47 protein-coding genes, 3 rRNA genes and 1 pseudogene (2 of these 51 cut by a window edge) are annotated in these 57,671 nt (G+C 61.8%); 35 read left to right on the top strand and 16 right to left on the bottom strand.

Features of this window, described 5'->3' with window-relative positions; genetic code table 11:
- From AARI_RS06290 to AARI_RS06300, 3 genes are all read right to left on the bottom strand, one after another.
- On the bottom strand, positions 1–2,893 hold the 5' portion of the coding sequence (locus tag AARI_RS06290; RefSeq protein WP_013348496.1) for a Pls/PosA family non-ribosomal peptide synthetase. The gene continues 1,043 nt to the left of window position 1, outside the view; only the first 2,893 of its 3,936 coding nucleotides appear in the window; it begins with the start codon at positions 2,891–2,893; its stop codon lies off the left edge, out of view.
- Positions 2,894–3,057: 164 nt separating this feature from the next.
- Entirely contained in the window at positions 3,058–3,978 is a 921-nt protein-coding gene (locus AARI_RS06295) for an amidohydrolase family protein (RefSeq protein WP_013348497.1), read from the bottom strand.
- Between the two features lie 2 nt (positions 3,979–3,980).
- Positions 3,981–4,949, bottom strand: coding sequence for a quinone oxidoreductase family protein (locus tag AARI_RS06300; protein ID WP_013348498.1), 969 nt, complete (start codon positions 4,947–4,949; stop codon positions 3,981–3,983).
- Between the two features lie 183 nt (positions 4,950–5,132).
- Between AARI_RS06300 and argC the strand changes: the two genes are divergently transcribed.
- The 7 genes from argC (at position 5,133) to AARI_RS06335 (ending at position 13,125) form a co-directional block, all read left to right on the top strand.
- Positions 5,133–6,164 carry an N-acetyl-gamma-glutamyl-phosphate reductase gene (argC, locus tag AARI_RS06305; protein ID WP_013348499.1) on the top strand — a complete coding sequence of 344 codons (1,032 nt, stop codon included), beginning with the start codon at positions 5,133–5,135 and terminating at the stop codon, positions 6,162–6,164.
- Positions 6,161–7,375 carry a bifunctional glutamate N-acetyltransferase/amino-acid acetyltransferase ArgJ gene (gene argJ, locus AARI_RS06310; RefSeq protein WP_013348500.1) on the top strand — a complete coding sequence of 405 codons (1,215 nt, stop codon included), beginning with the start codon at positions 6,161–6,163 and terminating at the stop codon, positions 7,373–7,375. The genes argC and argJ overlap by 4 nt, the downstream gene beginning before the upstream one ends.
- A 21-nt stretch (positions 7,376–7,396) precedes the next feature.
- Positions 7,397–8,350 (top strand): acetylglutamate kinase, encoded by a 954-nt coding sequence (argB, locus tag AARI_RS06315; protein ID WP_013348501.1) that lies wholly within the window; start codon positions 7,397–7,399, stop codon positions 8,348–8,350.
- Positions 8,350–9,615 carry an acetylornithine transaminase gene (locus AARI_RS06320; RefSeq protein WP_013348502.1) on the top strand — a complete coding sequence of 422 codons (1,266 nt, stop codon included), beginning with the start codon at positions 8,350–8,352 and terminating at the stop codon, positions 9,613–9,615. The genes argB and AARI_RS06320 overlap by 1 nt, the downstream gene beginning before the upstream one ends.
- 50 nt (positions 9,616–9,665) lie before the next feature.
- A complete protein-coding gene (gene argF, locus AARI_RS06325) occupies positions 9,666–10,625 on the top strand; it encodes an ornithine carbamoyltransferase (RefSeq protein WP_013348503.1) in 960 nt (319 codons plus the stop codon).
- A 1-nt stretch (position 10,626) separates the two neighbouring features.
- Positions 10,627–11,130 (top strand): arginine repressor, encoded by a 504-nt coding sequence (locus tag AARI_RS06330; RefSeq protein ID WP_013348504.1) that lies wholly within the window; start codon positions 10,627–10,629, stop codon positions 11,128–11,130.
- 96 nt (positions 11,131–11,226) lie between these two features.
- Complete coding sequence (locus AARI_RS06335) at positions 11,227–13,125, top strand: HNH endonuclease signature motif containing protein (protein ID WP_013348505.1); 1,899 nt, start codon at positions 11,227–11,229, stop codon at positions 13,123–13,125.
- A gap of 124 nt (positions 13,126–13,249) precedes the next feature.
- Here AARI_RS06335 and AARI_RS06340 read toward each other — a convergent pair whose 3' ends face one another.
- Positions 13,250–13,816, bottom strand: a complete 567-nt coding sequence (locus tag AARI_RS06340) for a macro domain-containing protein (protein WP_013348506.1) — start codon at positions 13,814–13,816, stop codon at positions 13,250–13,252.
- Positions 13,817–14,070: 254 nt separating this feature from the next.
- Between AARI_RS06340 and argH the strand changes: the two genes are divergently transcribed.
- The 20 genes and pseudogenes from argH (at position 14,071) to AARI_RS06435 (ending at position 40,126) form a co-directional block, all read left to right on the top strand.
- The gene (argH, locus tag AARI_RS06345; RefSeq protein WP_013348507.1) at positions 14,071–15,486 is read left to right on the top strand and encodes an argininosuccinate lyase; all 1,416 of its coding nucleotides are present in this window, start codon (positions 14,071–14,073) and stop codon (positions 15,484–15,486) included.
- 116 nt (positions 15,487–15,602) lie between these two features.
- A complete protein-coding gene (locus tag AARI_RS06350; protein ID WP_013348508.1) occupies positions 15,603–16,343 on the top strand; it encodes a maleylpyruvate isomerase family mycothiol-dependent enzyme in 741 nt (246 codons plus the stop codon).
- 96 nt (positions 16,344–16,439) lie between these two features.
- Complete coding sequence (locus AARI_RS06355) at positions 16,440–16,988, top strand: adenine phosphoribosyltransferase (RefSeq protein WP_013348509.1); 549 nt, start codon at positions 16,440–16,442, stop codon at positions 16,986–16,988.
- Between the two features lie 240 nt (positions 16,989–17,228).
- Positions 17,229–19,508 carry a HelD family protein gene (locus AARI_RS06360; protein WP_013348510.1) on the top strand — a complete coding sequence of 760 codons (2,280 nt, stop codon included), beginning with the start codon at positions 17,229–17,231 and terminating at the stop codon, positions 19,506–19,508.
- A 192-nt stretch (positions 19,509–19,700) separates the two neighbouring features.
- Positions 19,701–21,035: a tyrosine--tRNA ligase gene (tyrS, locus tag AARI_RS06365; protein ID WP_049862584.1), complete on the top strand. Its 1,335-nt coding sequence runs from the start codon at positions 19,701–19,703 to the stop codon at positions 21,033–21,035.
- A gap of 522 nt (positions 21,036–21,557) precedes the next feature.
- A 16S ribosomal RNA gene (locus AARI_RS06370) occupies positions 21,558–23,083 on the top strand.
- Positions 23,084–23,705: 622 nt separating this feature from the next.
- Positions 23,706–26,839, top strand: a 23S ribosomal RNA gene (locus AARI_RS06375).
- A 153-nt stretch (positions 26,840–26,992) separates the two neighbouring features.
- Positions 26,993–27,109, top strand: a 5S ribosomal RNA gene (gene rrf, locus AARI_RS06380).
- The 16S, 23S and 5S rRNA genes sit together here, the layout of an rRNA operon.
- A 216-nt stretch (positions 27,110–27,325) precedes the next feature.
- The gene (locus tag AARI_RS06385) at positions 27,326–28,525 is read left to right on the top strand and encodes an IS256-like element ISAar5 family transposase (RefSeq protein WP_013348512.1); all 1,200 of its coding nucleotides are present in this window, start codon (positions 27,326–27,328) and stop codon (positions 28,523–28,525) included.
- Between the two features lie 317 nt (positions 28,526–28,842).
- Positions 28,843–30,189, top strand: a pseudogene (locus tag AARI_RS20480) (hypothetical protein); the annotation flags it as partial.
- A 180-nt stretch (positions 30,190–30,369) separates the two neighbouring features.
- Positions 30,370–31,167 (top strand): tetratricopeptide repeat protein, encoded by a 798-nt coding sequence (locus AARI_RS19615; protein ID WP_146040943.1) that lies wholly within the window; start codon positions 30,370–30,372, stop codon positions 31,165–31,167.
- 48 nt (positions 31,168–31,215) lie between these two features.
- Positions 31,216–32,223, top strand: coding sequence for an HAD-IIA family hydrolase (locus tag AARI_RS06400; protein ID WP_013348514.1), 1,008 nt, complete (start codon positions 31,216–31,218; stop codon positions 32,221–32,223).
- Between the two features lie 2 nt (positions 32,224–32,225).
- Entirely contained in the window at positions 32,226–32,399 is a 174-nt protein-coding gene (locus AARI_RS19620) for a hypothetical protein (protein WP_013348515.1), read from the top strand.
- Positions 32,396–33,184, top strand: a complete 789-nt coding sequence (locus AARI_RS06405; protein WP_013348516.1) for a TlyA family RNA methyltransferase — start codon at positions 32,396–32,398, stop codon at positions 33,182–33,184. Before AARI_RS19620 ends, AARI_RS06405 begins: the two co-directional genes overlap by 4 nt.
- 75 nt (positions 33,185–33,259) lie before the next feature.
- Positions 33,260–34,285 (top strand): NAD kinase, encoded by a 1,026-nt coding sequence (locus AARI_RS06410; RefSeq protein ID WP_102597989.1) that lies wholly within the window; start codon positions 33,260–33,262, stop codon positions 34,283–34,285.
- Positions 34,286–34,402: 117 nt separating this feature from the next.
- Positions 34,403–36,157, top strand: a complete 1,755-nt coding sequence (recN, locus tag AARI_RS06415) for a DNA repair protein RecN (protein ID WP_013348518.1) — start codon at positions 34,403–34,405, stop codon at positions 36,155–36,157.
- A gap of 107 nt (positions 36,158–36,264) precedes the next feature.
- Positions 36,265–37,944, top strand: coding sequence for a CTP synthase (locus AARI_RS06420; RefSeq protein ID WP_013348519.1), 1,680 nt, complete (start codon positions 36,265–36,267; stop codon positions 37,942–37,944).
- A 114-nt stretch (positions 37,945–38,058) separates the two neighbouring features.
- Positions 38,059–38,703 (top strand): NUDIX domain-containing protein, encoded by a 645-nt coding sequence (locus AARI_RS06425; protein WP_013348520.1) that lies wholly within the window; start codon positions 38,059–38,061, stop codon positions 38,701–38,703.
- Positions 38,700–39,623 (top strand): site-specific tyrosine recombinase XerD, encoded by a 924-nt coding sequence (xerD, locus tag AARI_RS06430; RefSeq protein ID WP_013348521.1) that lies wholly within the window; start codon positions 38,700–38,702, stop codon positions 39,621–39,623. Before AARI_RS06425 ends, xerD begins: the two co-directional genes overlap by 4 nt.
- Before the next feature lie 2 nt (positions 39,624–39,625).
- A complete protein-coding gene (locus AARI_RS06435; protein ID WP_013348522.1) occupies positions 39,626–40,126 on the top strand; it encodes an 8-oxo-dGTP diphosphatase in 501 nt (166 codons plus the stop codon).
- Positions 40,127–40,140: 14 nt separating this feature from the next.
- On the opposite strand, the gene AARI_RS06440 is transcribed toward AARI_RS06435, so the two are convergent.
- The 6 genes from AARI_RS06440 to AARI_RS06465 form a co-directional block, all read right to left on the bottom strand.
- On the bottom strand, positions 40,141–40,353 hold the full coding sequence (locus AARI_RS06440) for a helix-turn-helix domain-containing protein (protein ID WP_013348523.1): 213 nt from the start codon (positions 40,351–40,353) through the stop codon (positions 40,141–40,143).
- Positions 40,353–40,850 carry a DUF2975 domain-containing protein gene (locus tag AARI_RS06445; protein ID WP_041649518.1) on the bottom strand — a complete coding sequence of 166 codons (498 nt, stop codon included), beginning with the start codon at positions 40,848–40,850 and terminating at the stop codon, positions 40,353–40,355. The genes AARI_RS06440 and AARI_RS06445 overlap by 1 nt, the downstream gene beginning before the upstream one ends.
- Positions 40,851–40,984: 134 nt before the next feature.
- A complete protein-coding gene (locus AARI_RS06450) occupies positions 40,985–42,124 on the bottom strand; it encodes a bifunctional 2-methylcitrate synthase/citrate synthase (protein ID WP_013348525.1) in 1,140 nt (379 codons plus the stop codon).
- Between the two features lie 94 nt (positions 42,125–42,218).
- Positions 42,219–43,148 (bottom strand): methylisocitrate lyase, encoded by a 930-nt coding sequence (gene prpB, locus AARI_RS06455; protein ID WP_013348526.1) that lies wholly within the window; start codon positions 43,146–43,148, stop codon positions 42,219–42,221.
- A 1-nt stretch (position 43,149) separates the two neighbouring features.
- The gene (locus AARI_RS06460; protein ID WP_013348527.1) at positions 43,150–44,667 is read right to left on the bottom strand and encodes an MmgE/PrpD family protein; all 1,518 of its coding nucleotides are present in this window, start codon (positions 44,665–44,667) and stop codon (positions 43,150–43,152) included.
- Entirely contained in the window at positions 44,664–45,317 is a 654-nt protein-coding gene (locus AARI_RS06465; RefSeq protein WP_013348528.1) for a GntR family transcriptional regulator, read from the bottom strand. Before AARI_RS06465 ends, AARI_RS06460 begins: the two co-directional genes overlap by 4 nt.
- A gap of 148 nt (positions 45,318–45,465) precedes the next feature.
- Here AARI_RS06465 and AARI_RS06470 point away from each other — a divergent pair, with 148 nt between their 5' ends.
- Positions 45,466–47,421, top strand: a complete 1,956-nt coding sequence (locus tag AARI_RS06470; protein ID WP_157867107.1) for an acetate--CoA ligase — start codon at positions 45,466–45,468, stop codon at positions 47,419–47,421.
- Positions 47,422–47,446: 25 nt separating this feature from the next.
- On the opposite strand, the gene AARI_RS06475 is transcribed toward AARI_RS06470, so the two are convergent.
- Both AARI_RS06475 and AARI_RS06480 read right to left on the bottom strand, forming a co-directional pair.
- Positions 47,447–48,196, bottom strand: coding sequence for a response regulator (locus AARI_RS06475; protein ID WP_013348530.1), 750 nt, complete (start codon positions 48,194–48,196; stop codon positions 47,447–47,449).
- Between the two features lie 15 nt (positions 48,197–48,211).
- Entirely contained in the window at positions 48,212–49,849 is a 1,638-nt protein-coding gene (locus AARI_RS06480) for a sensor histidine kinase (RefSeq protein ID WP_013348531.1), read from the bottom strand.
- A 175-nt stretch (positions 49,850–50,024) separates the two neighbouring features.
- On the opposite strand from AARI_RS06480, the gene AARI_RS06485 reads away from it, so the two are divergent.
- The 3 genes from AARI_RS06485 to AARI_RS19625 all read left to right on the top strand — a co-directional run bounded on the left by AARI_RS06485 (position 50,025) and on the right by AARI_RS19625 (position 52,449).
- Positions 50,025–51,323, top strand: coding sequence for a C4-dicarboxylate transporter DctA (locus AARI_RS06485; protein ID WP_013348532.1), 1,299 nt, complete (start codon positions 50,025–50,027; stop codon positions 51,321–51,323).
- 128 nt (positions 51,324–51,451) lie between these two features.
- Complete coding sequence (locus AARI_RS06490) at positions 51,452–52,075, top strand: DUF459 domain-containing protein (RefSeq protein WP_013348533.1); 624 nt, start codon at positions 51,452–51,454, stop codon at positions 52,073–52,075.
- A complete protein-coding gene (locus tag AARI_RS19625; protein WP_102597979.1) occupies positions 52,072–52,449 on the top strand; it encodes a cytidine deaminase family protein in 378 nt (125 codons plus the stop codon). Before AARI_RS06490 ends, AARI_RS19625 begins: the two co-directional genes overlap by 4 nt.
- An 82-nt stretch (positions 52,450–52,531) precedes the next feature.
- Here AARI_RS19625 and AARI_RS06500 read toward each other — a convergent pair whose 3' ends face one another.
- The 4 genes from AARI_RS06500 to AARI_RS06510 all read right to left on the bottom strand — a co-directional run bounded on the left by AARI_RS06500 (position 52,532) and on the right by AARI_RS06510 (position 54,006).
- Positions 52,532–52,882 (bottom strand): VOC family protein, encoded by a 351-nt coding sequence (locus tag AARI_RS06500; protein WP_013348534.1) that lies wholly within the window; start codon positions 52,880–52,882, stop codon positions 52,532–52,534.
- 98 nt (positions 52,883–52,980) lie between these two features.
- Positions 52,981–53,421, bottom strand: a complete 441-nt coding sequence (locus tag AARI_RS06505) for a DinB family protein (protein ID WP_049862585.1) — start codon at positions 53,419–53,421, stop codon at positions 52,981–52,983.
- Positions 53,418–53,573, bottom strand: a complete 156-nt coding sequence (locus AARI_RS19205) for a maleylpyruvate isomerase N-terminal domain-containing protein (protein WP_081461110.1) — start codon at positions 53,571–53,573, stop codon at positions 53,418–53,420. The genes AARI_RS06505 and AARI_RS19205 overlap by 4 nt, the downstream gene beginning before the upstream one ends.
- A 34-nt stretch (positions 53,574–53,607) precedes the next feature.
- A complete protein-coding gene (locus AARI_RS06510; RefSeq protein WP_013348535.1) occupies positions 53,608–54,006 on the bottom strand; it encodes a hypothetical protein in 399 nt (132 codons plus the stop codon).
- Between the two features lie 168 nt (positions 54,007–54,174).
- On the opposite strand from AARI_RS06510, the gene AARI_RS06515 reads away from it, so the two are divergent.
- From AARI_RS06515 to AARI_RS06530, 4 genes are all read left to right on the top strand, one after another.
- Positions 54,175–55,071 carry a ParA family protein gene (locus AARI_RS06515; protein ID WP_013348536.1) on the top strand — a complete coding sequence of 299 codons (897 nt, stop codon included), beginning with the start codon at positions 54,175–54,177 and terminating at the stop codon, positions 55,069–55,071.
- Positions 55,071–55,973: a segregation and condensation protein A gene (locus AARI_RS06520; protein ID WP_013348537.1), complete on the top strand. Its 903-nt coding sequence runs from the start codon at positions 55,071–55,073 to the stop codon at positions 55,971–55,973. The genes AARI_RS06515 and AARI_RS06520 overlap by 1 nt, the downstream gene beginning before the upstream one ends.
- Complete coding sequence (scpB, locus tag AARI_RS06525; RefSeq protein ID WP_013348538.1) at positions 55,966–56,556, top strand: SMC-Scp complex subunit ScpB; 591 nt, start codon at positions 55,966–55,968, stop codon at positions 56,554–56,556. Before AARI_RS06520 ends, scpB begins: the two co-directional genes overlap by 8 nt.
- A 101-nt stretch (positions 56,557–56,657) precedes the next feature.
- A protein-coding gene (locus AARI_RS06530; RefSeq protein WP_013348539.1) for a pseudouridine synthase crosses the window boundary here: on the top strand, positions 56,658–57,671 show its 5' portion. 108 nt of this gene lie beyond the right edge of the window; the window shows 1,014 of its 1,122 coding nt (coding positions 1–1,014); it begins with the start codon at positions 56,658–56,660; its stop codon lies beyond the right edge, outside the window.

Here is a 57,671-nt window from a genome sequence, read left to right on the forward strand (position 1 = left end):
CATCTCGGCCCACCTTGGCGCCCAGCAGGCGCAGCCAGATCGGGGTGAACAGCGAAGCATAGAGCGGGAAGAGCAGATCGCGGGCGGTATCCAGCACGCGTTCGGTAGCCCACGCCTGCCAGCCCACCCGGGAAGTCACCGGATGCCAGCCTTCGACCAGTCCAATGGACAGCAACCGGACTACCGCGATGGTCAGCACCATGGTGGAAAGGAACCATACGGTGGCACCCAGCAGCACGGCGGGGATGAAACGCCAGCCGATGCCGGTCAGCGATTGCGCGGTGCCAAGCACCGGAGCGATGGCCAGCAAGGCCGCGATCACCGGGATCCACTGCGCGAGGTTCAACGCGATGGAACCCACGGCGCCCAGGAACCGGGGCAGCAGCTTGTGCTCGGGTTCGTGCTCCGGCCATTTCGGCTTCGCCCGGCCTTCGCGCTGGGCGGGGGAGCCGGCATAGCGCGAATGGCTGCGCGCCTGGCCGTAGAGAGCTGAACCGGCCTCTACGATGGTGCGCTCGCCGATGACCGCACCGGGAGCCAGGGTGCTGCGTGCGCCGACCGAGGCGTGCGCCCCGACTTCGATGGCGCCCACATGCAGCTTGTCGCCGTCGATCCAGTAGCCCGAAATGTCGACCTCGGGTTCAATGGTGGCACCGGGGCCGACGGTGAGCAGACCGGTGACCGGTGGCAGGGTGTGCAAGGTGGCGGTGGCATCGATTCTCGCTCCGAGCATCCGCGCATACCAAGGCAGCAGGGGAGCGGAGGCCAGCGAGATGGGATCCACCACGTCGGCGATGTGCTGGGCCAGCCACAACCGCAGGTGCAGCGATCCGGAACGCGGGTAGGTGCCCGGTTGCAGCCCGCGCAGCAGCAGCTTGTTGGCCGCGATGGATAGCGACATGCGTCCCAGCGGGGTGACGAACAGCAGCCACAATCCGCCCAGCACGTACCAAGGGGCTGGCAGCGGTGCGTCGAAGACGCCCAATGCCACCATGAACAGGTGCCCGAACATCAGATAGGTGAACCAGCGCAACCCGGAGAGGACGAACAGCGGAACGGCCAGCAGGCTCTGGACCCATTGGGTTCCGCGCTGGGTGCGCACCACGGTGCGCGGCTGCGCCGGGGCGGCGGACTGCTGCTGTCCGCCCAGGTATTCGACCAGGGCGCCGAAGCGCGGGTAGTCGTAGAGTTCGGCGACGGTCAGATCCGGGTAGCGGGCACGCAGTGCGGAGACCAGCTGCGCGGCGGCCAGTGATCCGCCGCCGGAAGCGAAGAAGTCCGCATCCCATCCGGCGGCCGTGGCGCCGAGCGCGCCCTTCCAGCAATCGGCGATGAACTGGCCGGTGCCATCGAGCTGGGGCAGATCGGAGGCGTCGGCATCCTGCGCGGCGCCGGGCAGCGGCCACGGCAGTGCGTTGCGGTCCACCTTGCCGCTGGTCTTCATCGGCAACCTGTCCATCACCGCCAGGATCGGCACCATCGGGGCCGGCAGGTCCGCCAGCAGCGCGGTGCGCGCGGCAGCCAGGTCGTAGCCGGGGTCGGCCTGCAGGTAGCCGACCAGGATCTTGTTTCCGGTGGCGGTTTCGCGCACCGCCACCGCGGCAGCGGACACCTCGGGCAGCGAGTTCAGCGCCGCATCGATTTCACCCAGTTCGATGCGCCGTCCGCCGATTTTCACCTGGTCATCCACGCGGCCCACGAAGATCAGGCCCAAGTGATCGTTGATGACCATATCGCCCGAGCGGTAGGCGCGTTCCCAGCCCAGGGTGGGCATCGGCGCGTACTTCTCGGCGTCCTTTTCCGGATCCAGGTAGCGGGCCAGGCCCACGCCGCCGATGATCAGCTCCCCGGATTCCCCCTCGGCCACCGGGATCCCGTCGGGGTCCACCACGGCCAAATCCCAGCCATCCAGCGGCAATCCGATGCGCACCGGCACGCTGCCGTCCATGGTGGCGCCGCAGGCGACCACGGTTGCCTCGGTCGGACCGTAGGTGTTCCAGACTTCACGGCCTTCGGTGGCCAGGCGCCGGGCCAGTTCTGGCGGGCAGGCTTCGCCGCCGAAGATCAGCAGGCGTACCGAATCCAGGGCCTGGGCCGGCCACAGCGCAGCCAGGGTGGGCACAGTGGAGACCGCGGTGATGGAGCGCGAGATCAGCCAGGGTCCCAGGTCCATGCCGCTGCGCACCAAGGCGCGCGGGGCCGGGACCAGGCAGGAGCCATTGCGCCAGGCGATCCACATTTCCTCGCAGGAGGCGTCGAAGGCTACCGAGAGTCCGGCCAGCACGCGGTCGGAGGTGTTCAGCGGGTTTCCGGGAAGGAACATCTTTGCTTCGGCGTCCACGAAGGCGGCTGCCGAACGATGGGTGACCGCCACGCCCTTGGGCTTGCCGGTGGATCCGGAGGTGAAGATGATCCACGCGTCGTCTTGCAGCGAAGGCATGCGCGGGTTGGCGAAGGGCTTGGGGCGCTGCGCATCGGCAACGATGGTGTCCCGGCCCTTGATGATGCCGGCGACCTGGGCTTCGGTGAATACGGTCTTGGCGCGTTCATCGGGGTCATCGGCATCCACCGGTACGTAGGCGGCGCCCACCCACATGATCGCCAGGATCCATTCGTACAGGTGCCGGGTGCCTGATTCGACGCGCAGGCCGATCCGGTCGCCGGCGCCCAGTCCCTGTTCATGCAGGCGGAGTGCTTTGGCCTTGACCTCTTCGATCAGCTCGGCGTAGCTTTCGATGCGTTCGCCGTCGTCGATGGCCGGCGCGTCGGGGTGTGCCAGCGCGGTGGCCTGCACGATGTCCATCAGGGTGCGTGCATTTGGTGCCCGGTCTCCGGCGGGGAACTGCGGCTGGTGGATCGGTGCATCCGGGGTAGGAGTCTGTTCGGTATCCATGCTGTTCGGATCCGTCCCTTCACTAAAGAGCGTGCCGGGATGCTGGGGGAGTGCATCCTTGACGTGAAGTGGATCCTGGAGGGGTAGGAGCTCAAGGCTCCTGCAACCATTAAAGCGTGTCGCCTGCCGTTGCGGTCAAAATTATGGTTGAAGTGTCATGTATCTCACCGGTTGCGCACCGCCTGCAGCAATTTGAGCGGGGTGTCGTGCAGGACCTCGCGCATCCACTGCCCGCCCAGGCCCCATGCCGCCAAGGCCTGGATCTGGTGGCTGTAGGAGTAGGGAATATTAGGGAAGTCGGAGCCGAGCACGATCTTGTGCCCCAGCCCGGCCACGACCTGCGGATAGTCCGCTGGCAGCGGGGCGATGCGGTTCATGAATCCGGTGCCCACCATGGTGGTATCCAGATACACATTCGGGTGCTCGGCGGCCAGCTGCGCGAAATCGAGGTAGTCGGGCAATCCGGCATGGGCGATCACCAGCACCAGCGAAGGGTGCCGGGCAATCAACTCCCGGATCGGTTCGATCCCGGTGAATTCACCGCGATGCGGCCCGTTGCCGCAATGGATCACCACCGGCGTGCGGGCTTCGGCGAGCAGCTCCCACGCCTGATCCAGCTGCGGATCCAGCGGGGTAAACCCGCCCACCTGCACATGCACCTTGAAAATTTCCACCCCGTCGGCGATCGCTTCGCGCACCAATTGCGTGACCCCGGGTTCCGGGTAGAAGGTGCCCGAACGAATCGCCTCGGGATGCCCGGCGGCAAAATCCCGCGAATAGGCATTGAGCCAGGCCGCCATTGAAGGGCGGTGTGCATAGTTCAGCGTGCCGTAGGCGATCACGCCCAGCTCGCGCAGCGTCGCCACGCGCTGCGCTTCGCCCAGCCGGTAGTTGATCGGCCAGGGCGTACCGCTGCGTTCGCCCGCGGAATCGAAGAACGCCCAGACCTTGTCCAGCACGTTCTGCGGCATGAAGTGCACATGCAGGTCGATCAGCCCGGGAATGCCCAGCGCCTGCAGATAGGCCGGCAGGGCCGCATCATCTGAAGGGCCGGTGCCGGCATGCCCGCTCAACAGGTCAGCCATGATCAAGGAACCAGGATGACCTTGCCGGTGGTGGCCCGCGATTCCAGTGCGGCGTGCGCCTTGGCGGCCTCGGCCAGCTCGAACTGCGCGCCGATGCGCACATCGATGTCCCCGGCGGCCACCCAGCCGAAGATATCGCCGAAGCGCCAGTGCATCTCTTCTTCGGTCGCCAAGAAGTCATCGAGCTTCGGACGGGTCACGCTCAGCGACCCGCCGGCGTTCAGCCGCTGCAGGTTGAAATCCGGGACCTGGCCGCTGGCTCCGCCAAAGAGCACCAGGGTGCCGCGGCGGCGCAGGGCGGCCAGCGAGGTTTCGAAGGTGTCCTTGCCGATGCCGTCGTACACCGCATGCACGCCGGCCCCGCCGGTGACCTGCTCGACGGTGGCGGCGACCTGGTCGTAGTCCACCACGTAGTCGGCGCCGGCAGCCTTGGCCAGGTCCTTCTTCTGCTGGGTGGAGGCGGTGGTGATTACCGTGGCGCCCTTGAGCTTGAGCAGCTGGGTGAGGATCAGCCCCACCCCGCCGGCGCCGGCGTAGGTCAGCACGACATCTCCGGAGTGCACCATGTAGCTCGAATGCACCAGGTAGTGCGCGGTCATGCCCTGCAGTGGCAGGGCAGCGGCAATGCGCAGGTCCACTGCATTCGGGACCTTGCCCGCACGCTTGGCCTCAACCAGCGCATACTGTGCGTAGCCGGCGGTGCCCGAGGCAGTGGCCACCCGGTCGCCGATCTTGTAGTTCTGCACCCCGTCGCCGATCTGCTCCACTACGCCGGAGAATTCGCTGCCCGGGGTGAAAGGGTAATCCACCTTGTAGACGCCGCTGCGCTGGTAGGTCTCGATGAAGTTCACTCCGGTGGCGGCGACCTTCACCAGCAACTGGCCGGGTCCCGGGGCGGGAACGGGCACCTGGCCCAGTTCCAATCCGTTGGCATCTGCTGGTTCATTAACCACAATGGCTTGCTGCTGCATGGCGCGGTACTCCTGGCGTGCGTGCGGGGGATCCGGGGGAACGGTTCCCGGGTTGGTCTCTACGGCAAGTGTAGGACTTTGCGTTGTTGCGCGGGCCCACCTGGGCTGGATGTCGGGTTACGTGACAAATAATTTTATGAATATTTATTAGCGCGCGTGAATATTTCGCGGTAGAATCTGGTCATGACGATTTCAGTAGCTGTTTCCGGCGCCAGCGGATACGCCGGTGGCGAGGTGCTGCGCATCCTCGCGGCCCACCCCGAAGTAGAGATTGGCGCGATCACCGCCCATTCGCAGGCCGGGCAGCGACTCGGCTCGATCGCACCGCACCTACATGCGCTCGCCGATCGCGTACTGGTGGACACCACCGTGGAAAACCTCGCCGGGCACGACGTCGTGTTCCTGGCCCTGCCGCACGGAGCCTCGGCCGCCGTGGCCGCAGCCCTTCCCGAATCCACCCTGGTCATCGACGCCGGTGCGGACCACCGCCTGGAATCAGCCGTTGCATGGAAGAAATTCTATGGCTCCGAGCATGCCGGCTTCTGGCCCTATGGCCTGCCTGAACTTCCCGGGCAGCGCGAAAAGCTGGTCGGCACCAAGCGCGTTGCGGTTCCCGGCTGCTACCCGACCGGCGCGCAGCTGGCCCTGGCCCCGGGCTTTGGAGCAGGACTGCTGGAGTCCGACGACGTAGTGATCGTCTCGGCCTCGGGCACCTCGGGCGCGGGCAAGTCGCTGAAGCCCAACCTGCTGGGCAGTGAAGTCATGGGCTCGATGAGCACCTACGGCGTGGGCGGCTCCCACCGCCACATCCCGGAAATGGAGCAGGGCTTCTCCAAGCTGGCCGGCGAACCGGTCACCGTCTCCTTCACCCCGACTCTGGCCCCGATGCCGCGCGGCATCCTGACCACCGCCACCGCCAAGGTCAAGGCAGGAGTCACCGAAGCGATGCTGCGCGAGGCCTGGACCGAGGCCTACGCCGGCGAGCTGTTCGTACACTTGCTGCCCGAAGGCCAGTGGCCCACCACCGGAGCGGTGCAGGCCTCCAACCATGTCCAGCTGCAGCTGGCCTTCGACACCCACGCCAACCGCGTGATCGTCACCGCCGCACTGGATAACCTCACCAAGGGCACCGCAGGTGCCGCCGTCCAGTCGATGAACATCGCCCTGGGCCTGGAAGAAAACACCGGATTGCTCATGCAAGGAGTTGCACCGTGAGTCTTGCCCACACCAACACCCACCCATCGGCCGCCGCCACCGGCGTCACCGCCCCGGCAGGCTTCAGCGCTGCCGGCGTGCCAGCGGGCCTGAAGTCCACCGGCAAGAACGACGTGGTCGTGGTCAAGAACCACGGACCGGAATTCACCGCCGCCGGTGTCTTCACCTCCAACCGCGTGGCCGCCGCTCCGGTGCACTGGTCCAAGCAGGTGCTCGCCGATGGCCGCATCGACGCCGTAGTGCTCAACTCCGGGGGAGCCAACGCCTGCACCGGCGCCGAAGGCTTCGCCAACACCCACAAGACCGCCGAATACGTGGCGCAGCTGCTCGAAGTGTCCGCAGGTGACGTGGCCGTGGCCTCCACCGGCCTGATCGGCGAACAGCTGCCCATGGACAAGCTGCTTCCCGGCGTGAAGGCCGCTGCCGATACGCTGGCCGACGACCAGAACGCTTCGGACCAGGCTGCCGCCGGCATCATGACCACCGACACCGTGCCCAAGCTGGTCTCGCGCATCGTCGGCGAGTCCGGCTCCGGCCAGGTCATCATCGGCGGCATGGCCAAGGGCGCGGGAATGCTCGCCCCGGCACTGGCCACCATGCTGGTAGTGCTCACCACCGACGCGGTGCTCACCAGTCAACAGGCCGATGACGCACTGCGCGCGGCCACCGCGATGAGCTTCGACCGCGCGGACTCCGATGGCTGCATGTCCACCAACGACACCGTGCTGCTGCTGGCCTCCGGCGCCTCGGGAGCCGCCCCGGTGATGGAAGAATTCACCGCCGCGCTGACCGATGCCTGCTGCGAGCTGGCCGCGAAGCTGATCGAGGACGCCGAGGGCGCCGATCACACCATCGCGATCCGCACCTACAACGCCGCCACCGAAGCCGACGCCCTGGAAGTCTCCAAGGCCGTCTCGCGCTCCAACCTGGTCAAGACCGCGGTCTTCGGCAAGGACCCGAACTGGGGCCGAGTGCTCTCCGAGGTCGGCACCACCAAAGCCGCTTTCGAACCCGATGAGCTGAACGTGTCGATCAACGGCGTCATGGTCTGCAAGAACGGCGGGGTCGGCGAAGACCGCAACCTGGTCAACCTCGATGAGCGCAACGTATCCATCGAGATCGATTTGAACGCGGGCACCGAGCAAGCCACCGTGCTGACCAACGATTTGACCCACGACTACGTCCACGAGAACTCCGCCTACTCTTCCTAGGCAGAAACAAGGAACACTCCCATGGCCCAAACCATTCGCACCAACCTGGATATCGCCCAGTCCAAGGCCGAAGCGCTCATCGAGGCGCTGCCCTGGATCCAGCGCTTCGCCGGGACCACGATGGTCATCAAGTACGGTGGCAACGCAATGGTCAATGACCAGCTGCGCCGCGCCTTCGCCGAAGACATCGTGTTCCTGCGCCACGCCGGGGTCAACCCGGTCGTAGTGCACGGCGGCGGCCCGCAGATCAACAAGATGCTCGACACCTTGGGGATCGAATCAGAATTCCGCGGCGGGCTGCGCGTGACCACCCCCGAGGCCATGGACGTGGTGCGGATGGTGCTCACCGGCCAGGTGCAGCGCGATCTGGTGGGCCTGATCAACTCGCACGGCCCCTACTCGGTGGGCATGTCCGGCGAGGACGGCGCCACCTTGCAGGCAGTGCGCACCGGTACCATCGTCGACGGGCTGCCGGTGGACCTGGGACTGGTTGGCGAAGTCACCACCGTGCGCACCGACCAGGTGGATTCGCTGGTGGATGCCGGGATGATCCCGGTCATCTCCACCGTCGCCCCGGAATTCGACGAGCACGGCGAACCGACCGGTGCGGTGCTCAACGTCAACGCGGACACCGCCGCCGCGGCCCTGGCCAGCGCGCTGGGCGCCACCAAGCTGGTGATCCTCACCGACGTGGAGGGCCTGTACGCGGCCTGGCCGGACAAGTCCTCGCTGATCAGCTCGATCACCAACGACGAGCTGCGGCAGATGCTGCCATCGCTGGAATCGGGCATGATCCCGAAAATGGGTGCGTGCCTCAAGGCCGTGGACGAAGGAGTGGGCCAGGCCCACATCGTCGATGGCCGCGCCCCGCACTCGATGCTGCTGGAAATCTTCACCACCGCCGGCGTGGGCACCCAGGTGCTGCCCGCCGGAAAACCGAACTGCGCTGCGAACACCGCAAAGAAGGATGCATAGTGAGCCAGAACGCCGCTGAAACCACCGCCGCACAGCTGGCCGCCAACCCGGCCCCGGAAGTCACCGAACTGACCGGGCTCTCCTCTAAGGCGCTGTCGGAACGCTACTCCAAGTCGCTGCTGGGTGTCTTCGGCACCCCGCAGCGCGTGCTGGTGCGCGGGGCCGGCTGCCACGTCTGGGACGCGGATGGCAACCAGTACCTGGATCTGCTCGGCGGCATCGCGGTGAACACCCTGGGCCACGGGCACCCGCTGCTCACTTCTGTGATCACCAGCCAGCTGGCCACCTTGGGGCACGTGTCGAACTTCTTCACCAGCCCCAGCCAGATCGCACTGGCCGAAAAGCTGCTGGAAATCTCCGCCGCACCGGCTGGCTCCAAGGTCTTCTTCGCCAACTCCGGCACCGAAGCCAATGAGGCGGCGCTCAAGCTCACCCGCCGCAACGCCGGCACCGAAGCTGCCCCGCGCACCAAGGTGATCGCCCTGGAACACTCCTTCCACGGCCGCACCCTGGGCGCACTGTCGCTGACCTACAAGGAAAAGTACCGCGCACCCTTCGCCCCGCTGCCTGAGAATGTCAGCTGGATCCCGGCCGGGGACATCGAGGCGCTGCGTGCTGCGGTAGACGAGACCGTGTCCGCAGTCTTCATCGAGCCAATCCAGGGCGAAGCCGGCGTGCTGGAACTGAGCACCGAATACCTGCAGGCCGCCCGCGAGATCACCCGCGACTCCGGCGCCCTGCTGGTCTTCGACGAGGTGCAGACCGGGATGGGCCGCACCGGCCAATTCTTCGCCTCGGCACCGGTGATCCCGGATGTCATGACCCTGGCCAAGGGCCTGGGCGGCGGCTTCCCGATCGGCGCGATGATCGTCTTCGGCCAGGAAAACACTGCCTGGCTGACCCCGGGCGAGCATGGCACCACCTTCGGCGGGAACCCGGTGGCCTGCGCCGCCGGCCTGGCGGTCATCCACACCATCGAGAAGGAAAACCTGCTGGCCCATGTGCGCGCCACCGGTGACTGGCTGCGCGAGCAGCTGGCCGGCATCCAGGGCATCGGCGCGGTACGCGGCGCCGGGCTGCTCACCGCCTTCGAACTGAAAAGCGCCAACGCCCCGAAGCTGGTCACCGCCGCACTGGATGCCGGATTCATCGTGAACGCCACCGACGAGAAGACCATCCGCCTGGCCCCGCCGCTGGTGATCACCACCGAGCAGCTGGCCACCCTGGTCACCGCCCTCCCGCAGCTGATCAGCGCCGCCAGCTAGCGGCCCCGAGAACTTTCGCGACACCCCTGCGACCCCTAAGGATTAACAACATGAGCGCAACCCGCCACTTCTTGACCGATCTTGAATTCACCCCCGACGAGCAGTCCAAGGTCCTGGACCTGGCTGCCAAGATGAAGGCCGACAAGTACGGCTTCAAGCCCTACGCCGGCCCGCAGTCCGTCGCGGTCTTCTTCGACAAGACCTCCACGCGCACCCGCGTCTCCTTCCACGCCGGCATCTCCGAGCTGGGCGGCTCCCCGCTGATCATCAACTCGCTGGACTCGCAGCTGGGCCACAAGGAGTCCATCTCCGACTCGGCCAAGGTCCTTGCGCGCATGGTCTCCACCATCGTGTGGCGCACCTTTGCGCAGTCGGGCCTGGAAGAAATGGCCGCGAATTCGGCGGTGCCGGTGATCAATGCGCTGAGCGACGACTACCACCCCTGCCAGCTGATCGCCGACCTGCTCACCGTGCGCGAGCACAAGGGCAAAACGCAGGGCCTGACCATGGCCTACCTGGGCGACGCGGCGAATAACATGGCCAACTCCTACCTGCTGGCTGGAGTCACCGCCGGCATGCACGTGCGCATCGCCGGCCCCGAAGGCTACCTGCCGGACGCCGCAATCATCGCCGCCGCAGAAATCCGCGCCGAAACCACCGGCGCGTCGATCATGATCACCACCGATGCCGCCGCCGCACTGGCCGATGCCGACGTCGTGGTCACCGACACCTGGGTGTCCATGGGCCAGGAAGACGAGAAGGAAGCACGCCTGAAGCTGTTCACCGACTACTCGGTGACCGCCGAAGCGATGAAGCTGGCCAAGGACGACGCGATCGTGCTGCACTGCCTGCCTGCCTACCGCGGCTACGAAATCGACGCCGAGGTGATCGACGGCCCGCAATCAGTAGTGTTCGACGAAGCCGAAAACCGCGTGCACGCGCAGAAGGCCGTGATGACCTGGCTGATGGTCGCCTCCGGCCTTGCCGAAGACCCACGAGTGGAGCTCTAGCATGTCCTCCCAACCCAGCACGAAAACCGCCCGCCAGGCCCGCATCCGAGCCTTCCTGGGCAACAACTCGGTCAAATCCCAGGCCGAACTGCTCGGGCTGCTCAAGGACGACGGGCTGGAAGTCACCCAGGCCACGCTCTCGCGCGACCTGGTGGAAATCGGGGCGGTGCGCATCCGCGACAATTCCGGGCAGCTGATCTACGCGGTGCGCCAGGAAGGCGGGGACCGTTCCCCGAAGACCGCCATCACCCAGGAAGTGCTCGACGCGCGCCTGGCCAAGATCTGCGCCGAGCAGCTGGTCACCGCCGAAGCCTCCGGGAACATCGTGGTGCTGCGCACCCCGCCAGGGGCCGCCAACCTGCTGGCCCTGGCCATCGACCACTCGCAGATGCCCTCGATCCTGGGCTGCATCGCCGGGGATGACACCATCATGGTGACCACCCGTGCGGTGGACGGCGGCGCGGATGTTGCCGCCCGCTTCCTGCAGCTGGCCGAACCGCGCTAGCCGCCCCGGCCTGCAGCAATCGAAACCGCTACGCACTTATCCACAGTGCGTGGCGGTTTCGCCGTCTCCACGCACGATCAGCCCCATTCTCGATGCATGGAACAAGCACACAGCGCCCGCATCCAGCCAGCTAGCCTGGTGGACCTTGGCACAGCGCTGGCCACCGTGGCACAGCAGCTTTGCTCAGGCACCGCACTGAGCGCGCAACAGCTGCTGCGCGCTGAAAGAACCTGCCTGGACTTGTTCGCAACCTTGGGCGCCCAGGCCGCACAGAGCACCGATCCCCGTCTGGCCCTGGCTCACGCAATCTTCGCCCAAGCCTTCAGCCAGCGGGCCACTGCCGCGAATATCGCGGCCGCCAGCCTCGTGGAAACCACCGCGGCCCACGCTCTGGATCTTCAAGAATTCGAGAACCTGCACGCAGGCACCACTGATTTCAGCGCCCCTCCGTGTTTTGCCCCGGGCCGCACCGTCTACCGCGACGCACCCACCGTGCTGGCCGCGTTGCTGGATTTGAACTATTTCGAGGCCGACCGCCGGATCAAGGACGCCCATCTGCTCTACGCCCGCAAGGACATCTCCGGCGCGGCCTGCGCTCCCCGGTTCACCAAGCTGGCCCAATGCTTCGCCGGCTCACCGCTCCAATCCCCGCACGATGCCCCGGCAACCGCCGCAGCCTCCACCGCACCTGGCGGCTGGGCCCTGCCGGATCTGCACCAGCTGCCCGATCCACGCGAAGTGCTCAAAACTGCCCGCGCGCTGGATAAATTCGAGCCCGAAGACGCCACCTTCGACGGGCTGCCCAGCTACGCCACCGCCAAAGCCGCCGACGGCAGCTTGCTCGAAGACCAGGCCGCGGCGCACCTGCGCGACGAGAAGATCAGCATCCGCCAGAAACGCATCAATGGATTGATCAAGGACTACAAGGACGCGCATCAGCAGACCAAGACTCCCAAGCTGGGGCTGTTCCGCGGCAAAGTAGTCAACGGCGTGCATGAATACATCATCCGGGTCCGCGAACTTGATGCAGAACTCTGGGAATCGCTGATTGCCCAGGCCGATAACAAGCGCACCCAGGCCGGAGCAGCCGCACGCAAGGCCGCAGGCTTGGACACCGGTACCGGCACCGGCAGCCAGGAGCAGGAGTCTGCGGAAGATCAGCCGCACCCCGAAAATTTCGACGGCGATGACAATTGCGCCGGCGACGAAGCAGCCAGCAACCACGCATCCGAGGAAGACTCATCGCACGAGGAATCACCCGATGAAGAGCAGCCCGGCGAACAAGCCGAAGGGGAGCAACAAATGCTCACCGACGAGCTGTGGAGCAGTGGCCAACCGCCACCGCCGTGGGCCGGTGCCCAGTCCCAAGATTCGCAGAACGCGGATCCGCCGGATCTGAAGCTGCTGGCCCCGCCCGTCCTGGGGACGCCGGATACCTGCACGGTGCCCGAACGGCGGCTCAACGCGCTGAACGCCATCTTGCGGAATATCGGTCCCGGGAGCAGCAGCAAACGCATCACCCCGGAAATCGTGGTGCACGCGCGATACGAAGACCTCCAGGATCTGGGATCGCTCACCGGAATTACTGCCCACGGGATCAAGCTCTCCGCGCCGCAGCTGCGCACCATGCTCTGCGAAGCCAAAGTGCTCAGCCCGATCTACAACGCCGACGGGGTCATCATGGATATCGGCCGCGACTCCAGGCTCTTCCCGCGCTGGATGAAATTGGCCGCCCGCGACCGCGACGGCGGCTGCCTGGTCCCGGGCTGCACCATGGATCCGGCCCTGGTCGAATTCCACCACTTCGAACCGTGGGCCAAGGGAGGCCGAACCAGGCTCCAGGACTGTTGTCCGTTGTGCTCGCTGCACCACACCATGGTCCATGCCGGCTACCTCAAGTTGGTCAAGATCAAGGGACTGCCCTATGTCATCTTGCCCAAGCACTTGGATCCGCAGCAGTTGCCTCGGCGCAATACCTACTTCGCCCGCGCCTAGCCGGCGCCATCCCTCGAGCTGGAACCAAACCAGCCTGCCCAACCAACAGGACCCAAGCATCACTGCCGCGCCCTCCACTAGGAGAGCGCGGCAGTTGTGCGGTGCTTGGAGGCAGGCTGCGTGATCAGGCGGCGATGTCCTCCACGGCATCCAAGGAGAAGGCCCGCTCGAAGGCGGCCTGCACCTCATCGGTATGCGCGACCAGAATGATCTTGTGGATCGGCGAAATATGCTTGTTCGTCTCGACCCACCGGCTGATCGCTACGTGGGCGATATCGGCAACCTGCTCGGGATCCCAGCCGAATGCTCCGGCACCGATGGCCGGGAACGCGACCGAGTGCGCCTCATGGCGTGCGGCTACGTACAACGAGTTCACGAAGCAGTCGTCCAGGATCTTCGGGTTCGGCTTGACCGGGTTCGCAGTGGCCAATGCCAGATTCGGTGCAGCCGTATGGACGACCCACTTGGCGTGCAGGTTTCCGGCCTTGGTAGCCACGGCTATGCCGGAAGGGATTCCATCGGGGTAGCGGTTGGCCCGGATTTCTCGACAGGCAGCCAGCAGAGAAGGGCCAGCGGCGGTGTGGATGGCCCCATCGACGCCACCGCCGCCGAGTAGCGAAGGATTGGCGGCATTGACAATGGCATCAACATGCAGGGTGGTGATGTCACCCCGGTACAACTGGATTTCCATTTGGGACCTCCGAAGAACGTTCCGTATCGGCTCTGTAGTTCACACCATACGCCGGGGCGCACCGGACCGGAAGAGGGAAAACTTAAGGTTTGCTGCGTGTTCGGTCAGCTGGCTTGCCGGTGGGTGCCGGCGGCCCAGCCAAGGTCTGTAATGCATGAATCGGCGCAAGTTTGCATAATTATGAGGTTCATTGCATAAAGCTTTGCTAGAGTAGGGATCAGCTTAAGTTTTTCTCCGGCAGAAAGGAACGGGCCATGGCCTCGTCAACAAATGAAGGATCGCTCTGGGGCGGTCGCTTCTCCGGCGGCCCAGCGGATGCAATGGCAGCGCTGAGCAAGTCCACCCACTTCGACTGGCGCCTGGCCAGCTACGACATTGCCGGTTCCCGCGCCCACGCCAAGGTCCTGAACCGTGCCGGTCTGCTCACCGATGCCGAACTGGCTGACATGATCACCGCGCTGGACCAGCTCGAAGCCGACGTCATTTCCGAAGCCTACGTCGCAGCTGAAACCGACGAAGACGTCCACGGCTCGCTGGAACGAGGCCTGCTGGAACGCGCCGGCATCGCACTGGGTGGCAAGCTGCGCGCCGGCCGTTCGCGCAACGACCAGATCGCCACCCTGGGCCGCATGTTCTTGCGCGATCACGCCCGGATCATCGCCCGTGGCATCATCGACACCCTTGACGCCATGGTCGAACAGGTCAAGGCTCACCCATACGCACCGATGCCGGGCCGCACCCACCTGCAGCACGCCCAGCCGATCCTGCTCTCGCACCTGCTGCTGGCCTACTCCTGGCCGTTGCTGCGCGACGTGCAGCGCCTGGTCGACTGGGACAAGCGCGCCGCGGTGTCCCCATACGGTTCCGGCGCACTGGCCGGCCAGACACTGGGCCTGGACCCGAACTTCGTCGCCGCTGAACTGGGCTTCGACTCGGCCGTGCACAACTCGATCGACGGCACCGCCGCCCGCGACGTCTTCGCCGAGTTCTCCTGGATCGCCGCGATGATCGGCGTGGACCTCTCTCGCGTCTCGGAAGAAGTCATACTCTGGGCCACCAAGGAGTTCAGCTTTGTGAAGCTGCACGATTCTTTCTCCACCGGCTCCTCGATCATGCCGCAGAAGAAGAACCCGGACATCGCCGAGCTGGCCCGTGGCAAGGCAGGACGCCTGATCGGCGACTTGACCGGCCTGCTGGCCACCCTCAAGGCACTGCCGCTGGCCTACAATCGCGACCTGCAGGAAGACAAGGAACCGGTCTTCGATGCCGCGGACACCTTGGAAATGCTGCTCCCAGCAATGGCCGGCATGATGGGTACCTTGACCTTCAACACCGAGCGCATGGCCGAACTGGCGCCACAGGGCTTCGCCTTGGCCACGGACATCGCCGAATGGCTGGTCCGCCAGGGAGTGCCCTTCCGTGACGCCCACGAGCTGTCCGGCGCTGCCGTGCAGCTGGCTGAATCGCGCGGCGTGGAGCTGTGGGATCTGACCGACGAAGAATACGCCGGCATCTCCGAGCACCTGACCCCTCAGGTTCGCGAAGTGCTCTCCACCGAGGGCTCGCTGAACGCCCGCAACGGCCAGGGTGGTACCGCTCCGAGTGCCGTGGCGGCACAGCTGGTCGAGTTCGAGCGCCAGCTGGCGCAGATCAAGGACTGGGCCAAGTAGCACCAGTTAGTTTCACAGGGTCACCGGCAAGAACTCTTGCCGGTGGCCCTGTGCGCTTTAGCGGCGTTCAATCGACCCTTGCGCTTTTATCCCCGGTTCGCGATAAAGTGTGCTTCATGACACAACTTTTGGCGCCGGGTGAACTTATCGCACAGGTCACCACCGCATTGGACGAACTGTCCGTACAGCTTCGCGACGTTCCGGACACGCAGTACCCCAAGCCAAGTTCGCTGCCGGGCTGGAGTACTGCCCAGCTGATCGCGCATCTGGCTTCTTTCGCCAAGGCCGCGGTGCGCCAATTCGAGAATGCCGGCACTGAGCAGCCTCCTGCCATGTACGACGGGGGAGCGGAGGGCCGGATCGAGGCGATCAACATGACCGCGCTGATGCGTCCAGAATCCTTGCGGGCCCTGGCCTCCGACGCACTCGCGCAGCTTCGCGCCGCCCTGCCCGGGGTGGAAGCCAAATGGGAGGCCCCGGTGGGCTACCGCCCCACGGCCACCGCTGCGGACATGATGTACGCGACCTGGCGCGAGATGCTGATCCACGCCACCGACTTGGATGAATTCGTGCGCCCGGCCGCCAGCTGGCCACCGGCCTTCAGCGAACACCTGTTCCGTGCGCTGTCCGCCCGTGTGCCGCAGGGTACTCGTCTGGTGCTTCAGCCGCATGGCAAGACCCCGATTGTCTTGGGCGAAGGTGCGAAGTCCTGGGTGCTCTCCGGGACCGACTTCGATCTGGCCGCCTGGATGGCCGGACGTCCGGCTTCCGGCCCGGTCCAGGTTACCGCGGCCGCCGACGGAGCAGCGGATCCGAAGCTGCTGCCGTGGCCAAGTGACCGCTTGATGAACCGCTAGGCTGGAAATTTATCCGCGCAGCTGCATGGGAAGCGGCGAAAATGTGCTCATGATTATGCACGATCATGCAACTTCCCGCGGGCAAAGGGACTAAAATTGGTAGCCGTGACTACTTCTGAGAGCATTAGCGACCTGCTGGACCGACTGTGCGAGATCGTTCCCGACTACCCGCAGCCGGGCATCTCCTTCAAGGACCTCACTCCGGTCTTTGCCGACGCGAGTGGCCTGCGCCGCATGGTCGACGCACTGATCGCTCCCTTCGAAGGGCAGTTCGACATTGTCGCTGGCCTCGAAGCGCGCGGCTTCGTGCTGGCTGCCGCCGCGGCTTACGCCTCGGGCAAGGGCATGCTGACCATCCGCAAGGCCGGCAAGCTGCCGCGCGAGGTCTACCGCGACGAGTACACCCTGGAATACGGCACCGGCTGCCTTGAAGTGCATAAGGACGAGATCGCCCCGGGCACCCGCGTGCTGATCCTGGACGATGTGCTGGCCACAGGCGGTACCGTCAGCTCCTCGGTGCGCCTGCTGGAGCAGACCGGCGCCAAGATCGCCGGCGTCGGCGTGGTGCTGGAACTTGATGGCCTGAACGGCCGGGACAAGCTGCCAGGGCAGAACGTCGTGTCGCTGCAGGTCGTCCACTCCTAAACCAGCCTTATGGCGCATCGGTGGCGGTAATAATCCGCCATGATTCCACGCCGCTGGCGAACAGCTGGCGAACCGCTGGCGGGCGCATGCCGGGCAACGCTGGGAGCCCGGCGCGCGATTACCTGCGCCGGGTTAAAGGCGCGTATCATTATCTGTCCTGTGTTTTTACGTGGGAACCGTTTTTTCGTAGGGTCCGGTGCTTTGCGCAGCGGCACATTCTGAGCGCGAGGGGAATCTAGGTTGACCGATACGATCCAGGCCGATCTGTTAGCTGAATCCGATTATGTGGGCCGGCTGTACGCACGGCTTGATGAGCTGCGCGCCGAAAAGGTGCGGCAGCTCGAACGTACCCGGGCACAGGGTGCCATCGGCACCTTCCAGAACATGTCCGAGCGCGACTCGTTCGCTACCCTCTATGAGGACCGGATCGCCCAGCTCGATGCCGTCGAGGACCGCCTGGTCTTCGGCCGCCTGGACATGGCCGGCAACGGCCAGGAGCAGGCCGAAGATCCTGGAACCGGCAGCTCCCCGCGCTACATCGGGCGCATCGGGCTCTCGGATGACGAGCTGAACCGGATGATGATCGACTGGCGCGCCTCAGAGGCTGCTCCGTTCTACCAGGCCACCGCGCTGAATCCGCGCGGGGTGCGCCGACGCCGCCACCTGATGCTCTCCGGACGCACCGTGGCCGGCATCGAAGACGACGTGCTCGATGAAACCTGGCTCGATGAGGGCCACACCCACCACGGCGAAGGCGCGCTGATGGCGGCCCTGCGTGAGAAGCGCACCGGCCGCATGGGCGACATCGTGGGCACCATCCAGGCCGAGCAGGACGCGATCATCCGTGCCGGTCTGCCCGGCGCCGTGGTCGTCCAGGGCGGTCCGGGCACCGGCAAGACCGCCGTTGCGCTGCACCGCGCGGCCTTCCTGCTTTACGAATACCGCGAACGGCTGAAGAACGCCGGCGTGCTGATCGTGGGCCCGTCGAACTCCTTCATGCGCTACATCGAGCGCGTGCTGCCGTCGCTGGGTGAAACCGGCGTGGTCATGTCCTCGGTGGGCGAGCTGTACCACGGGCTGCATGCCGTGCCGGAAACCAACCGCACCGTGGCACGCCTCAAGGGCCAGCTGTCCATGGCCAAGGTGATCGCCAATGCCGTGCGCAACCGCCAGCGGCTGATTCCGGAAACCCGCACTGTGGTGGTGGAGGGAACCCGCCTGTCGCTGACCCCGAAAATGGTCAAGAATGCGCGCGAACGGGCCCGCCACACCCACAAGCCCTACAACGAGGCCCGCGAGACCTTCGTGAAGGTGCTGGTGGGGGACCTGGCTGAACAGCTGCGCCGCAAGCTGGAGGAATCGGCCGGGCAGTCCTCGACCACCGACCGCTCCTACCTGCCGCAGGAAGTACGCGAGTCCCACGACGTGCGCGTGGCGCTGAACCTGTGCTGGATGCCGATGACCCCGCAGCAGCTGGTTGCCGAGCTCTTCGCCACCCCGCACCTTTTGGCCGCCGCGGCCCCGCATCTGAAGGAAAAGGACCGCGACGCCCTGTACCGCCGGGCCAACTCGCCGTTCACCGAGGCCGATGTGCCGCTGCTTGATGAGGCCGCGCAGCTGCTGGGCGAATTTGCCGACCCGCTGGCCGGGGCGCACACCGCCCAGTACGAAGCCGACGTGGAAAACGCGAAGGCCGCGCTGCTCAATATGCACACCATGCTGGAAAACGCCGGCATCGACGGGGTAGTGACCGCAGAACAGGTCGCCGGAGTGAACCAGGAGACCGCGGCGCGTTTGACCGCGGCCGAACGTGCTGTTTCGGATCGTACCTGGGCCTACGGGCACATCGTCGTCGATGAAGCCCAGGAGCTCTCGCCGATGCAGTGGCGCCTGCTGGTGCGCCGCTGCCCGATGAAGTCCTTCACCATCGTGGGCGATATCGCGCAGACCTCGGCCGCTTCGGGGGCCAGCAGCTGGTCCCAGGCCCTGGAACCGTTCTTCGGCGACCGCTTCGAGCTTGAAGAGCTGACGGTCAACTACCGCACCCCGGCACAGATCGCCGACGCGGCAGTGCGCGTTGCCCAGGCCGCTGGCCTGCGCATCACCACCCCGCAAGCGGTGCGCGAAGGCGACTGGCCACCGGTCCTGACCAAGACCACCGAAGCGCAGGTTGAGGCGACCTTGCTCGACGCCTTGGCCCAGGAGCTGGAGTACTCGGCCGGGGGGCTGCAGGCGGTCATCGTTCCGCAGCAGGACCTGCACCGGGTGCGTGCCGCGGTCACCGCAGTGCATGGGGATCGGGTGGGTACCGGTTCGGGCGGACTGAGCCAGGACATCGTGGTGATCACCGCCCGCGAATCCAAGGGTCTGGAGTTCGACGGCGTGCTGATCCTGGAGCCGGCAGAGCTGGTGGACGAGGTCGATGGCGGTGTAGGCGATCTGTACGTGGCGATGACCCGTACTACCCAGCGCCTGCACGTGGTCCACACCCGCCAGCTTCCCGAAGGCTTGGAGCAGTAGCCTCATCGCTTTGGCTCGCGCCCATTACGGGGCGTTGCCAATGTGACCAAGGGCGAAGCCGGGCGAGTAGCACTCGCCCGCTGCCAAGCGATAACCTTGAAGCTATGCGCCGGTAGGCAACCCCAACTAGCGGCGCGAACTAAGGTGCAGGTGCCATCGCACCATGCACTCGGGGCAGATCGAAGACAGAAAATGGTCACAGTGAGCATCTCTGATACGAAGCAGAATCCCGTGATTGCGGGACAGGGCAACGACGCATCTTTCGAGAACGTCTGGCAGGAATTGAAGTGGCGCGGCCTGGTACACGTGTCCACCGACGAAGCCGAGCTGGAACGTGCCCTGTCCGAAGAGACTGTGACCTACTATTGCGGGTTCGACCCCACCGCGCCGTCGCTGCACCTGGGCAACCTCGTGCAGTTGCTGAACATGCGCCGCCTGCAGCTAGCCGGCCACAAGCCGCTGGCATTGGTGGGAGGTTCCACCGGTTTGATCGGCGATCCACGCCAAACCGCTGAGCGCACCTTGAATACCAAGGAGACGGTGACCGAATGGGTCTCCAAGCTCCAAGCACAGGTCTCGCGCTTCTTGTCCAATGAGGGCGAGAACGCGGTGCAGCTGGTGAACAACCTGGACTGGACGCAGCAGCTTTCGGCACTGGACTTCCTGCGCGACGTGGGGAAGTACTTCCGTGTGGGCACCATGGTCAAGAAGGAGATCGTCGCCGCGCGCCTGAACTCCGACGAGGGCATCAGCTACACCGAGTTCTCCTACCAGGTGTTGCAGGGATACGACTTCCTGGAGCTGAACCGCCAGTACGGCTGCACCCTGCAGACCGGTGGTTCGGACCAGTGGGGCAACCTGACCAGCGGCACCGAGCTGATCCGCAAGGTCCAGGGCAACTCGGTACACGCCTACGGCACCCCGCTGATCACCAACTCCGATGGCACCAAGTTCGGCAAGTCCGAGGGCAACGCCATTTGGCTGGATGCTGAAATGTGCAGCCCGTACACCTTCTACCAGTTCTGGTTGAACGCTTCGGATGCCGACGTGATCGACCGCCTGAAGGTCTTCACCTTCCTGACCCGCAAGCAGATCGCGGAACTGGAAACCGAAGTTGCCGAGCGTCCGTTCAAGCGCATCGCCCAGCGCACCCTGGCTTGGGAAGTGACTTCTCTGGTCCATGGTCAGCAGGCGACAGAGCAGGTCATTGCCGCTTCGGCTGCAGTCTTCGGCAACGGCGATCTGGCTGCGATCGATCTTCCGACCCTGGAATCTGTGATCGCGGAGCTGCCAACGGCGAAGGTCGAGGCAGATAACCTGGGCATTCTCAATGTCTTGGTTGCCTCGGGCTTGAGCAAGTCGTTGTCCGAAGCTCGTCGCACCGTGAATGAAGGTGGCGCCTACGTGAATAACGAAAAGGTGGCCGGCATCGACACCGAACTGGCCGAGGCAGATTTCCTGCACGGTCGTTATGCGATCTTGCGCCGAGGCAAGAAGAACATGGCAGTAGTTGAACTAGCCAAGTAAGCCACAGGCACTGCCCAATACACGAAACCGCCAGAAAACTTGTGAAGCAAGACACTTTTCTGGCGGTTTTGTTGTACCTAAATCCAAAACTGCCTAGTCAACCAATGATTAGTGGAAGAAAATAGGTTGGTTGGCCGATTTTGCGTGCCTCTGGAATCCGTGTACAGTTTTATCTCGCACCGCTGATCCGGACGGCCTGAAAAGGCGCGAAGGAGTCGGCGGGGTGAACAAGACGGAAACGTCGAGTTGACAACGGTCAACTTGGTGGTAAGCTTGTAAAGTTGCTCCGGAGCGAAGCAGTCATCGAAGGTCTGGTGGTTGTGGTGTCGAGAGTGTTTGTTGTTTGAGAACTCAATAGTGTGCCAAGTTTGTTGATACCGAATATTTATTTTATTTGGTGAATACATATTATTTGCTTGAGGCATTGCACCCCCGTGTGATGTGCTTGAGTGTTTTATTATTCGCCAGGACTTCATCGATTCTTCCCTTATTTTCCGAGGGGTTTCGGTGGCTTTTTATTTTTTTATGGAGAGTTTGATCCTGGCTCAGGATGAACGCTGGCGGCGTGCTTAACACATGCAAGTCGAACGATGAAGCCCAGCTTGCTGGGTGGATTAGTGGCGAACGGGTGAGTAACACGTGAGTAACCTGCCCCCGACTCTGGGATAAGCCCGGGAAACTGGGTCTAATACCGGATATTACCTCTTGCCGCATGGCAGGTGGTGGAAAGATTTATCGGTGGGGGATGGACTCGCGGCCTATCAGCTTGTTGGTGAGGTAATGGCTCACCAAGGCGACGACGGGTAGCCGGCCTGAGAGGGTGACCGGCCACACTGGGACTGAGACACGGCCCAGACTCCTACGGGAGGCAGCAGTGGGGAATATTGCACAATGGGCGAAAGCCTGATGCAGCGACGCCGCGTGAGGGATGACGGCCTTCGGGTTGTAAACCTCTTTCAGTAGGGAAGAAGCGAAAGTGACGGTACCTGCAGAAGAAGCGCCGGCTAACTACGTGCCAGCAGCCGCGGTAATACGTAGGGCGCAAGCGTTATCCGGATTTATTGGGCGTAAAGAGCTCGTAGGCGGTTTGTCGCGTCTGCCGTGAAAGTCCGAGGCTCAACCTCGGATCTGCGGTGGGTACGGGCAGACTAGAGTGATGTAGGGGAGACTGGAATTCCTGGTGTAGCGGTGAAATGCGCAGATATCAGGAGGAACACCGATGGCGAAGGCAGGTCTCTGGGCATTTACTGACGCTGAGGAGCGAAAGCATGGGGAGCGAACAGGATTAGATACCCTGGTAGTCCATGCCGTAAACGTTGGGCACTAGGTGTGGGGGACATTCCACGTTTTCCGCGCCGTAGCTAACGCATTAAGTGCCCCGCCTGGGGAGTACGGCCGCAAGGCTAAAACTCAAAGGAATTGACGGGGGCCCGCACAAGCGGCGGAGCATGCGGATTAATTCGATGCAACGCGAAGAACCTTACCAAGGCTTGACATGTGCCAGACCGCTTCAGAGATGGAGTTTCCCTTCGGGGCTGGTTCACAGGTGGTGCATGGTTGTCGTCAGCTCGTGTCGTGAGATGTTGGGTTAAGTCCCGCAACGAGCGCAACCCTCGTTCCATGTTGCCAGCACGTAGTGGTGGGGACTCATGGGAGACTGCCGGGGTCAACTCGGAGGAAGGTGGGGATGACGTCAAATCATCATGCCCCTTATGTCTTGGGCTTCACGCATGCTACAATGGCCGGTACAATGGGTTGCGATACTGTGAGGTGGAGCTAATCCCTAAAAGCCGGTCTCAGTTCGGATTGGGGTCTGCAACTCGACCCCATGAAGTCGGAGTCGCTAGTAATCGCAGATCAGCAACGCTGCGGTGAATACGTTCCCGGGCCTTGTACACACCGCCCGTCAAGTCACGAAAGTTGGTAACACCCGAAGCCGATGGCCTAACCACCTTGTGTGGGGGGAGTCGTCGAAGGTGGGACTGGCGATTGGGACTAAGTCGTAACAAGGTAGCCGTACCGGAAGGTGCGGCTGGATCACCTCCTTTCTAAGGAGCTAACCATTATTGGTTGCCCGTGTCTGTGCCCGAGTGTGGTGCAGGCGGGTTGCTCATGGGTGGAATATCAATGGACTCAGTACTGGAAAGCGTGCACGCTGGTGTCATCCCAATGTGGGTGGTGCGTTCGTGTGCGGGGTACTGGCTGTGGCTGCAGGGTGTTTGCGCATCTGCGAGTACGCGTTTGGGGGGTCTTTGGCTTCTTGGGTGCTGGAAAGCGGTGTGCGGGTGTTGTGCGGTTTGTATGGTTTGGCATGCTGTTGGGTTTTGAGGCAACAAGCCTCCGTGCCTGTGGGTTGGGTGTTGGTCGGGTTCTCCGCTTTGTGTGGGGGGTTTGGCTGGTGCGTGGCTTGTGGGTGGCGGGGTTCTTGGTGTTTCGGTGTTTGTCCTGTGTTTGCTGCAGGTGCGCTGGTGTGGTGGCGGTTTTGTGCTGTTGCCCGGGTGTGCTTGCGGGGGTGCGGGGTTGTTGTTTGGGAACTGTATAGTGAACGCGAGCATCTTGCAGATGAGATGAGCTTGGGGGTCCTTTTCCTTGGATTCTTGGGTGTTTGAGTCTTGTCTGCGTGATTTTGTTAGATTGTTTTATTGCTCAATTCTGAGAACTTTGATTTGTGTTGAAGTTTTTAAGGGCGCACGGTGGATGCCTTGGCATCAAGAGCCGATGAAGGACGTGGGAATCTGCGATAAGCCTGGTGGAGTCGATAACCGGACGTTGAGACCAGGATTTCCGAATGGGGGAACCCCGCACCATGTTATGTGGTGTGACCTGCAGCTGAATGTATAGGCTGTGTGGAGGGAACGCGGGGAAGTGAAACATCTCAGTACCCGCAGGAAGAGAAAACAATAGTGATTCCGTTAGTAGTGGCGAGCGAACGCGGATGGGGCTAAACCGGTTGGTGTGTGATAGCGGATAGGCGTTGCATCATCGGGGTTGTGGGGTTGACATGTACCAGCGCTATCTTGCTGGTGGGATGAGGTGCAGGCGTATAGGTGAATCGGTTGGAATGCCGGACCAGAGAGGGTGATAGTCCCGTAGGTGTAATGCGTGTCTGCCGTTCTAGTGTTGATACCCGAGTAGCACGGGGCCCGTGAAACCTTGTGTGAATCTGCCAGGACCACCTGGTAAGCCTGAATACTACTTGATGACCGATAGTGAATCAGTACCGTGAGGGAATGGTGAAAAGTACCCCGGGAGGGGAGTGAAATAGTACCTGAAACCGTGCGCTTACAATCCGTTAGAGCCTGGGACTTGTTCCTGGGTGATGGCGTGCCTTTTGAAGAATGAGCCTGCGAGTTAGTGTTACGTCGCGAGGTTAACCCGTGTGGGGAAGCCGTAGCGAAAGCGAGTCTGAATAGGGCGTTTGAGTGGCGTGATCTAGACCCGAAGCGAAGTGATCTACCCATGGCCAGGTTGAAGCGCGTGTAAGAGCGTGTGGAGGACCGAACCCACTTCAGTTGAAAATGGAGGGGATGAGCTGTGGGTAGGGGTGAAAGGCCAATCAAACTTCGTGATAGCTGGTTCTCCCCGAAATGCATTTAGGTGCAGCGTTGCGTGTTTCTTACTGGAGGTAGAGCTACTGGATAGGCGATGGGCCCTACAAGGTTACTGACCTTAGCCAAACTCCGAATGCCGGTAAGTGAGAGCGCAGCAGTGAGACTGTGGGGGATAAGCTTCATAGTCGAGAGGGAAACAGCCCAGAACGCCAACTAAGGCCCCTAAGCGTGTGCTAAGTGGAAAAGGATGTGGAGTTGCTGTGACAACCAGGAGGTTGGCTTAGAAGCAGCCACCCTTGAAAGAGTGCGTAATAGCTCACTGGTCAAGTGATTCCGCGCCGATAATGTAGCGGGGCTCAAGCACACCGCCGAAGTTGCGTCATTCAAATATTTGCCTGGCTTTTGTTGGGCGTTTGGATGGGTAGGGGAGCGTCGTATAGCGGGTGAAGTCGCGGTGGAAACCAGCGGTGGACGCTATACGAGTGAGAATGCAGGCATGAGTAGCGAATGACGGGTGAGAAACCCGTCCGCCGAATGATCAAGGGTTCCAGGGTTAAGCTAATCTGCCCTGGGTTAGTCGGGACCTAAGGCGAGGCCGACAGGCGTAGTCGATGGACAACGGGTTGATATTCCCGTACCGGCGAAGGACCGCCCATACCAAGCTGTGGATGCTAACCATGATGGATCATGGCTGTTGCGGCCTTCGGGCTGCTGGTTGTGTGATGTGGTGGGAACCGATGCAGTGAGGTCAGCGTATTAACAGGTGTGACGCAGGAAGGTAGCCGAGCCAGGCAATGGAATTGACCTGGTCCAAGGGTGTAGGAAGAGTGGTTGGCAAATCCGCCGCTCAGATATTCTGAGACCTGATAGGCGCCCGCTTTGGCGGGTGATTCGGTGATCCTATGCTGCCTAGAAAAGCATCGGCGCGAGGTCCAAGTCCGCCCGTACCCCAAACCGACACAGGTGATCAGGTAGAGAATACTAAGGCGATCGAGAGAATCATGGTTAAGGAACTCGGCAAAATGCCCCCGTAACTTCGGAAGAAGGGGGGCCTGCCTCGTGATCGGCTCTTGCAGCTGTGAGCGGGTGTGGGCCGCAGAGACCAGGGGGAAGCGACTGTTTACTAAAAACACAGGTCCGTGCGAAGTCGCAAGACGATGTATACGGACTGACTCCTGCCCGGTGCTGGAAGGTTAAGAGGACTGGTTAGCACTTTGGTGCGAAGCTGAGAATTTAAGCCCCAGTAAACGGCGGTGGTAACTATAACCATCCTAAGGTAGCGAAATTCCTTGTCGGGTAAGTTCCGACCTGCACGAATGGAGTAACGACTTCCCCGCTGTCTCAACCATGAACTCGGCGAAATTGCAGTACGAGTAAAGATGCTCGTTACGCGCAGCAGGACGGAAAGACCCCGAGACCTTTACTATAGTTTGGTATTGGTGTTCGGTGCAGCTTGTGTAGGATAGGTGGGAGACTGTGAAGCTTGGACGCTAGTTCAGGTGGAGTCATCGTTGAAATACCACTCTGGCTGTACCGGTCACCTAACTTCGGACCATGATCTGGTTCAGGGACAGTGCCTGATGGGTAGTTTAACTGGGGCGGTTGCCTCCTAAAATGTAACGGAGGCGCCCAAAGGTTCCCTCAGCCTGGTTGGCAATCAGGTGTCGAGTGTAAGTGCACAAGGGAGCTTGACTGTGAGAGTGACAGCTCGAGCAGGGACGAAAGTCGGGACTAGTGATCCGGCGGCACCTCGTGGAAGGGCCGTCGCTCAACGGATAAAAGGTACCTCGGGGATAACAGGCTGATCTTGCCCAAGAGTCCATATCGACGGCATGGTTTGGCACCTCGATGTCGGCTCGTCGCATCCTGGGGCTGGAGTAGGTCCCAAGGGTTGGGCTGTTCGCCCATTAAAGCGGTACGCGAGCTGGGTTTAGAACGTCGTGAGACAGTTCGGTCCCTATCCGCTGCGCGCGTTGGAAATTTGAGAAGGGCTGTCCTTAGTACGAGAGGACCGGGACGGACGAACCTCTGGTGTGTCAGTTGTACTGCCAAGTGCATCGCTGATTAGCTACGTTTGGAAGGGATAACCGCTGAAAGCATCTAAGCGGGAAGCCTGCTTCGAGATGAGATTTCCATGCACCTTGAGTGTGAGAGGCCCCCAGCTAGACCACTGGGTTGATAGGCAGGATGTGGAAGCAAGGACTAAAGACTTGTGGAGCTGACCTGTACTAATAGGCCGATGACTTTCAACACACAATATTCACAATATTTTACTGGCATGATCATTATGCTGTTCGCGTTCACTATACGGTTACGAGACAACAACCTCAAACCGAAAAATACATGGCTTTTGCATGACACCGGAAAACATGACCAAGATGATTGGTTTGTGTGCTTCGTGATTGTTACGGCGGTCATAGCGTGGGGGAAACGCCCGGTCCCATACCGAACCCGGAAGCTAAGGCCCACTGCGCCGATGGTACTGCACTCGTGAGGGTGTGGGAGAGTAGGTCACCGCCGGACTTAACTTGAGTTGAATGGTTTGAGGCCCTGGAACACAATGCGTGTTCCAGGGCCTCACCTGTTTAACCAGTAGTAGGGGTCAGGCTGTGATGCTTGGCCTCTTTCCGCTATTTAAAACAGGACTTGAAGACTCTGCTGCTATCGGGGCTATAGGCAATAAAGTGTGTCTGAAAACCTGATCCTGCCCCGGAAAGCCGGGGCAGGATCAAGGTTCACATGGGTATTGAATCCATAAGTGTGAAGCTTACTGGACAATCCCATACTTGTATTATCTGTCATTCCCGACTGAAGAAAAACGGAACCACCTCCAAAGGAACCCAGCGCTGGCGCTGCATCACCTGCAATGCCAGCACCGTTTTCAAACGCGAAGACACCACCGCCCGCAACCAACTCACCGGCTTCGTCACCTGGCTGATGAGCAAACATTCCCAAGCCGAATTCGGCGGCGGAACCGGCCGCACCTTCCGGCATCAGACCGCTTGGTGCTGGAACGTGCACCCCTACCTGCATCACACCGGCGAGGTCTTCGACGAGATCCAAGTCGACGGCATCTATCTGCGCCAAGGCTGGTGCCTGCTGATCGCCATCGCTCACGGACGTGTCATCGGATGGCAGTGGTGCGACCGCGAAAAAGCCGAGGCGTGGACCGTGTTGCTGCAGCATTTCCCCGAACCAAAAGTCGTGGTGACCGACGGCGGATCAGGCTTGATGAAAGCGCTCAAAGAGTTCTGGCCGAACGTGAAAATTCAACGCTGCTTGGTGCATATCCAGCGCAACGTGCGCACCTACCTGACCCTGAATCCGCGTTTGCCTGCAGGGAAGTCGTTACGTCGTTTGAGCCTGAAACTCACGAAAATCCGGACGCAGGAAGCTGCGGCAGAATGGATTGCCGCCTTCGCTGCGTGGCATGCCGAAAACCACGAGCTGATCAATGAACGCACCTACGCTGCTGACTGGTCCGGTGCTTGGCCGCGGGGCCTGCGACGCAACCGCAAGTGGTGGTACACCCACGATCGGCTACGCAGCGCCTACGAGTCGATGAACAAAGCCCTGCGACGCGGGCATCTGTTCACCTACCTGGACAAGGACCTGAACGGCTTGGGAATCAACGCGACGACGAACATGATTGAAGGTGCGGTGAATTCCGGCATCCGGGCCATGATTTTCTATCACCGCGGGATGCCCATTGAGCATCGCCGGCGGGCGTGCGAGTGGTTCTGCTGGACTCATGCGGATGAAGGAAACCGCCCGGCCTTGCGGACACTGTTGCGTCCGGAGCATTACACTCCCGAAACGAAGAAGAAGGCGCAGCACATGGTTGACGAAGCACCAATCGGCCCGGAGCTTTATGGCACCGGCCCCAGCGCTGAGGATGGGCAATTCATTCGCAGTGGTTGGATGAGAAATATCTACTAGAGCAGGGTTTTAAGGTTGTCTGGCCCGGGAACACGCCCGGGCCAGACACACTTTATTGCCTATAGCCCTGCTATCGTTCCTAGCCAACACTGATATAGCTAGTTCTTAGGATCATCGGTTTTGGAAGTTCCTTGTAGCGTGCACTGAGTGTCTTGCCACATTAGAGCTGTTTCCCTAGGGTGGGACTCGTGCCTCCCGTAGACTTGAAGATAGATGTACACGTCTTTCTGGACGTGCTAAATAGTTAATAGTGAAGTGTTTTGCAAAGGCAAACACGAAGGTTGCGGTATTGAGATAGCCGCTGAAGGGGACATTAAATGTCTAACGAATTCCGCCGAAACTCCGATAACGGACGAGGCGACTTCCGGAACTCAGATTCAAACCGCAACAACTCCCGCGATGGCTTCAAGCGTCGCGAAGATCGTGGCGATTTCAAGCGCGATGATAACCGTGGTGGTGGCTTCAAGCGCGATGATAACCGTGGTGGTGGCTTCAAGCGCGATGACAACCGTGGTGGTGGCTTCAAGCGCGATGACAACCGCGGTGGTGGCTTCCGCAGCGATCGCAATGATGATCGCGGTGGGTTCCGTGGCGAGCGTCGTGACGACAACCGTGCCGGCGGCTTCAAGCGCGATGACAACCGCGGTGGTGGCTTCAAGCGTGACGATAACCGCGGTGGTGGCTTCCGCAGCGATCGTAACGATGACCGTGGTGGCTTCAAGCGCGATGACAACCGCGGTGGTGGCTTCCGCGGCGATCGCAATGATGATCGCGGTGGGTTCCGTGGCGAGCGTCGTGACGACAACCGTGCCGGCGGCTTCAAGCGCGATGACAACCGCGGTGGTGGCTTCAAGCGTGACGATAACCGCGGTGGTGGCTTCCGCAGCGATCGTAACGATGACCGTGGTGGCTTCAAGCGTGATGACAACCGCGGTGGTGGCTTCCGCGGCGATCGTAACGATGACCGTGGTGGCTTCAAGCGTGATGATAACCGTGGCGGTGGCTTCAAGCGTGATGATAACCGTGGCGGTGGCTTCAAGCGCAACGATGATCGTGGTGGCTTCCGCAGCGATCGCAATGATGATCGTGGTGGCTTCAAGCGTGATGATAGCCGTGGTGGCTTCCGTGGCGAACGTCGCGATGACAACCGTGGTGGCGGTTTCAAGCGCAATGATGATCGCGGTGGCTTCAAGCGCGACGACAACCGTGGTGGTGGCTTCCGCAGCGATCGCAATGATGATCGCGGCGGTTTCAAGCGTGAGGATAACCGCGGTGGCGGTTTCAAGCGCAATGATGATCGCGGTGGCTTCAAGCGCGACGACAACCGTGGCGGTGGGTTCCGTGGCGATCGCAATGATGATCGCGGCGGTTTCAAGCGCGACGACAACCGTGGTGGTGGCTTCCGTGGCGATCGCAATGATGATCGCGGTGGCTTCAAGCGCGACGACAACCGTGGCGGTGGCTTCCGTGGCGATCGCAATGACGATCGCGGCGGTTTCAAGCGTGGCGATAACCGCGGTGGCGGCTTCAACCGCGACGACAACCGTGGCGGTGGCTTCCGTGGTGAGCGTCGCGACGACAACCGCGGTGGTGGCTTCAACCGCCCTGACGACCGTCGCTCGCAGGGCGAACGCCCAGCACGCGAGGATCGCTTTGCCGACAAGCGCGGCGACGCACCACGTGCCCACAACCCGGGCGATCTGCGTATTTCGAACCGTGCAGACCGCGAGCAGTCCCCAGATATCGATGAGGACGTTACCGGTAAGGAGCTGGACCGCGTAGCCCGCGCTCAGCTGCGCTACCTCGAAGAGCGTTCGGCTAGCTGGGTTGCCAAGCACTTGGTGATGGCCGGCCGTCTGCTGGAAGAAGATCCAGAGCTGGCATACGAGCACACCCTGGCAGCATCGCGCCGTGGCGGTCGTGTAGCAGTAGTCCGCGAAGCCGTAGGCATCGCTGCCTACCACGCCGGCAAGTACGCCGACGCGCTGCGCGAACTGCGTACCCACCGTCGTATTTCCGGTTCGGACTACAACCTGCCATTGATCGCTGACTCGCTGCGCGGCCTGGGCCGCCCAGAAAAGGCAATCGAACTGGCACAGTCCGAGGAATGCGCTAACCTGGAAACCGCCGTCAAGGTCGAAATGCAGATCGTGGCAGCCGGTTCCTACGGTGACCTGGGCAAGCTGGATAAGGCACTGGCCGAACTGGAGTCGCTGGAACAGCTGGACTTCAACCGCGCCTTCTCTTTCAGCCCTCGCCTGTTCACTGCCTACGCGGATCTGCTTTCGGCCGCTGGTCGTGCCGAGGACGCAAAGCGTTGGAACGCACAGGTCGAGGTGGCTGAAAACGCTTTGGGCATCGAACGTGAAACCGATTCCTTCATCATGGACCTGGCTCCGGAGATGGACGAGGAAGAGGAAACTCCACGCGCCAAGGATCTGATTGATCCTGCCGAGGCTGAAACCGAAGACGCTGCGCAGGCCGACTCCGTCGAAGCAGATGCCGAAGCTGATGCAGATGCCGATGCAGATGACGCTGAAGCTGAGCAGACCGGCATCGACGAGGAAGACGACCTGAACGAGGTTGTCGAATCCGACACGGACGCCATCGAGGCAGACGCAGAAGAAGACTCATCGAAGTAAACTTTGGCGTAGTAGCCAAAACTCTCAAGTAGTAGGAACCGCCACAGAATGCTGATCTCCGGATTTGATTCCGTCCTCTCCGACTTGGACGGCGTCGTCTATGCTGGCCCGAACGCCATCGACGACGCCGTGGAGTCGCTGAACACCCTCGCGGAAGTGAACGTCACCTTGGCATTCATAACCAACAATGCCGGGCGTTCACCGATGTCAGTCGCAGCGCACCTGCGTCAGCTGGGTGTGAAGACCAGCGCTGAGCAGGTCTTCGGCTCGGCTGATGCCGGAGCGGAGATGCTGGCCCGCGAATTGAATCCGGGGTCCAAGGTTCTTGTGGTCGGTTCCCCCTACTTGCGTGAATGCATTGCGGTGCGCGGGTTGGAAGTCGTCGAATCCCATAGTGAAGAACCCGTTGCGGTGATTCAGGGGTTCGACCCGGACATTTCGTGGAAGAACCTGGCCGAGGCCAGCTACGCGATTAACAACGGCGCCAAATGGGTTGCCACCAATACCGACTTCACCATTCCGCGCGCCGAGGGCTTGGCCCCGGGCAACGGTTCACTGGTCAATGCGGTGAAGCTGGCTACAGACGTGGAACCACGGGTAGCTGGCAAACCGGAATCCTACTTGTTCGCGCGGGCCGCGGATCGCTTGGATTCCAAGCGTCCACTGGTTATCGGCGACCGTCTGGACACCGATATCCTCGGCGGATTCCGTGCCGGCTTCTCCACTGCGCTGGTGCTCACCGGCGTCGACACCCCGCGTACCGCTCTGGGTGCCCCTGTGGAACAACGCCCCAACTATCTGATCAACTCCATGGCAGATCTGTATCGCCCGTACCCGACCATCAAGGTGCTTGGCTATGGCGTACAGGTGGGTGACGCCGTCGCTAAGGTCGACAAGGGCGCCATCGAAGTTTCGGGCAGCGAGCAGGATCTGAATGCCTGGCGCGCCGCCTGCCACGCCTGGTGGCTGGCTCACCCGCGCCAATCGGGACATGAAGAACCAGAAATCCGCTTCACCGAACGCGGACTGGATACCCTGCGCAAGATTCGAGGCTAGGGGTGGAACGGCAAAATCACGTCCCAGCTCCTGGCCCGCGCGGCCTGGGTGATGAAGCCGTTGAACAGGCTTTGTCTTCCCTGGCCGACCATGACATTACCGAGCATGCCGGAATCTATGAGCAGTTGCTCTCTGGCCTGCAGCAAGAACTGAACCGTACGGAGCACGGCGCGTGAATCGCCTGGATCAAGAACTAGTTGTGCGCGATCTGGCTCGTTCGCGCACCGAAGCCGCCAAGCTGGTCGAAGCCGAACGGGTGCTGCTCAACGGGCAGGTCGCAGCGAAGGCTTCGAAGAAAATCGCCGAGGGCGATGACTTGGCGCTGATACCCAGTGAAGGTGAAGAGTACGTCTCGCGTGCCGGGCACAAGCTTGCCGGCGCACTGGATGTCTTTACGACTATTAATCCTGAAGGGCTGCGCTGCCTTGACGCCGGCGCCTCTACCGGCGGTTTCACCGATGTATTGCTGCGACGCGGCGCAAAGAGCGTAGTCGCAGCCGATGTGGGCCACGGCCAGCTAGTCGATGTAATCCGCAACGACCCCCGCGTGCAGGTCCATGAAGGCCTGAACGTCCGTTATCTGACCCCCGAAGATATTGGGGGAGTCGTCGACCTTGTAGTAGCCGACTTGTCCTTTATTTCGCTGCGTCTGGTAATCGATGCCTTGGCCGGCGCCGCCAAGGATAGCGGGTCGCTGGTGCTGATGGTCAAGCCGCAGTTTGAAGTAGGACGCGAGCACCTGAACCGCACCGGTGTGGTCACCAATCCAGAACTGCGCCGTAGCAGCGTTGAAGCCGTGATCGCCAGTGCGAATGCCGCCGGATTGCATTTGCGCGGTTTGGCCCGCAGCCCGCTGCCCGGCCAGGATGGCAATGCCGAATTCTTCCTCTGGCTAGCCTCCGGAGAGAATCCACAGTCGGCCGATGTTCCACTTATCGAGCAGAACGTTGACTATTCTTAGTAGTGACGTGTTTTAGCCGTGGTCGATCGCCATGGTCATTTTGCACTTCGTGAAGCTGAGAGGGGCACGACCGCCTTGCGCCGAATCCTGATTTTCACCCATACTGGACGCCAAGAAGCGATCACCGCAGCCCTAGAGACCTGCGCCCTGCTCAATTCCGCTGGAGCGATCCCGGTGATGCGCCGCAAAGACCAGGCCGCGATGGCTGAAGCAATCGGCGCAGCGGTGCCGTCGGTGCAGGTGCTCGGTGAGGACTGCCAGATCGAAGACGTTGACCTGGGCGTGGTGCTCGGCGGCGACGGTTCGGTCCTGCGAGCTGCGGAACTGGTGCGCGCCTCGCCAATGCCGCTGGTGGGCGTGAACCTGGGGCACGTAGGTTTCCTAGCCGAAGCCGAACGCAGCGAATTGGCCTCCACCGTCCAAGCGCTGGTCAACGAGACCTACACCGTGGAAGAGCGGATGACCATCGAGGTCAAGGTGTGGCTGGATAATGTCTGCCTCGCCGAAACCTGGGCTTTGAACGAAGCTGCGGTGGAAAAGGCCAATCGCGAACGCATGGTCGAAGTCGTGATCGAGGTCGATGGCCGGCCGATTTCCACCTTCGGCTGCGATGGAGTCGTCATGGCCACCCCTACCGGTTCCACCGCCTATTCCTTCTCTGCCGGGGGACCGGTGGTCTGGCCCGATGTGGCGGCGCTGATCATGGTGCCGATCTCGGCGCATGCACTGTTCGCCAAGCCTCTGGTGATCTCCCCGGACTCGATCATGGCCGTGGAAATGCTCACCCGCACCGATGCCGGTGCCGTGCTCTGGTGCGATGGCCGGCGCACCATTGAGTTGCCACCTGGAGCTCGTGTGGAAGTCACGCGCAGCGATCGTCCGGTTTACATGGCACGCTTGCACACCACCCCGTTCTCCGAACGCCTGGTCAACAAGTTCGAACTGCCTATTACCGGCTGGCGTGGTCCAGCGAAGGAAGAGAGCCGCCGCCCAGCCACGACAGCACTTCCGGTGATTGGGCCAGGGTTGCAAAGCGTCGACCCGCATTACCGCGATGAACCCGGACTTCCCATGGTGGGAAAGCCCGAGAGTCAGGGCTGAAAGCCGGATTCGAAGAAAAATTTTCCACACGCTCGAACATAGTTACGAAAAACAGGGTTAGAACACATATACTAAAACGGCACGGTACGACTTGAACTCGACATTCGGGAGCAGGCAATGATTCAGGAAATCCAGATCTCCAACCTTGGGGTTATCACCGAGGCCACACTTCCCTTGGGCCCGGGGCTTACGGTAGTGACCGGCGAGACCGGTGCTGGTAAGACCATGGTGATCACAGCCCTGTCCCTGCTGCTCGGACGTCGAGCCGACGCTGGCGCGGTGCGCAATGGCGCCAAGCACGCACTGGCCGAGGCTGTGGTTCATCTGCCGCCAGATCACCACGTGCTCGATGCCGCAGGTCAAGCCGGCGCGTTTATCGAACCGGCGGGGGAGAATAGCGAACTACTGCTTTCCCGCTCGCTGTCCGCCCAGGGAAGATCCCGCGCAACCATCGGCGGACGCAGCGCCCCGGTTGGTTTGCTAGCCGAGCTTGGCCACGATCTGGTCGCCGTCCACGGACAATCGGATCAGATCCGCCTAAAGGAACCAGTCGCGCAGCGCGATGCCCTGGACCGCTTTGCTGGAAGCTCTTTGTCTCGCACGTTGAGCAACTACCAGCGCGCCTACCGCCAGTGGCGTTCGGCCGCCAAAGAGCTGGCCAGCCTCAAGACTGAATCGCGCAACAGGGTGCGTGAAGCGGAAAACTTGCGCCTGGCCCTTGATGAGATCGACTCATTGGACCCGCAGCCCGGCGAGGATGAGTCGCTGCGCGAGCAATCCATGAAGCTTGGCAATGTTGAATCCCTGCGCACCGCTAGCCAGCAGGCGCAAGCGGTGATTGACTCCGAAGATTTTGAGAACCCCGGTGTAACCACCTTGGTGGAAACCGCCCGTGGCGTGCTGGCACAAGCTAGCGATGACGACGCCGGGCTCGCCGCCTTCGCGGAACGGGCCGCTGAACTTGGCATTCTCGCCTCAGAACTCTCCAGCGATCTTGCCGCCTACGTAGCCGACCTGGATGAAGAAGGCCCAGAACGCCTGGCGCAGATTGAAGCCCGCCGAGCAGACCTGAGCAAGCTCATGCGCAAATATGCGCCGAGCATTGACGAGGTGCTCGCGTGGGCCTCCGAATCGCGTATCCGGCTTGAACAGCTTGGTGGCGATGACTCCCGCATTGAAGCTCTTGAAGTGGAAGTCGTCGACTTGGAGCACAAGGTCGCCTCGCTGGCCTCGGACCTGTCCGATGCGCGCCGCAAGGCCGCCAAGAAGCTGTCCACGCAGGTCTCTGCCGAGCTCAAGGCCCTGGCAATGCCCGATGCCAAGCTCGTCATCGAGGTCAATGAGCTGGACGAACCGGGTGCCTTTGGACAAGATGCCATTTCGATGCTGCTCGCCCCGCACGCCGGAGCCTCACCTCGGCCGTTGGGCAAGGGAGCCAGTGGCGGCGAGCTTTCCCGCGTCATGCTCGCTATCGAAGTCGTACTCGCAGCAGTCGACCCGGTACCGACCTTCGTCTTTGATGAAGTGGACCAGGGTGTGGGCGGCAAGGCAGCCGTTGCTATTGGCGAGCGCTTGGCAATGTTGGCAAAGCACGTGCAGGTCATTGTCGTGACCCACCTGCCTCAGGTGGCCGCCTATGCGGACCGTCATATTCGGGTGATTAAGAATTCGGATGCCAAGTCGAAGGCGGGAGCTGGCTACACCGCCAGCGACGTCATCAGCTTGGACCAGGAAGCCCGCGTCAAGGAACTTGCACGCATGCTCGCCGGGCAGGAAGAATCCGACACTGCGCAGGCGCACGCAGAAGAGTTGCTTGAAGAAGCGCAAAATCTAGTGTCATCGCTCACCTCCAAAAAACCGGTGAAAGCCTAAAAGCGTTGGTGAGCGCCTGAATTACGGCAATGCTAGGGCATTTGCCGGTGGTGCACTAGAGTCTTATGAGGATGCGAAATATTGGAATGGTGATAGGATGAAATCCCGTGGTGCAGCGTAATTCAACTCGTGATTCTCGGTCGTCTGAAACGACAAAGCATATCTTCGTCACCGGCGGTGTGGCCTCTTCCCTGGGTAAGGGATTGACGGCATCCAGCCTTGGACATCTACTTCGAGCTCGTGGTCTCTCAGTGACCATGCAGAAGCTCGACCCGTACCTGAATGTCGATCCAGGTACTATGAACCCCTTCCAGCACGGTGAAGTCTTCGTTACTGACGATGGCGCAGAAACCGATCTGGATATCGGACACTATGAGCGTTTCCTGGATGAGAACCTCCCAGGTACCGCCAACGTGACCACCGGACAGGTCTACTCGACCGTTCTGGAACGCGAACGTCGTGGGGAATACCTCGGCGATACCGTTCAGGTCATTCCTCACATTACCGATGAGATCAAGCGTCGTATGCGCTTGGCTGCAATCGAACCAGGCGCGGGCAAGTCCGCTCCTGACGTGATCATCACGGAAATCGGTGGCACCGTCGGCGATATCGAATCCCAGCCATTCCTCGAAGCAGCACGCCAGGTCCGCCAGGACATCGGCCGCAAGAACGCTTTCTTCGTGCACGTCTCCTTGGTTCCATTCATCGGCCCAAGCCATGAACTGAAGACCAAGCCTACCCAGCACTCTGTTGCTGCTTTGCGTTCGATCGGTATCCAGCCAGACTCGCTGGTTATCCGCTCAGACCGTCCAATTCCAGCAGAAATGCGCGCCAAGCTCGGCCGCACCTGCGACGTGGACACCGAAGCAGTGATCAACTGTGCCGATGCACCAAGCATTTACGACATCCCGAAGGTCATCCACTCGCAGGGCTTGGACGCATATATCGTCCAGACCCTGGAGATGAAGTTCCGTGATGTTGACTGGACCTCGTGGGATCGACTGCTGGATGTAGTACACAACCCAGCAACCGAACTGACCGTGGCCCTGGTCGGCAAGTACATCGATCTGCCAGATGCGTATCTGTCGGTGACCGAAGCCCTGCGCGCTGGCGGCTTCGCCAACAACGCCAAGGTGAACATCCGCTGGGTGCCAGCCGACGACTGCGCTACCGAAGCAGGAGCCGCCAAGGCACTTGAAGGCGCAGAAGCTATCTGCGTGCCAGGTGGATTCGGCATTCGCGGCCTGGAAGGCAAGCTCGGCGCACTGCGCTTCGCTCGTGAAAACCAGCTGCCAACTCTGGGCCTGTGCCTGGGACTGCAGTCGATGGTCATCGAATACGCCCGCAACATGGCTGGCCTCACCGATGCATCGTCGACCGAATTCGATCCAGAAACCTCGACCCCGGTCATCGCGACCATGGAAGAGCAGCTGGCAATCGTGGACGGCAAGGGCGACCTTGGCGGCACCATGCGTCTGGGGCTGTACGACGCAAAGCTGCTTGAAGGCTCGGTCCTTGCAGAAACCTACGGCAAGACCGATGTCGCAGAGCGCCACCGCCACCGCTACGAGGTCAACAACTCGTACCGTGCACAGCTTGAAGAGGCCGGCCTGGTTTTCTCGGGCACTTCGCCAGATGGCAACCTGGTTGAGTTCGTTGAACTGCCAAAGGACGTACACCCGTACTACGTCTCCACGCAGGCTCACCCAGAGCTCTCCAGCCGCCCAACTCGCCCGCACCCGCTGTTCGCCGGTCTGGTCGAGGCAGCGCTGAAGTTGCGCAAGTAAGAGCTTCTTAGAGGTAAAACTCTGAAGGCAATGCGCGCCGGTCATTACTGACCGGCGCGCAGCTGTTTAAGCTGGAGATTGACGACCAGCATTTTCTACCAAAGGACAATCTTCGTGCCGCTGCATCCAATAGCCGATGAATTCTCACCGCGTGAACTGCTGAACCGCGAAACCGTGTACAAGGGGCGGATCTGGGATGTATTGCATGACAGCGTGAAGCTTTCCGACGACGGCGCGACCATCGACCGCGACTACATCAGCCACCCTGGTGCGGTCAGCGTACTGGTCCTGGACGACCAAGAGCGCGTCTTGATGATCAACCAGTACCGCCATCCGGTAGGCATGCGCCTGTGGGAAATTCCTGCCGGCCTGCTGGACGTGGCAGGCGAACCGCCGCTGGAAGCTGCAAAGCGCGAATTGTGGGAGGAAGCGGATCGAACCGCCGATCACTGGGCGATCCTCACCGATGTCTTCTTGAGCCCGGGGTCCTCGGCCGAGGCCGTGCGCGTGTACCTGGCGCGGGATGCAAAACTGGTTGCCGATGACCAGCGCCATGAACGCACCGATGAAGAAGCCGAAATGATCAGCACCTGGGTGCCATTGGAAGAAGCCGTCGCAGCAGTGCTGGCTGGCAAGATCCATAACCCTACCGCGATGATCGCTATTCTGGCCGCTCAGGCTGCCCGGGCCAATCAACACCTTGGGCTGCGCGATGCAAACGAGCCATTCGACGTGCACCCCTACCTGCGCGAAGGATGAGCGACCAGTTCGAAACCCCGCTCAAACGCTACTTGCAGCACCTGGCCATTGAGCGCGGTCTGGCCGAGAACACCCTCGCCTCCTACCGCAGGGACCTGCTTCGCTATGTTGATACGATGCAGGCTGCCGGTGTTGAACAGCCGCAGAAGATTACCGAGCTGGCGATCAGCGGCTACCTGCAGGATCTTTCGCGCGGGAATGAGAAGCACAAGGCCCTGAGCGCCCGCTCGGTGGCTCGGCATTCGGTGGCGATCCGCCAGCTGCACAAGTACTGGGAGCTGGAAGGAATCTGCGTACCCAATCCCGCCCGCGAGATCCAGCCTCCCGCTATTGGCCAATCGCTGCCCAAAGCGATTTCCATTGACCAAGTCACCTCAATCCTTGAATCGGTGAGCATTGAAACCCCGGCCGGGTTGCGTGATCGGGCGATTCTGGAATTTTTGTACTCCACCGGTGCGCGCATATCCGAAGTAGTGGATCTGGACGTAGATGACCTGCACTTTGCCCAGGACGCTGTGGTGCGGCTCTTCGGCAAGGGATCCAAGGAACGCGTGGTTCCAGTTGGCGGGTATGCCCAACGTGCGGTGAGCGATTACCTGGTGCGTGCGCGCCCCTCACTGGCGGCCAAGGGCAAAGGCACACCCGCCTTGTTCCTCAATCAGCGCGGGGGCAGGCTGTCCCGGCAATCGGTGTGGCTGCTGCTTTCCAAGGCCGCTGAACGGGCAGGGATCACCACCGAAGTTTCCCCACACACGCTTCGCCATTCGTTCGCCACGCATTTGCTTGAAGGCGGTGCCGATGTGCGAGTCGTGCAGGAATTGCTGGGGCACGCTTCGGTCACCACCACGCAGATTTACACCAAGGTCACCGTAGATTCGCTGCGTGAGGCCTACCAATTGGCGCACCCGAGGGTGAATTAGCCATGGCTAGCAACTTACATGGTGCCAAGCAGATCGCCCTGGTGGCGTTGGTGCAGCACCGTGAAGGAGATGTGCAGATCCTGCTGGGACGCAAGCGTCGCGGGTTCGGCCAAGGCAATATCGTGCTGCCCGGAGGCAAGATAGAGCCAGGAGAAACCGCCAAGCAGGCAGCAATTCGGGAGTTCGCCGAAGAAACGGGTTTGCGGGTTGCCGCCGAGGATTTGGAACTAGCCGCGCAGATTAACTTCCGCTTTCCTGCCCAGCCAGCAGCTGATATGCAATGCACTGCCTTTATCGCGCGGAAGGCGACCGGCCAGCTGGAACTTACCGAGGAACTCGAACCGCTATGGGCCGACCCCGCAGCGCTGCCAGTCACGCAAATGTGGCAAGATTCCCCGTTGTGGTTGCCTCAGCTGGCGGCCGGAGAGAATTTCACGGTGGAAATTGTGCTGGCCGATGACAACCAGTCCGTGCAACAGATCAGCTTCGAGTATTGGCAGTAGCCAACGCGGCGAGATCAGTCTTGATCTGGCTCGAAAATCAACAGGTCGCCGGGCTGGCAATCCAGTTCCCGGCACAGCGCTTCAAGGGTGCTGAAGCGTACGGCCTTGGCTCGTCCGTTCTTGAGCACAGCCAGGTTGGCTGGGGTGATGCCGATGCGTTCGGCCAATTCGCCGACGGCCATTTTGCGGCGTGCCAGCATGACATCAATATCCACGCGGATTCCCACTAGATGACCCCGTTGAGCTCGGTGCGCAGGTCAGCTGCTTGAGCTTCGGTATGCGATGCCTGGGCCAACAGCTGGCGAAGCACCCATACGATCAGTGAGATGCCTGCCAGCACGACGCCAAGTCCGCCCGCCAAGAGGACCACGCCGGGGGCTACCTCCGGGCCTGGAGCCATGATGGCGCCGAGGGCGAAAGTCATGATGCTGCCGAAACTGATGGCCGCGATGATGATGTTGACGAATTTATAAGACGCGGGGGAGAAAACTGTTCCGTGCTGGACACGGGCGGCCAATTTCCATACGCAGATACAGCAAACTTGAATGACCAGCAGGGCAAGTACTACGTACAGGACGGTACTGCGGTGCACATAGCTGACATCTGCTGTGTCAGCCGAAGAGGCCAAGTAGAGCCACCAAGCGGCTTGGCCCTGAATAGCAAGGGCGCCGATGAAGACCAGAGCGAGAACAACGCGTAGCAGGATCGTGCTGGATTTTCCCATGACCATGCTTCTTTCTCTCACGATTTTCGATTTGCATCTATCGAAAAACAATAGGTCCTATTGATGCCAAAAGCAAGGCTGGGAAACAACAACGGGGCCAGGCCTGAAGGCCTGGCCCCGTTGTTGTGGCGCGCTTAGAGCGAGCGTTGCTCGACCCCGTTGTATGCCGAGAGCGGGCGGATCAGTGCATTTGCCGCGCGCTGCTCGAAGATGTGGCTGGTCCAACCAGTGATGCGTGCCGCGATGAAGATCGGGGTGAACATCTCGGTGTCGAAGCCCATCAGGTGATAGGTCGGGCCAGCTGGGTAGTCGAGGTTCGGCTTGATGGCCTTGGCCTCGTCCATGGCTGCTTCCAGGCCATCGTAGAGGCCCAGCATTTCATGGCGGCCGTAGTGCTCGATCATGCGGTCTAATGCGGCCTTCATGGTCGGCACGCGGGAATCGCCGTGCTTGTAGACGCGGTGGCCGAAGCCCATGACCTTCTTCTTGGCAGCCAGTGCGTCTTCCATCCACGACTTGGCACGCTTGGCAGCATCCTCGCGGGATTCTTCCTTATCGATGCCGATCTCGTTGAAGGTGTGCATGACCGCTTCGTTGGCGCCGCCGTGCAGTGGGCCCTTCAATGCGCCGATGGCACCGGTGACCGCCGAATGCAGATCCGAGAGGGTCGAGGTGATCACGCGTGCGGTGAAGGTCGAGGCGTTGAAGGAGTGCTCTGCGTACAGGACCATCGAGACGCGGAAGGCATCGACTACTTCTGGGGCTGCTTCTTCGCCAAAGGTCATCCACAGGAAGTTGGCCGAGTAATCCAAGTCCTCGCGCGGGGCAACTGGCTCCTGGCCGCGGCGGCGGCGCTGGTCGTAGGCGACGACGGCTGGGAAGGCTGCGAACAGTTCCTTGGCCTTGAGCAGTTCTGCCTCGGGGGAGGAGTTCTCCGCCTGCGGGTGGTTTGCGCCGATGACCGAGACCGCGGTGCGGCCCACGTCCATTGGGTGGCAATCGGTAGGGAGCAGGTCGATCGCTGCCTTCACGCGTGGATCCAGCGCACGGTTGGCGCGCTCAAACGCGCTGAATTCGGTCAGTTCGCTTGGCGTCGGCAGCTCACCGTTCCAGAGCAGCAGGGCGACCTCTTCGAAAGACTTGTTTGCGGCCAGGTCCTGGACCGGGTAGCCGCGGTAGAGCAGCGAGTTGGTCTCTGGATTGACCTTGGAGACGGCGGTGTAGTCAACGACGACGCCTGCCAGGCCCTTCTTGATTTCCTCGGTGGCAGTCATTCTTGCTCCTCTTCATTGCCGGAGAATAATAATGCTTTGGGTGCGCCGGCCGACGGGTACCGGCCGGCGCAAAGGGTACTAATTGGTTGCGAGCCTAGAGGTTCGCACTGTTGGAATCAATGTCCAGGGTCGGGACCTGGAAGTTGAAGATTCCGGTGTCGAAGCGGTTGTAGGCCTCGTAGTCTACGAGCTCATACAAACGTGACCTAGTCAACATGTTATCCACCTCGCGGGCCTGAGTGCCATCTTCGCTGATGGCATCCAGTACTCGTTCAGCCGCGCCCATGGCGCTGCGCAACAGGGTGACTGGGTAGATGATCAGCGCGACGCCGGCATCAGCCAGTTCCTGGCGGTTGAACAGCTCGGACTTGCCGAACTCGGTCATATTCGCCAGTACCGGCACGTCCACCGCGTTGCATACGGCTTCGAATTCGGCGACGTTCTTCATCGCTTCGGGGAAGATCGCGTCCGCGCCGGCATCGACCATGGCCTTGGCGCGATCGATTGCCGCGTCCAGTCCTTCGACTGCACGGATATCGGTGCGGGCCATGATCAGGAAGTTCTCATCGATGCGGGCATCTGCTGCCGCGGCGATGCGCTTGAGCATGGTCTCGGTATCCACCACGTTCTTGCCGTCCAGGTGGCCGCAGCGCTTCGGGTTGAACTGGTCCTCGATGTGGCAGCCGGCCAAGCCAGCGTATTCCAGTTCCTGGATGGTGCGGGCCACGTTCATTGGCTCGCCGAAACCGGTGTCGGCATCCACGATCGCTGGCAGGTCCGACATGCGGGCGATCTGCCCGGCACGGGTGGCGACCTCGGTCAGCGAGGTCAGGCCGATATCGGGCAGGCCCAGATCGTTGGCCAGCACGGCGCCGGAAATGTAGATGCCGTCGAATTCCTTCTCACCGATCAGCTTCGCCGAGAGCGGGTTGAATGCTCCGGGGAACTGGCGGGCAGCTCCCGGGGTGAGCATTTTGCGCAGCGCCAGGCGCTTGGCGGCGGGGGTTTTGGTTGAGTACAACATGTTAGAACAGGCCCTTCGGTGCGGCCGCTGCGTCGATGACGCCCGCTGCGGCCTGGATGTTCAGCTGATCCAGTTCGCCTGCAGCCAGGTTTTCAAGGTTTTCTGCGGCCGCGATGAAGCGGTCGATTTCCGCGTCGTCCACCAGGCCGGTAGCCAGGGTGCGGAACTTGTTGATGTACTGCTCGCGGGCGAACGGACGGGCACCCAGTGGGTGCGCGTCGGCTACGGCGATCTCATCGGTGATCACGGTGCCGTCGTTCAAGGTGATCTGAACCGAGCCGCCGAAGGCCTTCTCCGCGATATCCAGCGAGTGGTAGCGGCGGGTCCATTGCGCATCTTCTTCGGTGGTGACCTTGTTCCACAGCTCAACGGTGTCGGCACGGCCGGCACGTTCTGGAGCGTAGGAATCCACGTGGTGCCATGCGCCATCCTGCAGGGCCACGGTGAAGATGTACGGGATCGAGTGGTCCAGGGTTTCGCGCGATGCGGTCGGATCGTACTTCTGCGGGTCGTTCGCACCGGAGCCGATGACGTAGTGGGTGTGGTGCGAAGTCTTGATCAGCACCGACTTCACGTTCTTCGGGTCGGCGGCTTCTGGGTGCTCGCCGTGCAGCTTGCGGGCCAGGTCGATCCAGGCCTGTGCCTGGTACTCGGCCGAATGCTCCTTGGTGTAGGTGTCCAAGATGGCGCGCTTGGCTTCGCCGGCCTCTGGCAGCGGCACCTCGTAGGCGGCATCTTTGCCATCGAGCATCCAGGCGATGACACCGTCTTCGCCTTCGTAGATTGGCACTGGGGAAGTCTGGCCTCGCATTGCACGGTCGGCTGCTTCAACGGCCATCTTGCCGGCGAAGGCCGGGGCGTGGGCCTTCCAAGTGGAGATCTCGCCCTTGCGCGACTGGCGGGTAGCGGTGGTGGTGTGCAGGCCCTGGCCAACGGCCTGGAAAATGGTTTCGACATCCAGGCCCAGCAGGGTGCCGATGCCGGCGGCGGCCGAGGGGCCCAGATGCGCTACGTGGTCGATCTTGTGCTTGTGCAGGCAGATGGCCTTGACCAGGTCCACCTGGATTTCGTAGCCGGTGGCGATGCCGCGGATCAGATCCTTGCCCGAAGCACCGGTGTGCTGGGCAACAGCCAGGATGGGTGGGATGTTATCGCCTGGGTGGGAATACTCGGCTGCCAGGAAGGTGTCGTGGTAGTCCAGCTCGCGCACGGCTACGCCGTTGGCCCATGCAGCCCATTCAGGGGAGACCTTCTCGGAGATGCCGAAGACGCTGGCACCCTTGCCGCCGGTGGATGGGGCGTGGGTCAGGGCCTGGGCGCGGGCGGCAACGATCGGGCCGCGGTTCAGCGACGCGATGGCCACCGATGCGTTGTCGATGATGCGGTTGATGATCATGTCGGTCACTTCTGCGGTGATCTCTACCGGATCGGCTGCAACCGTGGCGATCTTGTGCGCCAGCTGGTCTTCGCGAGCCAGGTTTTCCTCGGAGCGGTATACGCGTACTGGGTGGTTGATCATGGTGACTGCCTTTCTGATCCGGCCGCGTGGGCCATGATGTGTGTGAAGGATTGGTGCAGGTGGACTGTGGTGGCCGCGGCTGCGACCTCTGGGTTTCCGCTGGCGATCGCCCGGGCGATCGCCGCGTGCTCGGAAGCCGATGCTTTGAGCCGTTCGGGGTTGTCTTTGGCCATGCGCCGCACTCTTTGCAGGTTGACCCGCAAGGTGCGCAGTGCGTTGGACAGGTACTTGTTGTCAGCTGCCTTGTCGATCGACTCGTCCAGCAGCTGCACCAGCTGGTAGTAGGACTCCTGGGAGCCGGGAATTTCTACCTCCGCGACGGCGGCTTCAAATCGGCTAGCTAGCTGGTTGAAGGCCGATCGCTGTGCGGACTTGGCCGCTTCGCGTGCACTGGCGCATTCCAAAGCACGGCGAAGCACGAACAGGTCCTCCACGTGGTCTTCGCTGACCTCGGAGACGATGGCACCGCGTCCGCGTTGCTGTACCGCCAAGCCGTCGGCGACCAATCTGCCCAAGGCTTCACGCACCGGTGTGCGGGAAACTCCAAGGCGTTCTGACTGTTCCACTTCGGCAAGGACGGTACCCGGAGCCAGGCGCCATTCGACGATGTCGGCGCGGAGGCTCTCATAAACCTTGTCGCTTGCTTTCATGGCTCCAGTGTATACATAAATCGCCAAAAAGTGTGACACAGGCCAATTTTTTCTGGAATTTTTGCGAAATCTGTATACAAATTAGTTGCAGTGTTGTGATCATGCTCATAGAGTTAAGCCCAAGAGGACGACCTCAACCACCACGCAGGTGCCGGGTAATGAAGCTCGGTACCAGGAGGAGAACACCATGGTGCAGGAATACCGTCAGGCTTTTGACCAAGCCACCAATGACCCAGCCGCGTTCTGGCTGCAAGCTGCCCGCGGCATCAGCTGGGATACCGAACCGCAGATTGCGCTCGATGACCAGCGCAAGCCGCTGTATGACTGGTTCCCGGATGGAAAACTAAATCTTTCGGTCAACGCGCTGGACCGGCATGTGGATGCTGGCCGCGGAGGCAACACTGCCCTCATCTACGATTCGGCGATGCTGGGCACCGTCACGAAATACACCTACTCCGAACTGCTGCGTGAAGTAGAAATCTTCGCCGGAGTGCTGGCCGGCCGAGGCGTGAAGACTGGCGACCGCGTTCTGATCTACCTGCCGATGATCCCACAAGCTGCCATCGCGATGCTCGCCTGCGCCCGTCTTGGTGCCATCCACTCGGTGGTCTTCGGCGGTTTTGCCCCTAAGGAACTGGCTGCGCGCATCACCGACTGCGCCCCGGTGGCGATCGTAACTGCCTCTGGCGGCATCGAACCAAGCCGCCACATCGAATACTTGCCGGCTGTAGCCGAAGCGCTGAGTCTGGCCGAACCTGCGGTGAAGGACGTCATCGTGGCCCACCGCGATGGATTCGCCCATTCCCTCCAGGAGTACCAGGACAAGGAAATCAACGGCCAGCAGATTAACTGGCTGGACTGGGAAGAGCAGACCAAGACAGCTACGCCAACCGGACCGGTGCCGGTGGACTCCACCCATCCGCTCTACGTGCTCTACACCTCGGGTACCACTGGTTCGCCTAAGGGCGTAGTGCGCGATACCGGCGGCTATGCCACCGCACTGCAGTACTCGATGAATGCCGTCTACGACGTGCATCCGGGGGACACCATGTTCACCGCATCCGACGTGGGCTGGGTAGTGGGCCACTCCTACATTGTCTACGCGCCGCTGATCGCCGGAGCCACCACGGTGCTCTACGAGGGCAAGCCCATCGGTACCCCGGACGCCGGAGTCTTCGGCCGGATCATCGCGGACCACAAGGTCACCACGATGTTCACCGCGCCAACCGCTCTGCGTGCAGTGCGCAAGGCTGATCCCGAAGGCGCACTGATCGCCAGCCATGACCTGTCTTCGCTGCGCGCGCTGTTCGTCGCCGGCGAGCGCCTGGATCCGGATACCTACCACTTCGCCTCGAAGCTGCTGGGCATCCCGGTAGTTGATAACTGGTGGCAGACCGAGACCGGCTGGCCGATCGCTTCGAACCCGCTGGGACTGGAAGAGCTTCCTGCCAAGGCCGGATCGCCGACCACCCCGGTACCGGGCTTCGATGTGCAGATCCGCGATGCACTGGGCGAGCAGCTGGAGGCGAACCAAGAAGGCAATATCGTGGTGAAGCTGCCGCTGCCGCCGGGAGCACTGACCACCCTGTGGGGCAACGACCAGCGCTTCATCGACACCTACCTGAGCCAGATCGAAGGCTGCTATCTGACGGGGGACTCCGGCTTCCTGGACGATGACGGCTACCTCTTTGTCATGGGACGCACCGATGACGTGATCAACGTGTCCGGACACCGCCTGTCCACCGGCGCGATGGAACAGGTGCTGGCCAGCCACCCGGCTGTGGCCGAATGCGCGGTGATCGGCTTGGCTGATGCGCTCAAGGGACAGCGGGCCAGCGGCTATGTAGTGCTCAAATCCGGAGTCGAAACCGACGAGGCAGAGCTGAAGAAGGAAATCGTTGCCCTGGTACGCCAGCACATCGGTGCGGTGGCCGACTTCCGCGAAGTCACTGTCGTGGCCGCGCTGCCCAAGACCCGCTCGGGCAAGATCCTGCGCAAGACCATGCGGCAGATCGCCGACGGCAAGGACTACACGGTTCCATCGACGATCGAGGACACCGCAGTGCTCGATGAGTTGCTGCCGCTGCTGCGTCCGCAGGCATAGGCTGCGTACGAGCTAGAGCAAGACCCTAGCGGTAAGAGGCTGCCCGGTATTCATATTCCGGGCGGCCTCTTGTGCCGTGGCGGGGCTGCTTGAGCACTGACTTCACATCGGCCAGATGCTCCAGATAGCGCCGGGCGGTGACCCGCGAAATGCCAAGGTCCTCGCCCAGCTCGGTTGCCGACAGGCATAGATCGGGCTTGCTGCGCAGATGAGCAGTGATTTGCGCTAGCGTTTCGGGGATCAGGCCCTTGGGAAGGGGTGCTGAAGCGCTGGTGGTGCGCAAGGCCGAAAACGCATTATCCAAGGCGCGCTGGCTGGTATCCGGACCGGTGGAGCTGATCTCTGAAATGAACCGGCGGTGGTTTTCCAGCTTCTCGGTGAACGCCGCGAAGGCGAAGGGCTTGATCAGGTACTGGGTGATGCCGGTGGCCACGGCTGATCGCACCACAGCCAGATCGCGCACCGCGGTGATGGCGATGATATCGGTGGTCAGTCCGCGCCCGCGCATGCGCTTGGCGACGTCGATCCCGTGCAGGTCGGGCAGGGTCATATCCAGCAGGACAAGATCGAAGGGCTGCTTGGCTTCTCGGGCCGAGGCCAAGAGACCCAGCGCCTGTTGTCCATTGGCGGCAATGGCCCCGGTGGAGAAGCCGGGCACGCGGTTCACGTACTTGGCGTGGGCGGCGGCAGTTTCCGGCTCGTCGTCCACTACCAGGACCTTGAAGACGGGCGAGCCGCTGCCCGGCTGGGGGATGGAAACATGTGATTCGCGCATGGAACCTTCCGGAGGTCAGTTGTTGTTTTTCAAGGGCAGGGTGACGGTGAAGATTGCGCCGGCGTCGTTGTCAACATTCATTGTGCCACCAAGCCGAAGCACCGCTTGCTGCACCAGCGCCAAGCCCAGGCCGCGGTGTCCGCTGCCGTCCTTGGTGCTCACCCCGAAGCGCATCAGCTGGTCGAAGAACTCCGGTTCAATGCCGGGCCCGGAATCGGCGACCGCAATGATCAGCTCGTCATCGGCCGCGGTAACCTCCACCCAGACCGTCGCCTCTTGTGTTCCCACCGAGGCATCCAGTGCGTTATCCAGCAGGTTGCCCACGACCGTGACGATGTCGGTGGCGGCGTAGGCGTTGTTCGGGATGATTCCCTGTGCGTTGATGTCCAGCTTGATGCCGCGTTCGTGGGCCTGGGCTGCCTTGGCCACCAGCAGGCTGGAAAGGTATACGTCATCGATGCTGTGCACGATCGCATCGGTCAGCTTCTGCGAATGCTGGCGGTCATCTACTGCAAAGGCCAGGGCCTTCTCGCTTTGGCCGTTTTCAATCAGGGTGGCGATGGTATGCAGGCGGTTGGCATGCTCGTGGGTTTGCGCTCGCAGGGCGGTGGAGAAGGTCTTCAGCGACTGCACTTCACCGGTAAGTTCCTGCACCTCGGTCAGGTCGCGCAGGGTCATGACCTGGCCGGAGAGCGGTTGGGCGCGGAACCAGCGAATCGGCAGGGAGCCACGGCGGGGCAGCCGCGCATTGGTCAGCCGCGCTGGTCCCTGGGAAATGGACAGCACGGTGTGGGTGCCCAAATGGATTTCGTCCTTGCAGCTGCGGCCGGTAGCCATCAGGGTGCGCAGGGTCTCGGGGATCTGCACCTGATCAAGATCCAGCCCATTGGGCGGCACCTGTTCCGGGAACCCCAGCAATCTGGCGGCTTCCTGGTTATAGAGCACAATGTGGTGCTGCCGGTCCAGAAGCACCAGTCCTTCGCGGACCGAGTGCAGGGCGGAAAAGTAGAAGGCATAGAGCCGGCGCAGCCCGTGCGGGCCGAAGCCCAGGGTCGCTTGGTTGACGTAGCGGGAGAAGGACCAGGAGCTGAAGCCGGCCAGCAGCAAGGCAAGTGCCGAGACGGTCAAGATCTGCGGCAGTTCGCTGCGGTAGATCGATTCCAGGCTCTCCAGGGTAATGCCGGTAGCGACCATGCCCACCAGCGTGCCTTCATGGAAGACCGGGGCAATGGTCCGCACCGAAAGCCCAAGGGTGCCCAGGGCGACTTCGTTGTAGGTTTGGCCGGCCAAGGCCTGCTTGGTGGATCCGGAGTATTTCTTGCCCAGCTGCTGCGGGTTCGGGTGCGTTACGCGCCGCTCATCGGGAGTCATGATGGTGATGAAGTCGATGCCCTGCCCGCGGTCCAAGATCTTGTCCGTGTAGGGCTGCAATTCTTCGGTGGGCTGCGTTCCGGCCAGGGCCTCGGAGACGAAAGGACCATTGGCCAAGGTGATCGAAATTGTCGCCACCGTCGCCTGCTTGTCATCGAGGATGACCTGGGCTTGGTGCTTGTAGGTGGCCACTGCCAGCGACCAGCCGTCGCTATTGAGCGGTGCAAGGGCGGCAGCGCGCGCTGAAGGCGGCCGGGTCTGGTCCGTGAAGTGATCGGTCAACTTGCGGTCCTCCTTGGACAGATTGGTCTTTGAAGTTCAACAGGTGTGACCAATATGAACGCAATAGAGATGCGGATCACTTCGAACCGCACCATGGATACAGAACGATTCTACGTAAGTCCGGATTGGCAAGGATGCCTGCCCGGAAAATACGCTAACAAGGGTAGGACTCTCCATGGCTGTCACCGAAGAACTAACTCCCAGCGGCAATGCGCCGCAGGGTGCATCGAAGAAAAAAGACAAGACCCACTGGCTATACATCATGGTCATCGTCGCCGTCGTGCTGGGCGCAGGCATCGGCCTGGTAGCTCCGGAAGTCGGCAAGTCGCTCAAGCCGCTGGGCGCCGCCTTCGTCGCGTTGATCAAGATGATCATCGCGCCGGTCATCTTCTGCACCATTGTGCTGGGTATCGGCTCGATCGCCAAGGCAGCGACTGTCGGCAAGGTCGGCGGCCTGGCCATGCTGTACTTCCTGGTCATGTCCACCTTGGCCCTGGGCATCGGGCTGCTGGTCGGCAATATCATCCATCCGGGCGAAGGTCTGGAGCTCAAGCCCTACGAAGCAGGCGGCTCGGGCGACTCGAACGCGACCGTCGACTTCCTGATGTCCCTGATCCCGGGCGACATCCCTGTGCTGCCAACCCTGGTGCTGGCGATGTTTGTCGGCTTCGCGCTGCAGGGAATGGGCAAGGCCGGTGAGCCGGTACTGATCGGCATCCAGAACATCCAGAAGGTCGTCTTCCGCATCATGATGATGATCATGTGGGCTGCTCCGATCGGCGCTTTCGGTGCGATCGCCGCGGTGGTCGGTGCAACCGGTTGGGCCGCGATCGGCTCGATGGCTGTGCTGATGGGCGCGTTCTACCTGACCTGCATCCTGTTCATCGTCATCATCCTGGGCAGCATGCTGCGCGTGGTGACCGGGCTGAACATCTTCGCCCTGATGAAGTACTTGGCTCGCGAATACCTGCTGATCTTCTCGACGTCGTCCTCCGAGTCCGCACTGCCACGCCTGATCGCCAAGATGGAACACGCTGGCGTGTCCAAGCCTGTTGTGGGCATCACCGTTCCGACCGGCTACTCCTTCAACCTCGATGGCACCGCGATCTACCTGACCATGTCCGCGCTGTTCGTTTCCACCGCCATGGGCATGCCGATGAACCTGGGCCAGCAGATCGGCCTGCTGGTCTTCATGATCATCGCATCCAAGGGCGCCGCCGGCGTGACTGGTGCCGGCCTTGCAACACTGGCAGCCGGCCTGCAGGCGCACCGTCCGGAGCTGCTGGGCGGCATGGGCGTGATCGTGGGCATCGACAAGTTCATGTCCGAAGCCCGTGCACTGACCAACTTCACCGGCAACGCCGTAGCCACCTTGCTGATCGGCAAATGGACCAAGGAAATCGACATGGACCAGGCCAAGGCCGTGCTGGCCGGCCAGATTCCTTTCGACGAAAACAGCGTCGAAGGCCACTAGCCACTAGCGACTACGGTCTTGCGAAAATCCGTTATCCGAAGCATTCGGGTAACGGATTTTTTGCGTCTTGGCTCCTTTGGGAAGATAGTCCCAGCCGGGAAAAACTGCTGGCAGGTCGAAAGGGCATCATGGGCGTTGCGGTACGAGTATGTTTTGTCGGGGATTCCTTTGTTGCCGGAGTTGGCGATGGCAGCCACCGTGGATGGGCAGGGCGGCTAATCGCCCGGGGAATCGAACGCGGCTATGAGCTCACCGGCTACAACCTCGGGGTCCGCGGCGATACCAGCACCATGATTCGCCAGCGGTTCGAAGCTGAATGCGCCGCACGTTTTCCACCAGGAGAGCATGCGGTGGGGATCGTGTTCTCCTTTGGAGTCAACGACGTGATCCGCTGGTCATCGAAGCCCCGGGTGGCAGTCGGAGAACGGATTGCGAACCTCTCGGCCATCCTGGACCAAGCCAGGGTGCGCCGGTGGCCGGTGCTGATGATCGGTCCGCCACCGATCGCCGATGATGCCCTGAATGAGCAACTGCGCGAGCTGGATGCGCAAATGCAGGATCGATGCGAGTTGGCCGATGTGCCCTATTTGAGCGTCCATGAGCAATTAGCCGGCAACGAGGTGTGGCGCAGCGAGGTGGCCGCAGATGATGGAGCGCATCCGCGCGCGGCCGGATATGACGTGCTGGCCGGACTGGCCGAAGGAGCATGGGATAACTGGTTGCGGGAATTGGCCGCTAGGCTGGAGCGATGAACTCCGCACCGAACCAGCTGCACTATCGCGAACTTGCCGATGCTGAAAAAGAACTCATTGAGCGGGCCCGGCAGACTATCGACGCGTCCACCGATGCGCCCGAAGGCGGCGACGGGATGCACACCACGGGAGCTGCAGTCCTGGATGCCAACGGCACCATGCACGCGGGCGTGAACTTCTACCATTTCACCGGCGGGCCTTGCGCCGAGCTGGTGGCCCTAGGAGCGGCTCGTGCCGACGGGGCTCTGGAACCGCAGGCGGTTGTTGCGGTGGGAAACCAAGGTCGCGGTATCAAAAGCCCGTGCGGGCGCTGCCGGCAAATCATGGCCGATAGCTATCCGCAGCTGAGAGTCATCGTTCAAACCCAGGCCTGACCGCGCAGCGTTGGCGTCCGCCAGTTGTTGCCGTTTTCTTTCGACTGGGCGGCCGAGCAAGCCTGATTTCCCGATGGCAGGCTCAGCTCTCCGGCCCTGCTTTCGCAGAGGCGAGCACGATCCAGTTGCCGTCAGGATCCTGAAGCTGCAGGATATCTCCGTCCCCGCCGGGCTGGATGCCTGGATGCTCGATGCCTGCTTCAGCCAGCCGCGCCGCGTGGGCGTCGAGGTCGGCAACTTCCAAGACCACGGTGCTGTGCCCGGCTCGTTCAGGTTCGCAGTACACCTGCAGGCCAAAGCCCGGGCCCAGCTGCCACTCGAGCAAACCGGGCATGGGCCGACGATCCGGACCCCTGCCAATCAGCTGCGCATACCAGTGCTCGGCGCGGGCCAAATCCGATACCGTGGCATTTCCGAGCATTCCCGTGAACATCTGCCTCGCCTCTCACGCCGCCTGGAATCGGCGTTCATGATCACATTCGACTACCACGGCGCGCGCGAGTCAAGAGCAAATCCGGTGAAGCCGGCGAATTAGCAGTTTGGGGACCAGGGCACTGGCCGGCCTAGGAATGCCGCCAGCTGATCCAGCGCAGCGGCAGTGCCGCTAATTGGCTGCGGGGGAGCGAAGCGTCCTGCTCGATCCACGCCTGCAAGCTGCCCGCCGGCGAATTCCAGAGCCTGCTGCGCCGAAGCTTGAAGCACAGGATCATTCTCCAACTGCTGGCCGGTGGCTTGGGCCAGATCCCACAGGTGGGCGAGCAGGTCATAGTTGCGGATCTGCAACCGCTCCAAGCCGGTGGCTGTGCCTATCGGGCTCTGGAAGCTTTGTTCAAGCACGCCCGGCACGCCAAAGGCCTCGAGCAGCAATTGCGCGGATCGGGCATAGGCGCCGGCAGGGTCCCCGCCCAGTACGTCGGCCGCGCTAGGTGGCGGGTGCTTCCCGGCCAGCATGGCCGCGAACACCAGGTTCATCCCACCACATGTGCGAGCAGGTCGCGCACGGTCCACTCGGAGCAGGGCGTGGGCGCATCCCACTGCCGGCTTGCAATGTTCTCGACGAGCCGGCCGCCGAGCCGCAATGCATGCTCCAGGGAATCAACTGAGCTCTGTGAATCCTTGTTCATGATGGTTCCAGTCTTCAGTCCTGATGCCGGCCGGTCAATGGCCGGGCCCGGTGAGCAGCCTTTGCAGGCGCGGACCGAAACGGACCTCGTGTTCCAGCGCCATCAGTTTTTCGATCGACAGGTGGATTCCTTGGGCAGCGAGGAGCGAGCGGATGCACTTCCAGTAATCGCGAAATGCCTGGGCCCGGCTCGCCCCGGGTGCCGGTTCACCCGGGCCGACCACGGTCAGCGTGGTTTCGCGGATGGCAGCCGGCTCGGCCCGGGACCAGTTTTCGCTGGTGGACCAGCCCCGGTCATCGAGCACGAGGATGCATTGCCCGTTCTCCAGTTGGGCTTTCAGCAGCACGTACACGCTGACCTGCTCGCTGTTCGGCTCGGCCTCGGCCAGGCTGAGGAACTTTTCCAAGGTCCTCATCGGATCCTCCCGGATCATGCCAGTGCGCTTTCAGCTCACATACAACATTAGAGCTAAGGTTCAAGGTAAAGGCTCGCCGTGAAAGTACCCAAAAAACCGGGATCGTTTGCTTCGGCCGATAACCTTGAAAAGAGCTTACAGCTCAAAGAATTAGGTTTATCGAACGGGAAGTGTGGTTTACCCATCGTGAGCGAGGAACAGGGAAATAAGCACCGCGGGGCGGGAATGCTCAAGGAGCCTCGTCCGGTGGGTCCAACTGGCAAGCCATTGACCGATTTCCCCGTGCCAGCACCGTTGCCTTCGCACGGTCCGGCACGTGTGATTGCCATGGTGAACCAGAAAGGTGGCGTCGGCAAGACGACCTCCACCATCAACTTGGCCGCTGCGCTCGCCGAATACGGGCGCAAGGTGCTGCTGGTCGACTTTGACCCGCAGGGTGCGCTGTCTGCCGGTTTCGGCACCAACCCGCATGAAATGGACATCACCGTCTACAACGTGCTGATGGACCGCAAGGTGAAGATCACCGACGCCATCGTGAAAACCGATGTCGAGAACATCGATCTGCTGCCGGCCAACATCGATTTGTCCGCCGCCGAGGTGCAGCTGGTCAACGAGGTCGCCCGCGAGCAGGTGCTTGAACGCGCGCTGCGCAATGTCATCGACGACTACGACGTGGTGCTCATCGACTGCCAGCCATCGCTGGGTTTGCTGACCATCAACGCGCTGACCGCTGCGCACGGCGTGATCATCCCGCTGACCGCAGAGTTCTTCGCCCTGCGTGCGGTGGCCCTGCTGATGGAAACGATCGACAAGGTCAAGGACCGCCTGAACCAGGTCCTGGAGCTGGACGGCGTAGTAGCCACCATGTACGACGCCCGCACTCTGCACAGCCGCGAGGTCATCACCCGACTGGATGAGGCCTTCGGCGACAAGCTTTTCGAGACGGTCATCAAGCGCACCATCAAATTCGCTGATGCGAATGTGGCTGCCGAGCCGATTACTTCCTATGCAGCAAACCATCCAGGCGCCGAGGCTTACCGCAACCTGGCCCGCGAACTGATTTGGCGCGGTGGTGCCCCGTAATGAGCACCACGCTCAGCGAAGAAACCGCCACCGATTCCACCACGCCAGCAGAAGCTGAGCAGGAATCGGCTGGCGGTTTTCGCCTTGCCCTGCAGAATTTCAACGGGCCCTTCGATGTGCTGCTGCACCTGATTACCAAGCGCGAGCTGGATATCACCGACGTAGCCCTGGCCGAGGTCACCGATGAATTCATCGCCTATCTGCGCGAACTGCAGGCTTCCAGCGCCGCCGATGGCAGCGACGGAATGAAAGTGCTCGATGAAACCACCGAATTCCTGGTCGTCGCCTCCACGCTGCTGGATTTGAAGGCCGCCCGTTTGCTGCCGCGCGGCGAGATGGCCGATGAAGAGGACTTCGAGCTGCTTGAGGCCCGCGACCTGCTCTTCGCCCGGCTGCTGCAGTACAAGGCCTTCAAGCAGGCCGCCGAATTCTTGGGCGAACGCTATATGAGCGAAGGGGCGCGCCACCCGCGCGAAGTCTCGCTGGAACCGCAGTTCGCCGCCTTGCTGCCCGAGCTGGTATTCAATATCGGACCCGATGCGCTGGCGGCAATGGCGGCCAAGGCCTTGGCGCCGAAGCCTGAACCCGCCACCGAGGTGGGCATCGGGCATCTGCACGGAGCGAATGTCACCATCGCCGAAGAGGCCGAGACGATCACCGCCATGCTTGAGTCCCGCGGCACCCTGGCTTTCACCCAGCTGGTGGCCGATGCCGATGGGCAGCTGGTGGTGGTCGTGCGTTTTCTGGCATTGTTGGAGATGTTCAGGCAAAAGGCGATCAGCTTTGCGCAGGAAGATCCGCTGGGGCCATTGCTGATTTCGTTGATTCAGGAGTCGAGTTTCGATGCGCAGGCGGTGCAAGATGACTATGAGGGCAGTAGTGGTGAGGTGAATCATGAGTGAGTTTGCACCCATTGACCAGTTGCCAGGAGGCCTGGAATCGGGTCTTGAAGCGGTGCTGATGGTCGCTGATATCCCCGTATCTTCGGCACGTTTAGCCGAAATCTTCGAGGTCCCCACGGCTAGGATTGCCACCGCTTTGGAGAACCTCGCTACCGAGTATGATGGTAAGGATCGCCCGCGCGGATTTGAACTGCGTCGCGTCGCCTCCGGGTGGCGCTTCTATTCGCGGGCCGATTACGCCGATTTCGTCTCCAGTTATGTGCTCGACGGGCAGACAGCACGCCTGTCACAGGCCGCCCTAGAAACCCTGGCTGTCATCGCTTACCGACAGCCGGTCTCGCGTGGACGTATTTCGGCGATTCGAGGTGTCAACGTCGATTCAGTGGTGCGCACGCTGCTCACCCGCGGATTGATCACGGAGTATCCGGAAGTTGGAGATGGCGGAGCGACGCTGTACCAAACCACCGAATACTTCCTGGAACGACTGGGGCTGGGCTCGCTTGATGAGTTGCCTGCGCTGTCCCCGTATCTTCCCGGGGTGGCCGATCTCGAGTCGCTCGATTCGGCAACCTACGACGACTAGGTAGCTGCCAGCCGGCAGCTACACCGGATAAACTACGCGTGAAGCCCCAGAACTGGCGGGCTCGCGCAGCGAACACGTAACAGCAAGGGACACAGGCAAGCATGAGCAGGGGATCATCCTCCGGCCGCAACGATCGCGGCAACAATTCAAACTTCGGCGGCAAGCCAGCAGGCGGCCGCAACAACACCGGCGGCAAGTCAGGTGGCAAGAGCTACGGCAAGCCCGGCGGCGCAGGCCGCCCAGGTGGCAAGTCCTACGGCGAAAAGTCCTATGGCGAGAAGCCTTACGGCAAGTCCGCTTCGGGCAAGCCAGGGGAGAAGTCGAACTCCGCCAAGCGCAACACCTCGGCACCACGGAAGAACTCCGAGCGTGCCTTCGGCAAGGAACGCTTCGGCAACTCCGTGCCAACCAACTACGCACGCCCGACCCAGCGCGCTCGCGCCCAGGCCCGTGCCGAAAACCAGGCGCACCGCGAGCAGCATGGTGAGCAGCAGGACGGCATCCGCTTGCAGAAGGCCATGGCCAACGCCGGCGTAGCATCGCGCCGCGTCTGCGAGGAAATGATCCTCGAAGGCCGCGTCGAGGTCAACGGCAACCTGGTTGTCGAGCTCGGCTCCCGCGTGGATCCTGCCAAGGACCGCATCCACGTTGATGGCATGCGCATCCAGATGAACCAGGCCAACCGCTACTTCGTCTTCAACAAGCCGAAGCACGTGATGTGCACGATGGATGACCCTGAGGGTCGTCGCACCATCGCCGACTACTTCAAGAACGAGCACCACTCGCTGCGCTTGTTCCACGTCGGACGCCTGGACTACAAGACCGAAGGCGTCTTGATCCTGACCAACGACGGTGAGCTGGCCAACCGCCTGCAGCACCCGAAGTACGAGGTTCCCAAGACCTACCTGGTGCAGATCCCCGGCCCGCTGCCACGCGCAGTAAGCAACCAGCTGCGCGAAGGCGTCAAGCTGGAAGATGGCTGGATCAAGGTCGATGACCTGAAGATCATCGCGACCACCCCGAAGCACGTGATGGTCGAAGTGACCTTGCACTCGGGCCGCAACCGCATTGTGCGCCGCATGTTCGACGAAGTGGGCCACCCGGTCCAGCGCCTG

The sequence above is a fragment of the Glutamicibacter arilaitensis Re117 genome, assembly GCF_000197735.1.
Lineage (GTDB): Bacteria > Actinomycetota > Actinomycetes > Actinomycetales > Micrococcaceae > Glutamicibacter > Glutamicibacter arilaitensis.

Coding starts and splice junctions, on each gene's coding strand:
- AARI_RS19625 (WP_102597979.1), top strand. CDS start 52,072: ATGAACTCCGCACCGAACCAGCTGCACTATCGCGAACTTGCCGATGCT.
- AARI_RS06450 (WP_013348525.1), bottom strand. CDS start 42,124: ATGACTGCCACCGAGGAAATCAAGAAGGGCCTGGCAGGCGTCGTCGTT.
- AARI_RS06465 (WP_013348528.1), bottom strand. CDS start 45,317: ATGAAAGCAAGCGACAAGGTTTATGAGAGCCTCCGCGCCGACATCGTC.
- AARI_RS06485 (WP_013348532.1), top strand. CDS start 50,025: ATGGCTGTCACCGAAGAACTAACTCCCAGCGGCAATGCGCCGCAGGGT.
- argH (WP_013348507.1), top strand. CDS start 14,071: ATGGCCTCGTCAACAAATGAAGGATCGCTCTGGGGCGGTCGCTTCTCC.
- AARI_RS06335 (WP_013348505.1), top strand. CDS start 11,227: ATGGAACAAGCACACAGCGCCCGCATCCAGCCAGCTAGCCTGGTGGAC.
- AARI_RS06445 (WP_041649518.1), bottom strand. CDS start 40,850: ATGGGAAAATCCAGCACGATCCTGCTACGCGTTGTTCTCGCTCTGGTC.
- AARI_RS06300 (WP_013348498.1), bottom strand. CDS start 4,949: ATGCAGCAGCAAGCCATTGTGGTTAATGAACCAGCAGATGCCAACGGA.
- AARI_RS06400 (WP_013348514.1), top strand. CDS start 31,216: ATGCTGATCTCCGGATTTGATTCCGTCCTCTCCGACTTGGACGGCGTC.
- AARI_RS06520 (WP_013348537.1), top strand. CDS start 55,071: ATGAGCACCACGCTCAGCGAAGAAACCGCCACCGATTCCACCACGCCA.
- xerD (WP_013348521.1), top strand. CDS start 38,700: ATGAGCGACCAGTTCGAAACCCCGCTCAAACGCTACTTGCAGCACCTG.
- tyrS (WP_049862584.1), top strand. CDS start 19,701: ATGGTCACAGTGAGCATCTCTGATACGAAGCAGAATCCCGTGATTGCG.
- AARI_RS06330 (WP_013348504.1), top strand. CDS start 10,627: ATGTCCTCCCAACCCAGCACGAAAACCGCCCGCCAGGCCCGCATCCGA.
- AARI_RS19615 (WP_146040943.1), top strand. CDS start 30,370: ATGGCCGGCCGTCTGCTGGAAGAAGATCCAGAGCTGGCATACGAGCAC.
- prpB (WP_013348526.1), bottom strand. CDS start 43,148: ATGTTGTACTCAACCAAAACCCCCGCCGCCAAGCGCCTGGCGCTGCGC.
- AARI_RS06435 (WP_013348522.1), top strand. CDS start 39,626: ATGGCTAGCAACTTACATGGTGCCAAGCAGATCGCCCTGGTGGCGTTG.
- AARI_RS06500 (WP_013348534.1), bottom strand. CDS start 52,882: ATGTTCACGGGAATGCTCGGAAATGCCACGGTATCGGATTTGGCCCGC.
- AARI_RS06385 (WP_013348512.1), top strand. CDS start 27,326: ATGGGTATTGAATCCATAAGTGTGAAGCTTACTGGACAATCCCATACT.
- AARI_RS06490 (WP_013348533.1), top strand. CDS start 51,452: ATGGGCGTTGCGGTACGAGTATGTTTTGTCGGGGATTCCTTTGTTGCC.
- argB (WP_013348501.1), top strand. CDS start 7,397: ATGGCCCAAACCATTCGCACCAACCTGGATATCGCCCAGTCCAAGGCC.
- argC (WP_013348499.1), top strand. CDS start 5,133: ATGACGATTTCAGTAGCTGTTTCCGGCGCCAGCGGATACGCCGGTGGC.
- recN (WP_013348518.1), top strand. CDS start 34,403: ATGATTCAGGAAATCCAGATCTCCAACCTTGGGGTTATCACCGAGGCC.
- AARI_RS06340 (WP_013348506.1), bottom strand. CDS start 13,816: ATGGAAATCCAGTTGTACCGGGGTGACATCACCACCCTGCATGTTGAT.
- AARI_RS06510 (WP_013348535.1), bottom strand. CDS start 54,006: ATGATCCGGGAGGATCCGATGAGGACCTTGGAAAAGTTCCTCAGCCTG.
- scpB (WP_013348538.1), top strand. CDS start 55,966: ATGAGTGAGTTTGCACCCATTGACCAGTTGCCAGGAGGCCTGGAATCG.
- argF (WP_013348503.1), top strand. CDS start 9,666: ATGAGCGCAACCCGCCACTTCTTGACCGATCTTGAATTCACCCCCGAC.
- AARI_RS06295 (WP_013348497.1), bottom strand. CDS start 3,978: ATGGCTGACCTGTTGAGCGGGCATGCCGGCACCGGCCCTTCAGATGAT.
- AARI_RS06505 (WP_049862585.1), bottom strand. CDS start 53,421: ATGAACCTGGTGTTCGCGGCCATGCTGGCCGGGAAGCACCCGCCACCT.
- AARI_RS19205 (WP_081461110.1), bottom strand. CDS start 53,573: ATGAACAAGGATTCACAGAGCTCAGTTGATTCCCTGGAGCATGCATTG.
- AARI_RS06350 (WP_013348508.1), top strand. CDS start 15,603: ATGACACAACTTTTGGCGCCGGGTGAACTTATCGCACAGGTCACCACC.
- AARI_RS06475 (WP_013348530.1), bottom strand. CDS start 48,196: ATGCGCGAATCACATGTTTCCATCCCCCAGCCGGGCAGCGGCTCGCCC.
- AARI_RS06460 (WP_013348527.1), bottom strand. CDS start 44,667: ATGATCAACCACCCAGTACGCGTATACCGCTCCGAGGAAAACCTGGCT.